The sequence below is a fragment of the Halomonas icarae genome (assembly GCF_009901955.1).
Lineage (GTDB): Bacteria > Pseudomonadota > Gammaproteobacteria > Pseudomonadales > Halomonadaceae > Halomonas > Halomonas icarae.
The window spans coordinates 2206604-2264274 of record NZ_WUTS01000001.1; the positions used below are offsets into that span (position 1 = coordinate 2206604).

Genomic DNA, 57671 nt, shown 5'->3' on the forward strand with positions numbered 1-57671 from the left:
CTGGCAAGAAATTATCAGTCGCTACTCTGCCTCGTATCGGCCATCGTTTGGCTGGCCTGATTGTTAACGCTCCCTAGTCATAGACCCCGCCCTCATCACAGCAGGCCGGCCGGCTAAATTTACATTAAAAACTTATAAATCAGATATTTGCTGGCCATTCTTGCATGAACCATGCATGCCGTCTCCCAGTCGAATGACCGCGCTCCACGCGGCCAGCATCTCTTGCCAACATGAACCACGGCAGAGCTACGCTTACACCCGGCAGCAGTGCTCCACCATCTCAGCCAGCCAGAGAGTTCAATGCTCCCAGCAAAGTATTTTATTAATTTAATTAAGAAGTTACTTGATGAAGCGCTTAACAGTTCGTTCCTGTCGATGGAGCGGTCAGACTGACCAGGTCATCACTACAGCGGTAACGACATGTTCATTTCACGTAGCTTGCTTGATTCCAGCCGGGGCGACGAGATGCGTCGACCCGCCCTCCATGCCATCCTAGGGGCTTTTCCAGCCGCCGGATCCTTTCCATGTCGCTTGCCATCAGCCTGATTGCCCCCTCCTCGGTCACCGACGACGCCGCCATCGCACGAGGCATTCGTGGGCTGGAGTCGCTGGGTGTCAGGGTGCGCTGCCCCGAACCGCTGCAGCGGCCCTGTCGCTACCTGGCCGGCTCCCGCGAGTGGCGGCTGGCCCAGCTACATGCCGCCTATGACGACCCCGAGACCCAGGCCGTATGGGCGATCCGCGGCGGCTACGGCGCCGCCCAGCTCCTCGACGGCATCGACTGGACCCGGCTGGCCGCCAACCCCAAGCCCCTGGTGGGCTACTCCGATGTCACCGTGCTGCTCGACCACTGGCACCGCCACGGCCTGCCGGCGATCCACGGCCCGGTGGTCAAGGCCGCGAGCGGCCTGCTCGAGGCCGAACACACGGCCGACGACGGGAAGACCGAAAGCGAGGCTGCTAGCGAGACAGGTCACGAAGAGCGCCGGGTAGTGCATCAGCAGTTCACCGAGACCCTGGCACTGATTCAGGGGACGACAGCGCTCGACTATCCAGTTGCCGCCTGGCGCGAGGCCCCCGCCACACTCTGCGGCCCTCTCGTCGGCGGCAACCTCACCACCCTGGCAAGCCTCTCGGGCACGCCCGCCGCCTTCCAGGCACCGCCCGGGGCGCTGGTGATCCTCGAGGATGTGGGGGAGCCCTGGTATCGCCTGGAGCGGGCCCTGTGGCAGCTGGTGCATGGCGGCGCCCTGGACCGGGCCGCCGCCGTCTGTCTGGGTACCTTCGAGGGCTGCCCGCCCTGGGGCGATGAATGCCTCGAGGCGATCCTCGCCGCGACCCTGGCGCCATTGGGCATCCCGCTCTATCACGGCCTGCCGGTGGGCCATGGAGTGCACAACCGCCCTTGGCGCTACGGCGCCAGCGGGCAGATCCACCAGGGGCGTCTCAGCGTGGCGAGCTGACCGGCAGGCGGCGTGCACCAGTGTCTTCTATCTACAACAGGGCCTTTATATAAGATTGTCGCGATCATGCGGGCATTGGCGCCCATCGTCGGGATTCCTTGCCTCACACATCGCGGGCGAGTATTATTTGTGCACCGCAGCGAGAAGCTCTCCTTGCGCTGCACCCGACCGTGCTGACTCACGTGGTATCGTGAAAAAGCACACGTGCCCAGCGAGAACCGTGAGGAAACACCGATGGGAACCCGAACGCGCCTGATGCTGACCTGCTGCCTGGCAGGCCTGCTGGCCCTCGGCACTGCTGCCAACGTCAATGCTCATGACACCAGCGCCGAGACTCAGCAGGGATACGCCTCCTTCTATGCCGACAAGTTCCAGGGCCGCACCACGGCCAGCGGCGTGCCGTTTGACCAGAACCAGCTTACCGCCGCCCATCGCCACCTGCCCTTCGGCACCGAGGTGGTGGTAGAGCGCCCGGATACCGGCCAGGAGGTCACGGTCGTGATCAACGATCGCGGCCCCTTCGTAAGGGGCCGCATCATCGATCTCTCCAAGCGTGCCGCCAGGAAGCTGGGCCTTATCAACCGCGGCGTGGCCCCGGTGATCATCACCCAGGTCAACTGATTCCCGCCATGGCGGCCGGCATGCCCGTCCCGCTCGCCAGCTGAATCGCGATGGCGGCCATCATCACGCCGATGGCTCCGTCGATGGCCCGCCACGCCACCGGCCGTTTCAGCCAGGGCGCCAGCGCCGCCCCTCCCCAGGCCAGCAGGCTGAACCACAGTATCGATGCCGACCCCGCCCCGGCCAGGAAGCCGGCGGTGCTGCTCTGCTGCGCCCCCACCGCCGGAATCAGCAGCAGGGTATCCAGGTAGACCTGGGGGTTGAGCAGGGTCACCGCCAGGGTGGCCAGGATCACCCGGCGACGCCCCGGCGGCGCCTGGGCCTCGCCATCCAGCCCCCGACGCCCGCTGACGGCACGCCACAGGGCCTGGGCAGCCAGCCAGCCAAGAAACAGCACCCCGGCCCAGCGCATCACCTCCATCGCCTGGGGCACCGCCAGCAGCAGCGCGCTGATGCCGAGCATGCCGGCACTCAGCAGCAAGAGATCGCTGGTCATGCACAGCCCGGCCGACCACCAGTGGTGCTGACGACGCACCGCCAGCCCCAGCACATAGGCATTCTGGGCGCCGATTGCCATGATGATCCCGCCGCTAACCACCAGCCCGGTCAGATAGCTCTCCAGCATCTCCCTGCTCCCATGTCGTTATCGATGGCGGCCAGCCTAGCCGATGCCAGCCATACGCAAAAATCATCCTGTTAATGTCGCATCAGCTCTGCTTATGATGACCCAAATATTGGTCGGATATATGAAATGCTGGATTACAAGCTGCTGGAGGCCCTGGCGGCCGTGGTGGAGTGTGGCGGCTTCGAGCGCGCCGGCGAGGCGCTGGGGCTCTCGCAATCGGCGATCTCCCAGCGCATCCGCACCCTGGAGATACGCCTGGGGCAGCCCGTGCTGGTGCGCACCCCGACGCTGGCCCCCACGCCGGTGGGGCGCCAGCTGCTCAACCATGCCCGGCGCGTTCAGCTGCTCGAGCGCGACCTGAGCCGGGCGTTGCCGACCCTGGAGAGCGAGGCCCCCCGCCTGCGCATCGCGGTGAACGCCGACAGCCTGGCCACCTGGTGGGCCGAGGCCGTCGGAGTCCTGTGTCGGGAGGAGGGGGTAGTCCTCGACCTGGTGGTGGAGGATCAGGAGGTCGGCCTGCGCCGCCTGCGCGACGGCGATGTGGCCGCCTGCCTGTGTGCCAGCCCACAGCCCATCGCCGGGGCCCGCGCCCTGCCCCTGGGCCGGATGAGCTATCTGCCGCTGGCCACGCCCGCCTATCGCGAGCGCCATTTTTCGGCGGGCCCTGCCGCCGAGGCCTTTCGCCAGGCGCCGGCCATCGTCTTCGGCCCCAACGACCAGCTACAGCACCGCTTTCTGGCCCAGTGCGGCTACCACGGCCCCTTTCCCTACCACCTCTGCCCCGCTTCGGAGGGCTTCGTCAGGCTGGCCCTGGCCGGCATGGGCTACGGCATGATCCCGCGCATGCAGGTGGAGAGACGGCTGGCGGCCGGCGAGCTGGTCAGCATCGCCCCGGGGCAGGCGCTGGAGGTGCCGCTCTACTGGCACAGCTGGCGCCATAGCGGCCAGCTGATCGAGCGGCTGAGCGAGGCGCTGGGCGCGGTCAGCCTGGTGTGATTCAGTACGCCGGAGGCGGGGTTCCCCTTGCATAAGGACGCTCGATCGCGCGATGCAGCGCCGCCAGCGAAAAGGCTCGCACGAACTCGTCGAACGGGCGACCATCGAACCACAGCCGAATCACCGGCAGGCTGAACACCTGGCGCTGGGCACACACCGACTGCCCCTCGCCCTGGCAATCCACATAGACGCCCCGCATGGCGGGAAACGACTCGGCCAGCATCGCCTCGATGCGCGACTTGATCGCCTGACACACCCCACAGGCCGGGCCGCCATAGAGCACCAGTAGCGCCGGAGACTCCGCCTCCAGCGCCGCCAGCTCCTCCAGGGAGGAGACAGGGCGCAGCGCACTCAGCTCGCCCTTCTCACTCGGCTTACTCGTCTTGCTCGACTTACTCATCATCACCGTCGGCGAGCTTGTCCTGGGTGCGGGTGGCGAAGTCCTCGGCCGCGTGACGCTCATGGAGCTGCATCTCCGGCTCGCCGAAGGTGCGATTGACCATGCGGCCACGCTGCACCGCCGGGCGCTCGTCGATCTCCCGGGCCCAGCGCACCACATGGGTATACTCCTGCACCTGCAGGAACTCGCCGGCATCATAGAGCCGCCCCAGCACCAGCTGGCCATACCAGGGCCAGGTGGCCATGTCGGCGATGGTGTAGGTGTCGCCGGCCAGGTAACGGTTCTCGGCCAGGTGGCGATCCAGCACATCGAGCTGGCGCTTGGTCTCCATGGCGTAGCGGTCGATGGGGTACTCGAGCTTCTCCGGCGCATAGGCGTAGAAGTGCCCGAAGCCGCCGCCCAGGAAGGGCGCGCTGCCCATCTGCCAGAACAGCCAGTTCAGGGTCTCGGTACGCGCGACGTGATCGCTCGGCAGAAACTCGCCAAACTTCTCCGCCAGGTAGAGCAGGATGGAGCCGGATTCAAACACCCGGGTAGGCGGCTTGGTGGAGTGATCCATCAGCGCCGGGATCTTTGAGTTGGGATTCGCCTCGACGAAGCCACTGCCGAACTGGTCGCCATCGCCGATGCGGATCAGCCAGGCGTCGTACTCGGCGTCTCGATGCCCCAGCGCCAGCAGCTCCTCGAACATCACCGTGACCTTGACCCCGTTGGGAGTGGCCAGGGAGTAGAGCTGGAAGGGGTGCTCGCCCACCGGCAGCGCCTTCTCATGGGTCGTCCCGGCGATCGGGCGGTTGGTGCTGGCGAAGGCGCCACCGCTGGGATGCTCCCACTTCCACACCTTGGGCGGCACGTACTGATTCTGTTCGCTCATGCTGACTCCTGGTTGCGAAGCCGCGCCGGTCATCGGCGACGGCGTGTGAGCCTCCGACAAACGATAGCGGGTTAAGGTTTCGGATTCGAGCCGCTGGGCCCGCCAGCCACCATGAATCACGCATAAGCGTGGTGGCAACCGCCTACAAGCGTGGTAGGAAAAGACCGACAACGTGCCGAAGGCGCTTGGCTAAGGTAAAAGAATCACTGCGGGTCAGGGAATCACTCCCGGGAGGGCCCCATGCGCCCCATTGCGTCACCATCGGCCGGCCTGCGCTCGCACCACGGCTTTACCCTGATCGAGCTGATCGTGGCCATCGCCGTGCTCGCGATCATGGTCACCTGGGCGGTGCCAAGCTTCCAGCAGTTTACCGCCCGCAACGAGGTTGCCGCCGAGGTGATGCGCCTCAAGAGTGCGCTGGCGATGACCCGCAGCGCGGCCATTACCCGCCGCGGCACCGTTACGCTATGCCCGAGTGTGGATATGAGCCAGTGTGCGATCAGCAACAACGCCGATGGCAAGGCGTGGCTGGCGACCCTGGCCATTTTCGAAGGCCGCGGCGAGCCCGGCGACACCCTGCTGCGCACGCTTGGCGAGAGCCGGCTGCCCGCCATCACATATCGCAATGATAATCGTCCGGTGCGCTACAAGGCGTTGGGCCGCACGATGGGCTACAACGGCACCTTCCGGCTCTGCGGAGGGCAGGAAGAGGGGGCTAGTGTCATTGTCAGTAACGCCGGTAGGGTACGCGTGGAGTCTTCTCGCCCGTCCGAGTGCTAAAACCATGTAACTCAGCTAGAGGCATTCACCATCCCTTCTCGGCAGAGCGAGTGAAGCCCGTACAAGGCCTGAAGCCGGAAATCTTAACAAACTTCGCTTACCCCGCCACCTCACAAAACCAGTCAAAACGCTCCGTTAATACCAGCTGATAACCTCGGGAGTACTAAGTGCCTATTCAAAATTAATCGCGTTATCAGTTCCATAGCTACCGAGCAGCCGGTGTACCTCATCACAGAGGCGCTTGACCGGCGGAACGAACTCGCCACCGATATAGTTGCCGTAGCGCGACTCGAAGGCGACGACCGCACCGGACTGGCTCGGATTGGTATAAATCATGGTAAACTCCTTGATGATAATTGTTAAGCAGGCCGGCTCATCCCTACCGGCCCATCGCGACTTAGGCGAGATGATGAACGTCTTGCAAGCCGTACACTGGTGTAGCGATGCCTTCCATACGAGCCTTGAGCTGCAAGGCCAGATACTGGGAATAGTGTCGAGACTGATGCAGGTTGCCGCCATGGAACCATAGCGCTTCCTGCTGCGTCGGCTTCCACATATTCCGTAGCTCGCCTTCCCAGGGGCCAGGATCCTTGGTGGTATCGGAGCCCATTCCCCAACACTTTCCCACCTTGTCGGCCACCTCCTGCGAAATGATGCGAGCCGCCCAGCCATTCATGGAGCCGTAGCCAGTGGCATAGATGATCAGGTCGGCGGGCAACTTAGTTCCATCGGTGAGGGTTACTGAGCGCGGATTGATGTGCTCAATACTCACGCCGCTACGCAACTTGATCTCACCGTCGGCGATCAAGTCGCATGCCCCCACGTCGATGTAATAGCCTGAGGCCCGCCGCAGATACTTGAGAAACAGTCCAGAATCATCATCGCCGAAATCAAGCATAAATCCGGCATCTTCCAGTCTCTTGTAGAACTCGGCATCGCGCTCTCGGATCTGGTTGAAGAGAGGACGCTGAAAGTCGGGTAGCAGCTTGTAGGGAATGGAAGCAAAGATCAGGTCGGCCTTGTCATGAGTGATCCCTTGGCGGACGGCCTCTTCGGAATAGAGTGGCCCAAGGGCAATCTCCATAAGAGAGTCAGATTTCACGACATGGGTGGAGGAGCGCTGCAGCATGGTGACATCCGCATCGTTTTCCCACAGCGCCGCGCATATATCGTGAGCCGAGTTGTTAGCCCCCACGACAACCACCTTCTTTCCGCGGTAAGCATCAGGTCCCGGATGCTGGCTCGAGTGTTGCTGTTCCCCCTCGAAGGTTTCGGCACCGGGAAATTGCGGCACGTTGGGCATGCCCGACATCCCAGTTGCCAGGACCAGTTGCTTGGGGCGAAGCGTGACACGTTCTCCATCTCGATTGACGTTTACCGTCCACTCGCCGCTAGCCTCATCATAACTGGCGCTCTCGCACACGGTAGAGCTCCAGTAATTGAGCTCCATGACCTTGGTATACATCTCCAGCCAGTCGCCGATCTTGTCCTTGGGCGCAAAGACTGGCCAGTTGTCGGGAAAGGGAATATAGGGCATGTGGTCGTACCACACAGGGTCGTGCAGACACAGCGACTTGTAACGATTACGCCAGGCATCACCGGGACGAGGGTGCTTGTCGAGCACGATCGTAGGCACGTTCATCTGGCGCAGGCGAGCCGCCAGCCCAATGCCCCCCTGACCACCGCCGACGACAACGCAGTAAGGTTGCTCTCTGTAGCCAAGCGTCTCTTCTTCGCGCTCACGAGCTTCAAGCCAGGTTTCACGAGTCTTGCTGGCACCATGCTGGGCTCCCATGGGGCGACGCAGACCACTCGGTTCAGGGTAATCCTTCAACTCCTTCATGGTGGTCAACAAAGTCCAACACTGACCATTCTTCAATCGCACCAGGCCCTTGCCTCGCGCCACCGCGGTTTCGAAAGTGAACCATGCTTCGGTGACACCGTCGGATTCAGTGGCTTCGCCGTCAATCTGCCAGTTCGTAGGACGAATCTGATCGAGTGTGGCATTGAGCATGGACTGAATGGCGTCCTTGCCTTCCAGCGTCTTGAGATTCCAGGTAAAGGCGACCAGGTCGCGCCAGTAGCACTCCTCGCCGAACAGGGTCAGAACGCTTGCGATATCCCGCTGTTCAAGCGCGTTCTCGAAATCAGCGAGCCAAAGCTGCACTTCCTGGGTAGGCGTGTGTGTCGTCATCGTTGTTCTCCGTTTTGTTCGTAGGTGACACGCCCACTCCACAGCATGAAGTGTGCCAATCCCGGCCGCCCAACCGAAAACACCGCTAAATAACTGATAATAATAGAAATACTGTTACAAGAAACAGCGTGAAGTGATGAACGAAATGGATACGGATGAAACACCTGTCACGTAACGAGAGAAAGGGCGCGTTACACCTGTAATGCTCGACGAAGGGTGGAGGTGCAGCCGATTGACTCCCTGCGCGGTCGGCTTAGGCTGAACGAGTGACTGCCACACAACAACAAGAGCCGCTGGAATTACAGCGGGGGTATGGAGAGGCAGCAATGCAACTACGTAACGAACAACGCCAGCATATTCATACTTTGACCCGGCTCGCCGAGGATCAGATGAGTGGTCTGGACACATACCGAGATGTGATCCGGCGCTCCTGGGAGCGTTGTATGGGCGAGTATCATCTCGACCCAACTCGCCCACGCTCGGTGCGCGTCTTGACCCAGCAAGCATTAAAGGAGCATCGCGAGCCGGTAGACGAGCTTTTGCACGTCGCTCGTGCCGGTGTCGATCAGCTCTTCGCACAGGTGGCCCCATTGGGCTATGTGCTGCTGCTTGCCGACCAGCGTGGCATTACCGTGGACTTCCGCGGTCAACGAGACCAGGAGGCGGACCTGCGCCGAGCCGGCCTACATCTCGGGCTCGACTGGGGTGAACGTCATGCGGGCACCTGTGCCGTAGGCACATGCCTACATGAGGCGCGCGCCATTACCTGTCATCAGAATGAACATTTTGATGCTACGCATATCGATCTAACCTGCACAGCAGCGGCAATAACCGACCCCCAGGGGAATGTCATCGCGGTGCTGGATATCTCAGCCCTTCGCTCGCCACGCGCTTCGGAAAGTCAGAATTTCTGTCTGCCCATGGTCAGCCTCTACGCACGGATGATCGAAGATGCCTACTTCCTGCATCGCTACCGTGACAGCCTAATTCTGCGTTTTGATACCACCCGCGCTTTCGTTCATCTCAACGGCAAGGGGTTGATTGCAATCGAGGAGGACGGCAGCATCATCGCCGCCAATGGCGAAGGGCGCGGACTGATCGAAGCGCATCTGCAACGCTGGCCACCATGGTCAGTGGACCTTCTACCTAATGCCAACCAACTGTTCGACTGTGAAGTCAGTGACTTGCTGAGTATCCCTTATTCAAGCGAGGATCAGATCCGCGCATTTCGTGTACGCGCCAGCGAAGCGATCTGCTTCATTACAGTGATGGAACCCCGTGGGCCACGGGCTTATCAGCGCCCCACTCCCTCCACTCCCACACCGGTTCCGGCGTTGGACCGTCTCGCCTCAGACGATCCTGCCATGCACCGTCTTATCAAGCTGGCACGCCGCCTACGCAACGAGATGGTGAACGTGTTGATCACCGGAGAAACGGGGACCGGCAAGGAAGTCCTGGCCCGAGCCTTGCACGACAGCGGCTCGCGCGCAGAAGGGCCTTTCGTGGCGGTCAACTGCGCAGCGATACCGGAGTCGTTGATCGAAAGTGAGCTGTTTGGCTACTTGCCCGGGGCCTTTACCGGCGGGCGTAGCAAGGGCATGCGCGGGCTGATTCAACAGGCCGATGGTGGCACGCTGTTTCTGGATGAGATCGGTGACATGCCGCTGACACTGCAGACCCGTCTGTTGCGCGTGCTGGCCGAGAGTGAAGTCATGCCGTTGGGCGCCGAGAAGGCTGTGCGCGTCGATATTCGTGTCATCACTGCCACCCATCGTGACATGCATGAGTTGATCGCCCACGGTCAATTCCGCGAGGACCTGTACTATCGCCTGAACGGCGCACAGCTGCGCCTTCCAGCACTCCGCGAGCGGGCCGACAAGCATTTCATTATCAGGAGTATCTACGGATCATTGGTGGCCGAACGGCAGTGCGACGTGCGTCTTCGCGCCGACGCGATGAGCGCCTTGCTGGCCTACGCCTGGCCAGGCAATATCCGACAATTGAAGAATGCACTGAGGTTTGCTCTGGCCACGACAGAGGGTGAGGAGATCACCGTCCACGACCTGCCCGAGGAGTGCCGAGGTAGGGTGGCGAGTACTCCCCAGGTCATCGAGTCGCCCCCACAGTCTGATGTCTGCGAGAGTGGCCAAGCCTTGCACACCTTATTACAGGAGACCGGCTGGAATATCAGCGATGTGGCGCGCCGACTGGGTGTCTCGCGCCCTACCGTATATCGACGCATGCGCCGGCATGCACTGGTGTCACCCAACCGACGCAGTATCGACGAAATGACTGACATGGAGGAGTCTGACAAATATCACCTGGACCCGAGATCCAAGGCCTGAAACTCCACCTTCTTCAGACCCCAAAATACCCCCAGGTCGCATAGCCGGCCTCGGCGAACCTCGAGTGGCATCAAAGGCTCAGGCCCCAATCTGAGTAATTAAAGCCACTGGGCTATATTGCAACAGCTGGCGTCGTCCCCATCTCACTCAGGCATTATGAACCACCCTGCCGAGCTCGCCGATGTCGTACCCGCCCAGCGCCTCGGCACGCTCGACGAAGCGAGGCTCCTGGGCGAAGGCAAGGAGTCGCTGAATCGGCGGTTCGAAGTAGCTGCGCCGTCGCATCGCCAGATCAAAGTGCTCCTGCTGCAGGGGCAGAAAGGTCAGCCCCTGGCGCTTCGCCGCCGCTTCCACGCCGAGTCCCGCATCCGCCTCGCCCTGGCGCACCGCCAGGGCGAGATCATCTTCCGAGAGCGAAGGGTGCTCGGAAAAACGTAATTGCGAGGCTTCCACGCCCTCCCGATCCAGCAGCCAGGTCAGCAGCCGCCCTGCCCCCGCATCCGGCTGACGATGGGCAACCCGCACTCCGGGCCGTGCCAGGTCGGCCAGCCGCCGAATACCCAACGGGTTGTCCGATGCCAGCAGCAACCCCTGACGCCGAATCGCCCAGCGCACCATCACCAGATCGCGCATGCCGCCCATCCCCAGGGCCTCGGGGCGATTGTACTCACCACTCGCCGCATCCAGCAGATGCAGGCCAGCCAGCATCACCCGCCCCTCCAGCAGACGTCGGACCCCATCCCCGCTGCCTTGACACAGTAGCGCCAGCTGGGAGCCACTCTCCCGCACCGCCCACTCCAGCAGCGGATCCTGGCTACCGGCCAGCACCATGGGCACCGGCCGTGCCGTGGATTGATCCCCCTCCAGGTGGTTCATCAGCCAAAGATCGATGCTGTGGCGAGGAAACAGCAACTTGCCCGTCACCCGCACACAGGGAATGGCCTGTTGGCGTACCAGGTCGTAGACCTTGCGCTCCTTGAGGCGCAGGTAGTCCGCTACCTCGTTGGTGGTCAGGTAGGTCTGCATGCCTGTTCTCCGCTGGTACTGCATACTAATGTTCTGAGATGTCTTATTTACACGACTGCATGCATCTTGGAACCTAAACGCACAAGATGCCAGTCATCCAATGGAGATCTGCATGCCCAGCGACGCCAGCGCCTTGACCACCGCTCTCAGCTTGATCCTCGGCTTCGACCCCGCACTGATGGAGATCGTGGCCCTGTCGCTGAGGGTGTCGCTCGTTGCCGTACTGCTGGCCAGCCTGATCGGACTCCCCCTCGGCGCGGCCCTGGCGCTATGGCGCTTTCCGGGTCGTGGCGCCCTGGTGGTGGCGCTGAACGCCCTGATGGGGCTACCGCCGGTCGTGGCGGGTCTCTGCGTCTACCTGCTGCTCTCCCGTGCCGGGCCCCTCGGAGAGTTGGGACTGCTGTTCACACCAGGCGCCATGGTGGTGGCCCAGGTCATTCTGGTATTGCCGATCATCGCCGCCCTGGCCCGCCAGCAGGTGGAAGAGTTGCACCAGGAGTATCACGAACAGCTCACCTCTCTTGGGCTGTCACGGCAACGCATGATTCCTACCCTGCTGTGGGATGCCCGATTGGGCCTGGTCACGGTGATCCTTGCCGGCTTCGGCCGCGCCAGCGCCGAGGTGGGCGCGGTGATGATCGTGGGGGGCAATATCGATGGCGTGACCCGGGTGATGACCACCGCCATCGTGCTGGAGACCAGCAAGGGCAACCTGGCACTGGCACTGGGCCTGGGTATCGTGCTGCTGGGACTGGTGGCGCTGGTCAACGCCGGCGCCTATATGGTCGGCGAAGCGGCGAGGAGGCGACTGGGATGAACGACATGACGGCACGCTTCGTGGCCGAGCCCCCGACACAGCATCTGCAGGGCATGAGCTTCACTCATCGCGGGCAGCGTCTGCTCGGCCCCGTGAATCTGCGCCTGACCGGGTGCAAACGTACCCTGGTGATGGGCCCCAACGGCGCCGGCAAGAGCCTGTTGATGCGCCTCGCTCACGGACTGTTGTCTGCCACCCAGGGGGAGCTTCACTGGGAGGGGCGCACCCCACGTCAGGCCATGGTCTTTCAGCGCCCGGTACTGCTGAAGCGCTCGGCCCTGGCCAATCTGGTCTATGCCCTGGCGGTCAACGGTACCCCACGTCAAAAACGCAAGGCACGCGCCCGCGAGGCACTGGAGCGCTTCGGTCTGAGTCATCTGGAGCGACGACCGGCCCGAGTGCTCTCCGGCGGAGAACAACAGCGCCTCGCCCTGGCCCGCGCCTGGCTCCTCGACCCCGAGGTGCTGTTTCTCGACGAACCCACCTCGGCCCTCGACCCCGCCGCCATCCTGGCGGTGGAGAGCGCGGTGCAGGAGTTCCACGCCCGGGGTATCCGCATCCTGATGAGCAGCCACGACCTGCACCAGGCCCGTCGTCTTGCCGATGAGGTGCTGTTTCTCAATGCGGGGCGGCTGATCGAACACACCGATGCCGCCACCTTCTTCACGGCTCCTGCCTCGTCCGAGGCGAGGGCCTTTATCCGTGGAGAGCTGGTGCTCTAACCGGACTCTCCGCACCACTCAAGCAGTCGCCTATCGCGACACTCATCAACAACACAAGGAAGCGACCATGCAACACAAGGCACGCATTGCTCTGACCGCCATCGGCCTGATGGGCCTCTCGCTGGCCGCCCAGGCCCAGGACGGGGAAAAGTACATCACCCTGGCCTCCACCACCTCTACCGAGAATTCGGGGCTGTTCGACGTCATTATCCCGCAGTTCACCGACAAGACCGGCATCGAGGTACGTGTCGTCGCCGTGGGCACCGGCCAGGCCTTTGAGATCGCCCGCCGTGGCGACGCCGACAGCCTGCTGGTGCACGACACCGCCGGTGAAGAGCAGTTTGTCGAAGAGGGCTACGGCACCGAGCGCGCCGACGTGATGTACAACGACTTCGTGCTGATCGGGCCTGGCGGCGACCCGGCCGGAATCGCCGATGCCGAGACCGTGGCCGAGGCGATGCAGCTGATCGCCGAGGCCGAGGCGCCCTTCGCCTCCCGCGGCGATGACAGCGGCACCAACCGCGCCGAGCTTCGTCTGTGGGACGCCGCCGGGGTCGAGCCAGGCGGTGACTGGTACCGCGAACTGGGCAGCGGCATGGGGCCGACCCTCAATACCGCCGCCGGCATGGATGCCTATGTGATGAGCGATCGTGCCACCTGGGTCGCCTTCGACAACCCTCAGAATCTCGAGCTGCTGTTTGCCGGCGACGAGGCGATGTTCAACCAGTACGGCAGCCTGTTGATTTCCGAGGAGCGCCACCCTCACCTCAAGCACGACCTGGCCGAACAGTGGCACCAGTGGCTACTCTCCGAGGAGGGTCAGAACGCGATCGGCGATTTCGAGGTCAAGGGGCAGCAGCTGTTCTTCCCCAATGCCGAGTAAGGGGATAGGACATTCGTCGTACAAGCCACAAGGTGCACTTTACGTTAACGTAAACCTGTCCTAGTCTTGGGCCATATAAGGTGTTATCACCCGATATGGCCCGTTGTGCGCAACTGCCTACCTCAGCGCTAAACGCCACAACTCAGACAAGAACGGGAGTTCCCCCATGCACACGCCCTTCAAGCCCCTCGACTTCGGCCTCGACGAAGAACTCAACATGCTGCGCGAACAGGTCAACGCCTTCGCGCGCGACGAGATCGCCCCACGCGCCGCCGAGATCGACGAGAAGAACGAGTTCCCCAACGACCTCTGGCAGAAGTTCGGCGACATGGGCCTGCTCGGCATCACCGTCTCCGAGGAGGATGGCGGCACCGGCATGGGCTATCTGGCCCACTGCATCGCCATGGAGGAGATCTCCCGGGCCAGTGCATCGGTTGGTCTCTCCTACGGCGCCCACTCCAACCTCTGCGTCAACCAGCTCAAGATCAATGCCAATGCGGAGCAGAAGGCCAAGTACCTGCCCAAGCTGATGAGCGGTGAACATATTGGCGCGCTGGCCATGTCCGAGCCGGGTGCCGGTTCCGACGTGGTCTCCATGAAGCTGCGTGCCCGCCAGGATGGCGACAAGTACATCCTCAACGGCAACAAGATGTGGATCACCAACGGTCCCGACGCCGACGTGTTGGTGGTATATGCCAAGACCGACCCGGATGCCGGCTCCAAGGGCATCACCGCCTTTATCATCGAGAAGGACATGCCCGGCTTCTCCACCGCCCAGAAGCTCGACAAGCTCGGCATGCGCGGCTCCAACACCTGCGAGCTGGTGTTCCAGGACTGCGAGGTGCCGGCAGAGAACGTGCTCGGCGAGGTCGGCCGCGGCGTACGCGTGCTGATGAGCGGCCTGGACTACGAGCGCACCGTACTCGCCGCCGGTCCCATCGGCATTATGCAGGCCGCCATGGATATCGTGGTGCCCTATATTCATGAACGTAAGCAGTTCGGCCAGTCCATCGGCGAATTCCAGCTGGTACAGGGCAAGGTGGCGGACATGTACACCACCCTCAACGCCTGCCGTGCCTATCTCTACGCCGTGGCGGCTGGCTGCGACCGTGGCCAGACCTCTCGCAAGGACGCCGCCGGCGTCATCCTCTACTGCGCCGAGAAGGCCACCCAGGTGGCGCTGGATGCCATCCAGCTGCTGGGCGGTAACGGCTACATCAACGAATACCCCACCGGCCGCCTGCTGCGCGACGCCAAGCTCTACGAGATCGGCGCCGGCACCAGCGAGATCCGCCGCATGCTGATCGGCCGCGAGCTGTTCAACGAATCCCGATAAAGCCAAACAAATCACCAACACAATGTAGGAGGGATGCTCCGCATCGCGACTGGCGCCAGAAGGCGCCTTGGCAACACCGCTGGGAGGCCTGCGGCCTCCGGTCGCGCAGCGGAGCTGCCCTCCTACACCAGCCACATCCCGTGTGGTGACAAGACATCAAGGGATCCAAGATGAGCATCCTGCAAACCCAGATCAATCCGCGCAGCGAAGGCTTTCAGGCCAACGAGACGGCGATGCGTGATGAGGTGATGAAGCTGCGTGAGCTTACCGCTGCCATCGCCCAGGGCGGCGGCGAGAAGGCCCGCGCTCGTCACGAGAGCCGCGGCAAGCTGTTCGTGCGCGACCGTATCGACCACCTGGTCGACGAAGGCTCACCCTTCCTCGAGTTCTCGGCGCTGGCCGCTCATGAGGTCTACGACTCCGCGGTGCCCGCCGCCGGTGTGGTCACCGGCATCGGCCGCGTCTCCGGCGTGGAGTGCGTGATCGTCGCCAACGACGCCACCGTCAAGGGTGGCACCTACTTCCCGCTCACCGTGAAGAAACACCTGCGCGCCCAGGAGATCGCCCGCAAGCATCGCCTGCCGTGCATCTACCTGGTCGACTCCGGCGGCGCCTTCCTGCCCCGCCAGGACGAGGTCTTTCCGGATCGCGACCACTTCGGCCGCATCTTCTACAACCAGGCGACTCTCTCCGCCGAAGGCATCCCGCAGATCGCCGTGGTAATGGGCTCGTGCACCGCCGGCGGCGCCTATGTGCCGGCCATGGCCGATGAGTCGATCATCGTGCGCGAACAGGGCACCATCTTCCTCGGCGGTCCGCCGCTGGTGAAGGCCGCGACCGGCGAGAGCATCAGCGCCGAGGACCTGGGCGGCGCCGATGTGCACGCCAAGAAGAGCGGCGTGGCCGACCACTACGCCGAGAACGATGCTCACGCCCTGCAGCTGGCCCGAGCCAGCGTGTCACGCCTCAACTGGCAGAAGCGCGGCCAGCTCAAGATGCAGGAGCCCAAGGCCCCGCGCCTGGACCCCAGCGAGCTCTACGGCATCGTCGGCACCGATCTCAAGAAGCCCTATGACGTGCGTGAGGTGATCGCGCGCATCGTTGACGACTCCGACTTCGATGAGTTCAAGCGCTACTACGGCGACACCCTGGTCACCGGCTTCGCGCACATTCACGGCCATCCGGTGGGCATTGTCGCCAACAACGGCGTGCTCTTCTCGGAGTCCGCGGTCAAGGGCGCCCACTTCATCGAGCTGTGTGCCCAGCGCAAGATTCCGCTGATCTTCCTGCAGAACATCACCGGCTTCATGGTCGGCTCGAAATACGAGCATGAGGGTATCGCCAAGCACGGCGCCAAGCTGGTCACCGCGGTGGCCTGCGCCAGGGTGCCCAAGTTCACCGTGCTGATCGGCGGCAGCTTCGGCGCCGGCAACTACGGCATGTGCGGCCGTGCCTACGACCCCAACCTGCTGTTCATGTGGCCGAATGCACGAATTTCCGTGATGGGCGGCGAGCAGGCTGCCGGCGTGCTGGCTCAGGTCAAGCGCGAGCAGATCGAACGCGAAGGCAAGCAGTGGTCTCCGGAAGAGGAAGAGGCGTTCAAGCAGCCCACTCGCGAGCAGTACGAGCACCAGGGCCACCCCTACTATGCCAGCGCACGGCTGTGGGACGACGGTGTCATCGACCCGGCCCAAACCCGCGATGTGCTCGGCCTGTCGCTCGCCGCCGCCATGAATGCCGAGGTCGAAGAGACCAAGTTCGGCGTGTTCCGGATGTAATCCCACCTTGCTACGCAAGGGAGCTGGAAGCTTGAAGCGGGAAGCTGGAAGTCACCTCATCGAGTGCACTCAAGAGTGAGAGTCTTGGGGTTTCTTCCAGCTTCCAGGCGCGAAGCGCCGCTCTTCCAGCTTCAAGCTATGCAAATGAGGTCTGAGATGTCAGCTACCCCCTCCTACTCAAGACTGGACGTCGATCAGCGCGGTGTCGCCTGGCTGACGCTGGAACGCCCCGAGATCCACAACGCCTTCGATGACAGCCTGATCGCCGAGCTCAACGCCCATCTGGAGCGTCTCCACGAGGCCGCCAGCAAGGGTGAGGTACGCGTGGTGGTGCTGGGCTCCGCGGGCAAGAGCTTCTCCGCCGGCGCCGACCTGGGCTGGATGAAGCGCATGGTCGAGTACGACGTCGAGGGCAACCTCGCCGACTCGCGCAAGCTCTCGGCGTTGATGCACGGCCTCGACACCCTGCCCTGCCCCACGCTCTGCCGCATGCAGGGCGCCGCCTTCGGTGGCGCCGTGGGCCTGGCCGCCTGCTGCGACCTGGTCGTCGCCTCCGAGAAGGTCAAGTTCTGCCTCTCCGAGGTCAAGATCGGCCTGTCACCGGCGGTGATCAGCCCCTATGTGCAGCGTGCCATCGGCCCTCGTCAGATGCGCCGCTATGCGCTGACCGCCGAGGTCATCGATGCCCCCACCGCCCTGGCACTCGGCCTGGCCCATCGCATCGCCCCCCATGACGAACTCGACGAGGCCGTGGAGGCGATGCTCGAGATCCTGCTGGCCGGCTCGCCCCAGGCCCAGCGCGCCACCAAGGCGCTGCTCGCCGATGTGGCCCGCGAGCCCGACAGCGATGCCACCCGTGAACATACCTGCCGGGTGATCAGCGAGCTGCGTGTCAGCGAAGAGGGACAGGAAGGCCTTGCCAGCTTCTTCGAGAAGCGTCGCCCCGCCTGGACGCAACCCTCTGCTTCCGAAGAACCTGTTTCCAAAGAACAGAACCCCCGTGCCGCGGAGCCCCGCTCATGACCACTGAAATGAAGAAATTTGATACGGTACTGATCGCCAACCGCGGCGAGATCGCCTGCCGGGTGATGCGCACCGCGCGCGCCATGGGGCTGCGCACCGTCGCCGTCTACTCCGATGCCGATGCCAATGCCCGCCATGTGCGTGAGGCCGACGAGGCCGTGCGCCTGGGCCCGGCCGCCGCTCGCGACAGCTACCTCAAGGTGGAGGCAGTGGTCGAGGCGGCCAAGCGCACCGGCGCCGGCGCCATCCACCCCGGCTACGGTTTCCTCTCCGAGAACGGCCCATTCGTGGACGCCCTCGACAAGGCCGGCATCACCTTCGTCGGCCCGCCCGCCTCCGCCATCGCTGCCATGGGCGACAAGTCTGCCGCCAAGGCGCGCATGCATGACGCCGGCGTACCGCTGGTGCCGGGCTACCACGGCGACGACCAGGACGACGCCCTGCTCAAGGCCGAGGCCGACAAGATAGGCTATCCGGTACTGCTCAAGGCCAGCGCCGGCGGCGGTGGCAAGGGCATGCGAGTGGTCGAGTCCAGCGATGGCTTCCAGGCCGCCCTGGATGGCTGCCGCCGTGAATCCCAGGCCGCCTTCGGCGACCAGCGCATGCTGATCGAGAAGTACCTGACCCAGCCACGTCACGTCGAGGTGCAGGTCTTCTGCGACAGCCACGGTAACGGCGTCTATCTGTTCGAGCGCGACTGCTCCGTGCAGCGCCGCCACCAGAAGGTACTCGAGGAGGCGCCCGCGCCGGGCATGACTGCCGAGCTTCGCCGCGAGATGGGCGAGGCCGCCGTACGCGCCGCCAAGGAGATCGGCTACGTGGGCGCCGGTACCGTGGAGTTCCTGCTCGACGTCGACGGCTCGTTCTTCTTCATGGAGATGAACACCCGCCTGCAGGTGGAGCACCCGGTCACCGAAATGATCACCGGCCAGGACCTGGTCGAGTGGCAGCTGCGCGTGGCCATGGGCGAGACGCTGCCGCTGGCCCAGGACGAGCTGACGATCAGCGGCCATAGCTTCGAGGCACGCCTCTATGCCGAGGACCCGGAGCAGGACTTCCTGCCTGCCACCGGCACCCTGACCCGCTTCGCCCTGGACCTCGAGGGCGCGGGACTGGATCCCGACAAGGTGCGCCTGGACAGCGGCGTGGAGAGCGGCGATGCCGTCTCCATGCACTACGACCCCATGCTCGCCAAGCTGATCGTGCACGGCGGCGACCGCGACCAGGCACTCGCCACCCTCAACCGCGCGCTGGCCGCACTGGACGTGCAAGGGGTGGTGACCAACCGCGCCTTCCTGCAGCGCCTGGCCACCCACCCGGCCTTCAAGGGCTGCGATCTCGATACACGCTTTATCGAGAAGCACGAGGAGAGCCTGTTCGCGCCACGTGAGATCACCACCGAAGCCTACGCCTCGGCGGCCCTGATCGGCCTCAAGCAGCTCTCCCGGGAGTGCGAGAGCGACTCCCCCTGGGATCGTCATGACGGCTTCCGCCTTAACGCACCCAACACCATCCGCATCGCCCTGTGCGCCACCGGCCACGACCTCAGCCGCGCCCAGGCACCGGATGCCGAGGAGGTAGTGGTGGTCGAGGGCCGTCGCGAGGCCGCCTCCGGCCCCTGGCAGCTGGTGATCGGCGAGCGCACGCTGACCGCACGCATCCAGCACCTCGAAGGCGACGCCGTGGCGGTCACCCTGGATGGGCACCGTCGCCGCCTGCAGGCCCGCCTGGCCGACAACGGCGTGGTGGTGATGGCCGATGCCAGCGGCGAGACCCGCCTGTTCTGGCGTCGCATCGATGCCATCGACCACGGCCATCACGAGACGGAATCCACCCTCACCGCCCCGATGCACGGCACCGTGGTGGCGCTGCTGGTGGAGCCGGGCCAGAAGGTCGAGAAAGGCATGCCGCTGATGGTGATGGAAGCCATGAAGATGGAGCACACCATGACCGCCCCCGCCGATGGTCATGTGGAGAGCTTCCACTTCGCCGCCGGCGATACCGTCGGCCAGGGCGACGTGCTGCTCGAGTTCGCACCGGAGGAGTAACCCATGGCATTTCCCAAGCAGGTACGCCTGGTCGAGGTCGGCCCCCGCGATGGACTGCAGAACGAGTCGACGCCGATCGCGACCCGCACCAAGCTCGAATTGATCGACCGCCTCGGCGCGGCTGGCATCCGCTATATCGAGGCGGCCAGCTTCGTCTCCCCCAAGTGGGTGCCACAGATGGCCGATCATCATGAGGTGATGACCGGCCTCACTCGACGCGATGGCGTCACCTACGCGGCGCTCACCCCCAATCTCAAGGGGCTGGAAGCGGCACTCGAGTGCGGCGTCGAGGAAGTGGCCGTATTCGGCGCCGCCTCCGAGGCCTTCTCCCGGAAGAACATCAACTGCTCGGTGGCAGAGTCTTTGGCCCGCTTCGAGCCGGTGCTCGAGCGCGCACGAGAAGCCGGGGTGCGGGTACGCGGCTACGTCTCCTGCGTGCTGGGCTGCCCCTACGAGGGCGAGATCGCCCCCGCCAAGGTGGCCGAAGTGAGCAAGGCACTGCATGACATGGGCTGCTACGAGGTCTCGCTTGGCGACACCATCGGCACCGGCACCCCGCTCACTGCCAAGCGCATGCTCGAGGCGGTCAGCCGTGACGTGCCCATGGAGAAGCTCGCCGCCCACTTCCACGACACCTATGGTCAGGCGATCGCCAATCTCTACGCCGTGCTGGAGGAAGGCATCGCGGTAGTGGACAGCTCCGTCGCCGGCCTCGGCGGCTGCCCCTACGCCAAAGGAGCATCGGGCAATGTGGCAAGCGAGGACGTGGTCTACCTGCTCAATGGCCTCGGCATCGAGACCGGCATCGACCTCGACGCCCTGGCCGACACCGGCACCTGGATCACCCATGCCATCGGTCGCCCCAATCGCTCCAAGGTAGGCGTGGCGCTGGCCGCCAGGTAACTGCCGCACCAGAACGAGAAATTCCCTGAGCCGGGACACCGGTTCAGGGGCTTTTCGTGAACATCCTGGTGAGTTTATACGGCTAGCGACGATACTCGTAGAGGTTGTTCCGTGCCCCGTAGAGGTCTACGGTCCCCCGGGCACGAAAGCCCAGCGCGCGCAGCAGGCGGTTGGAACGCGCGTTGTCCGGCAGCGTCACCGCAAGCACCGACTCAAGCGCGTGCGCTCGCATGCCCTGCTCGAGCACCGCGGTCGCGGCTTCGAAGGCGTAGCCCTGACCGCAGAACTCGGGCAGGAACGCATAGCCGAGATCGGGCCCCTCCAGCTCGTCCCGCTTCACCAGGCCACACATGCCGATCGGCGTGCCCTCGCCTTTCAGCTGCACCAGGTTCAGGCCGAAGCCATGGGCGCAGTAACTCGCCACCGGGCCGCTATCGAGATAGCGAACGGCCTCCTCTCGGGTGCGAACCTGCTTGTCGGCGATATGGCGAATGAACGAGGGCTCATTCAGCAGCCGCACGATAAAGTCGGCATCCTCGTGGGCGAAATGTCGAATGGTCAGTCGCTCGGTATCGGATACTGTCGGCATGTCAATCTCTGGTTGAACGGTTGATGTGATCTTGCCCAGTAACAGTGGCCACCTGGTCGCGTCAGATCTCCCTTGTTGGTCTTTTTGATCTTCAAAATCTTTCGTCCTGACGCATGCCCCGTTGATTCACCACCGCTCGAATCACCCACGCCCTTGCTCTCGTCAGTCTCGAGCCAATCCCCTAGCTCAGCCGGTGACATGTTACAAGGTCTTTCCACTCTTCCCATACTCCCTCTCTAGACTTTCTAGGCGACATTGCAATCTACCCCCTTTGCCTTCACCAGATGTCATTTCCAATAAATCTAGCCAATTTAAACCATGCCCCTATATATAAAATCAAATGCATATAGGGCGATGACGGAGTCTTCAATGACGCCTTATTACATTCAAATTACACCCTAATGAGAATTATCAAGAATCCCAAGACACCAATAATTATGGCCAGCAGCACACTAGAATAAGAGTATTGATAAAAAACATGAACCCTATCCCTCTCGACCTTTATAGCAGTATCTATGGTAAGCAATTTCTCCTTGGGGATCATTTCCTGGTCCTTCAGGATAATCTCTCTCTCAAAACTCAATAGCTGTAAACGGCAATTATACACGAATATGGAACAGTTAAGAATATTGCCAGCTGCTACCATTAGGAGCACCATGGCAATTATCAGCAACGCCTTTTCCAACCACCATAGACTTCCCACCAGATCGAAATTCAGGCCTACCGAGATAATCAGGGTAACGACGCCACCTATCGCCGCACTTAGGTATTTGTTGTAGTAGCCTTCCCTCAACTCAAGGCTTTCCTTCCAGGCCTTGATATAATGCATTACCTCTTCTCTCGTCAACTCATCCTTTTCACTTGATTCGGAGAATATCCCTTTATCATCATTATGATTCGACATGACGCACCCCTTTTCTTCAGGCCACATTCATCTCTTGCAGACTGTCGTTCCAGTATCGAGGCTGGGTAGCTCGCCGTCGCTATAGCGCCTGGGACACGGCACGCCGGTAGGAGTCGCCTCGGTCATCGATGATATCGGTGATGACCCAGCCACCGCCCTGCTGGCCTAACCGGTAGGTCACGGTAGTCGGCTGGCCAAAGCTCTGGAACCTTGCCACACATCGAACTTCTTGCGCCGAGTCACAGGTAATATCCAGGGTGCGCGTGATCTCGCCGAGGTCGTAGTCGTTACCCGGAATCGCGGGCATGCCGATCGCCATGATCAGGTCTCGATCGCAGGCAGTCGCCATATCCCTCGCGAACGCAGCGTCGAACACCCTGGCCATCTCACGCTCGCTGCACCATAGGGTGCCGAACTGTTCGTAGAGTTGTCGGACCGTACGCGTCTGTGCCATATCGCCGCTGTCGGCCCAAGTTGACAACGACAGCGCCAGAGTCAGACAGAGCGGCGCCAGCAAGTGATTGGAGTGGGATAACACGGCGGAGCTTGTCATCTTGCCTCCCATGTTGGCGGAGCACCATCTAACCAAGGCTTCAGCCATGCGGTGTAACCCAGCCATTAGTGAACAAAGGGGCGAATCGTGAATGATAACCAGTCGACGCACGAGGTATCGCCATGATCATGATGACAGCGTAAGCAAGGGTAACCGAGCTCGCCAGGCCGGGATAGGTTGGAGGCAACCTCAGCCATGGGCCAGAAGACTGGCCACCGCCTGTTCGGCGTGTATCGCGGTGATATCGAAGAGCGGCACCTCAGTGTCGCCGGCCTGGATCAGCAGCCCGATCTAGGCGAAATCCACGCGGTAGAGCACCAGCCGTGCTTGAGTGACTTGCTTGCCTCAACTGAGATAGGCGTAGCAGGCGTTATCGCGCCAGCAAGGTAAATACCAGCAATCGCGCACCATTGTGCATCACGCCCACATCGCTAGCCGTTGTGATCACCCCCGCCTGACTTAGAACCGAGGATTGATCGTCAACGAGAGCATGGCCGAGAGCTGGCACAGTGGCCTTCCGGATGCCTGCTGCAGCTCATTGAAGGCCTCCTGAACCTGCTGCAGCTCGCGCTGACTCGTCGGCGGCTGGTCAACCACCCCGGCAGCCACCAGGCGGGCCACCACATCCCCGGTCAGCAGAAAGGTATCCTTGCCGATCAGGCGCAGGAAGCCGGCGGCCGAGCGTCCCCCCAGGCGAGCGCCACGCCTGGCCAGCAGGCGCCACAAGCCGATGATGTCGGCACTCGGCCAGTCGGCGATAAACTCGCCGAAGCTTGTGCCCTGCTCCTGGCGAATATCCAGGATGAATTGCGCATTCCTGGGGATAGTCTGCAGCTTGGTGCGGTGACGGATGATGCGATCGTTGTTCATGTAGCCATCGATCTGCTCGGGGGTAAGCAGCACCATCACCTCGGGATCGAAGCCCCAGAAAGCTTCCTCGAAGGCGGGCCACTTGGCGTCGACCACCGAGTGTTTCATGCCGGCCCGAAACACCCGCAGGCTCATGGCGGAGAGATAACGATCATCGCCCAACTGCTTCAGTTTATCCGACGCAAGCGGCCTGGGTAGAAAGGCCTCCATGGCATCGTCAGAGTCGAAGCGGTTACGAACCGTATCGTGGAGCCATCGGTAATCCAGTGCCATAACGGCCTCGTTAGGTTTTTGCCATCCCTGTTCTACACACCCACTCGGTCAACGCACGATCAGCGCACCGTGCAGCGCTCGATGATCTTGCCCGAACTGCCCTCCGCTTCATGCTGTAGCAGCATCCCCTCGGCGCCGGACCCGGCGCCCTTGGTCCACCACTCGAGCCCGCCGCCCACATAGCGTGCGCCGCTGGCGGAAGCCGCGATCTGCATATCGTAACGCTTCCCCTGATACTCGACCGTCGCACTCTCGGTATCGGGATAGGCGGCAGCGATACTTGCACCGCTGTCGCACTGGTACTGATGCATGCCAGCCCCAGAGGAGGCCTGCTGCTTCTGTGTCTCCCCGCTTTCCTGTGGAGACGTGGCACAGCCTGCAACAAGCAGAAGGGAAGCAATCGCAACGAGAGTCAGGGTTTTCATGATAGCCGTGGGTTGAGTATGGGTTTCATTCGACTTTTTTCATGCTACCGCGACGCCCTCAACGCAGCAAATCGGAGGCATGGAGGTTAAATGGGCGGCACGGATGACGCCTAACGCCGCTTAACAAGACAACCCACCGACCAATATCCGGGGAAAAAGCAGACGACCAAAACGGCAGAAAAGGCCAAGCCTGCCAGCGGGTAGGCAAGAGCCTCGGGCACACCAAGCCCCCAGCCAAGGGAAAAGGCCAAACCCTGGAAGGCCTCACCAGGCCACCGATAAACGGGTTGATGTGTTCCGTGGGTTAACCACCAGACAACTAGCGCGACTCCCGCCAGGGACGTCAGCACACCGGGAACAATTCGTCGTTTCATCTCGCTCGCCTATCGTGAATTCAAAATCGGCCACAAGGCCGAGCGGGGTCAAGTTCCAAGCGCCAACAACTTATCAGATTGGAGCTGGCATTAGCCAGAAATCTTGTAACGTCATAAATAATATTCATATACACAAGCCCCTACAAACACAACAAGTTAACTCATGCGCCTCCATGCAAAAAAACTAAAGATGACCAATAAGGCCCATGATTGTTTAGAGTTACTCCAAAATGATTAGCAAATCATCGCACTGCTCACTACGCTTTAACTTTCCACACAAAATAACTCACCCCTTCCTGCGCTAGATTTCTAATATTGATGGAGGACTCCGTCATGACCAAGTCCAGTGGAAATTCAAACGCCGTTCACCAGTCTGGATACCGCGCCATCAAGAAAGGGGGAAAAGCCGACATTGCGGGGTGGTGCCGGCCAGGGAGCACTCACGGCAATGGTCCTGACGACAGTGGGCCCGCGGGTGATGGTCCAGTTGTCCTGTTTGGCCCCGATGATCTTTTTGTCGCGGAATTCGGCAGAAAGACGCTCTCGGTCTTCGATTTTGACGCCTTGGGTGACGATAGCGAGGCGCTGATTCAGACAAAGCTCGACGCGACAATCGTAAAGGCATATGCCCCGGGCGGCGCCACGACACTGCTGCTGTATGCCATTGATGGGTATGGGAAGGCCTGGTCGATCGATTTCCGACCAGTTCCCGGCTGCCCCACCGCGACAGGTCTCTCGGCACAACCGCGCATTAAACGGATCGCCGAACGGGCGGAGGGCCCGATCAACGAGATCGTGGTGTTGAGACGGAAACTGATGCTGCATGTTACAGCACCGGAGAAAGGCAAGGTGCTGATGGAGGTCGACAGGCGTACCGGTCTTGCCAAGACGCTCGGCACGCTTGAGCTCGATGGCGAGCTGAGCGCACTGGACCCGGCGCGTCACAACATCCTGATGGGCCGCCACAAGGGAGAACTACGATTCATCCTGACCGGGGAAGATAGCCAGCGGGGCGGTATCGAGATTCATCGCCTGGACGTTGACCGGGTGACGGCGGCGGCCGTGGCCAATGGAACGCATCTGGTAATCGCTCGGAAAGGCGGTCTCATCAAGACGATGGATATGCGGGCTGCCCTGCCCGCGGTGACGGCTCGACAAGCCGATCCATTGGCGCGGATATGCTACCTGCTCAGGACGTTGCTCAAGCGCTGCGGTTGCGACTGCAAGTGTGGGTCCGGCACTGGCGAAGACGATGATCGACCGCGCGATCCCAACGACCCCGGCGATGATGAGCCCTGTAACGACCGCCACTCGGCCAAGGTCGGTTTCACGGTCCACCGCTTTCATCGGGCTGGGGGCCACCTTGTCGCGCTCAGCGCGTCGGCAACACGGATGGCCGTTCTGGACCGGCGGCTGAATGTGCAGTTCGAACGCCGCCTCGACCGTCCCGGAGCAGAGATTTCCGAAGGGCAGGGTCACACACAGAACCTGCTGATTCACCTACCCCGAACGGCACAAGTCGAAGCATGGCGGGTTGCCGACTATGTGGCGCAACTCAAGCCACGGCTGCCGGAGGATTTCGGCACCCTGGTCCCGGTGCCGGCCCCCTCGGTTACCTACTGGGGACGCAGGAACCCGCGTGCGGCACTGAACCCGACACTACAGATCTGCATTTTCCCCGTGATCGACGGTGGTCAGACCTATGGCGATACCGATATGACCGAACTGGTCGACCAGGTTTCGGCCAAGATCTTCGCGACCGTGGACGACTACTACGATGAAACCAGCTTTGGCGAGATGGCCATCAACTTTACCGTCTTCGGGCATGATATCGGCGGCGCGCGCAAGCCGCTGGTGCTTCCCCAGTCCCAAGCCAGCTATTGGTGGGACGGCTTCAGGGCAGGCGGGTTGCAGGCCGTCATGCCGGCAGACTGGGCGGACCCCGTGATGCTTGACGGGACCGAAGCGTTCGAAATGCGAGCCAACCCACGCGCGGGCGCCGTCAAGACCTACGATTTACCGTTCGCTGCGATGTGGAGCAGCGCCAATCTCGGCAACTTCCCAGTTTCACTGACCTTTGACGGCACAGAAACACTGGAGCTGGCGGTGGTGACCCAGACAGGCGACAGCCATGTCCTGACGCTGAACTTTCCAGCCACGACGCTGACGGTAAACCAGGGCGGAGACATCGCCGGCTTCCTCGGAGATCTCGGCGATCTGCTGACCAATGCGATCCGTGCCGCCGAGGCCACGATCACCGGTGCCCCTGTGCTGATCCAGGATGTCGAATTCCGCAGAATACGCACCTCCAGCGCCGATACCGCCTTCGGGCGTGCACAAGGCCGATTCAGGATCACATCGGCCGGTGGCGCCGCCACCCAGAAAGGACAGATATCGGTAACTGGGCCGGCGATGCCGGCGGCCCCCCTCGCCGCGCTTGGCCTTTCGATGGCGAGCATCCAGGGGGTGATGGATTCCAGCGGTGCCGTCAGCGCATTTTTCCGTGAATGCCTGCGGGCGGCCCAAGCCGATGCCGGCGAAGGCATCGGTGGTACCATGGCCTATTTCAATACCTCCGTCTCCACGGATTTCGACGCCGTCGCTCAGGAGATTACTGTCGGGGTAAACCTTACCGCCGATACCGGCGGCCAGCTCGCCACCATCGAGCGACTCTCAAGCTCGGAACTGGCGGGTACGGGCTGGGATACGGCCAGCCCAAATCCGGGTAGCGAGAGTGGGCCAAACAACTCCAACGCGCTGCGTCACGCCGTCGATCTGGCCGACGACACCTTTACCGCGGCGCTCGACCACATCCGGGCGACTACCGCATGGAACCGGAGTACGGTCGAATCGATGTTCGACAACTTCGACGTGATGATGATTGCGCATGTCGGCGCGCCGCATGCCGGAATACCGCCTGCCGACCAATGGGCTTGCGACGAGCCGGCCGATTTCGGCAGCAAGCGCATGTACGCTCGGAGCCACTATGCCACTGACCAGAACCCGCCTGGCGGGGAGGATCCCGTTCAGATGGGCACCGCGAGGATCATCGGTCAGCGATTCAACGCCTTCAACAATCCGCAAATGACCAACCAGGCAGGCGTGATGGCCCACGAGATCGGGCATGCGATCGGGTTGCCGGATCTCTATTCGGCCAATGGGTATCGCGACGACGTTGACTACGTGGATCCCTGGGCGATGATGGCGGGAGGCAATACCAACTTCCACCATTTCTGCGGCTGGTCCAAGTGGGCGATGGGCTGGATCGCCGACGACCCCGACCCGAGTGTAAATCGCACGATCTTCGTTGACCTCCCCTCGCCCACGGGCACCTCGGTGACCGAAGCCTGGCTTGTCCCCGTGGAGTACTGGGACAACGCCATGCGCAACGACGTACGCAACGAAGTCGGCGGGTCGGTACCGATCGGTCAGCTAATGAAACTGAATCTGGGCAGCGACGGCGGTGTTACCGCATTTCTCGAGCTCAGGGCCGAAGGCGCCAACTTTTCACAGAACTTGAGCCCCGAACCGACGGTGATTGCCACCAACGGGCTCGACCCGAATTCCGATCGGCACTGGGCGGTGAACGGCCTTTACCGGCGTTCCGTGCATCTTCTCAATGACGGCACCGAATTGCGTGCGATCAACGATACCTGGGACTTCGCGACCGCCCCCGAGTTTCCGGTCAAGAGGTGTGTGGCCGAGGTCGCCGACATTCGCACGGTGCGCGGGTCTATCCCGGTCTACCGGGTGCGTGTCGAGCGTGAGCAGGCCGAGTACATCGATCTCTACTTCCAGGACCACGTGCCGAGCTGGAAGAGTCCGGACATCTGGGTCGATTGGCCGGGGGATAATCCAGACCCAACGGTACCCCGAGTCTATCCCGTGGGAACGCCGACCGATCAGGGGGAAACCGTGCGCTTTCCCAGCAGTGGTGTCGAGCCGCACTATGTGGTGGCACGCGTCCATAATGCCGGCAACGTTCGTGCCGAAGAGGTCAAGGTCCGCTGGTTCGTCTGCGATCCTCCAGGGGCGGGCGATGACGGACGCTGGGTCAACCGCGGTACTCAGGTGATATCGGAAGTGGGACCAGGCACCAACGAGATCGCCGTGTTCGACTGGCAGGTCGATAACGCCACCAATGTGCATCAGTGCATGAGGATGGAGATTATCGATTGGACCATACCGAGTGAGGTCGATCCGGCCACCGGCGATACGGTGGCGCTGGCCTCCGACGACGTTAAGCTGCAGAACAACAACGCGCAGCAGAACGTTTTTGACTTCGAGGCACTGACCAGCTCGCCCTACCTGCCGATCAACTTCCTTATGCAGGTCCACAATGACAGAGTTGGCACCGAAATCGCCGCCCTGGTGCCAAGCGACCTGCCCTATGGTTCGAAGCTGACGATTTCGCCGCGCGAGCAGGCGATTCCGTCGGGCCAGGCACGAGTGTTCAACTGCACACTGGAGTTGGATGATGCGGTGGTCCGGCCGGGTTGCAACAATGACAGTGGCTTTCTGCTGACAGCATGGCGCCGGGCCGAGGAAGCCGACGAGATCTGGGGCAGCTGCTTCTACCATATCCGCCCGCGTTACCGCACGAACCTCGAGTTGCTGCAGGGCTCCTGGTTCCAGGGCAGGGTCGTGGTGCACGGTAAACTGCATGTGTTGACCGATACGGCCATCGATCTCGCCGAGGATCAGCCGCTGGCTGCCCGGATCAGGATGTTGACCGACGGACCGGAAGGCGGCCCGAACTGGCGGGTCGTAGCGATCCAGTCCGACGGCAGCTTCTTCCTCGACACCATCATTCAGGGCGCCAAAACCATGGTGATAGAAGCCTGGTTCGACCGCACCGACCGGCTCGGCTCTTCGGTGTCGAACGAGATCACGCTGAAGCAGGGCTTTGTCGGATAGCTGTCGGGACCCTACAGATAGTGGCTGACCCCACGGAGTCCGACGGCCAGGGGCGCTGGTGTTGCCTGCCTTACGACACGGGAGGCACTTCCACCCCGATAAAACCGCCGGACTGGCGCCGCCACAGGGCGGCATAGAGGCCATCCCGCTCCAGCAGTTCGCGGTGGGTGCCGCTCTCAACGATACGCCCCTCGTCGATCACCACCAGGCGGTCGAGCATGGCGATGGTGGAGAGGCGATGGGCAATGGCGATCACCGTCTTGCCCTCCATCAGCGTATAGAGCTGTTCCTGAATCGCCGACTCCACCTCTGAGTCCAGCGCTGAGGTGGCCTCGTCGAGCACCAGAATCGGCGCGTTCTTGAGCAGTACCCGGGCAATCGCGATGCGCTGGCGCTGGCCGCCGGAGAGCTTCACGCCCCGCTCGCCCACCTGGGCATCCAGGCCGCGGCGCCCCTGCAGGTCTACCAGCTCGTCGATAAAGGTATCGGCGTGAGCACGGCGCACCGCCTCGAGAATCGCCTCCTCGCACGCCTCGGGGCTGCCATAGCGGATATTGTCGCGCAGCGAGCGGTGCAACAGCGAAGTATCCTGGGTGACCATGCCGATATGGCGGCGCAGTGACTCCTGTGTCACCCCGGCGATATCCTGACCGTCGATCAGGATCCGCCCGCCCTCCAGGTCATAGAAGCGCAGCAACAGATTGGCAAGTGTCGACTTGCCCGCCCCGGAGCGGCCGATCAGCCCCACCTTCTCGCCGGGGGCGATGGCCAGCTCGAGGCCATCGAAGACCCGCCTCCCCTCCCCATCCGGGCGTTCATAACCGAAACGCAGTCCCTCGAAATGGATCTCGCCCCTGGGCACCGCAAGCGCCGTGGCATCCGGCGCATCCTTGACCGCCGGTTCCCGGGCGATGGTGTTGAGGCCATCCTGCACGGTGCCGATATTCTCGAACAGGCTCGCCACCTCCCAGAGTATCCAGTCGGACATGAAGCGAATGCGCATCACCAGCGCAATGGCCACCGCGATGACACCCAGCGACACCGCCTCCAGATACCAGGCGCCGATGACCGCCGCCGCCACCCCGGCCAGCAGCAAGGAGTTGAGCAGGGTCAGGCTGACGGTAAGGCCGGTGGCCAGACGCATCTGGCGATGCACGGTGGTCATGAAGCCCTCCATGGCATCCCGCGCATAGGCCTCCTCGCGACGAGTATCGGCGAAGAGCTTGATGGTCTGGATATTGCTGTAGCTGTCGACGATGCGCCCGGTCATTACCGCTCGGGCGTCGGCCTGCTCCATGGATACCCGGCGCAGGCGGGGCACGAAGATCCGCATGATGGCGAGATAACCGGCAAGCCACACCACCAGCGGCAGCATCAACCAGGGCTCGGCACTTCCCACCAACAGCATGGCGCCAACGAAATAGACCAGCACATAGACCATCAGGTCCATCAGCTTCGTTACCGTCTCGCGGGTCGCCAGCGCCGTCTGCATCACCTTCTGGGAGACCCGGCCGGCGAACTCGTCCTGATAGAAGGCGAGGCTCTGGCCCAGCATATGGCGATGCGCCAGCCAGCGCCCGATCATCGGGTAGTTGCCGAAGATGCTCTGATGGGTGACCAGCGCCTGCAGCAGGGTGAGTAGCGGCAACACGACCACCACCAGCACCGCCATGCCGGCCAAGCGCCAGCCATGCTCAGTGAAGAAGCCCGCGCGCTCGGCACCGGCCAGCCAGTCCACCAGCTCCCCCATATAGTGAAAGAAGAGCACCTCGGCCGCTGAGACCAACGCCGTCAGCAGCGACATCACGATCAACAGCGGCAGCACCGGCCGCGAGAAGTGCAGGATAAAGGGGAGCAACCCCCTGGGTGGTGTGCCCCGACTATCCTCAGGGTAAGGGTCTACCCGAGCTTCAAAATAGCGAAAAAGGGCACGAAACATGATAGCTATCCGGTTGCATGGGGTGAGTAGGAGTTAAACCGTTCTACTCCAGCTGGACGGTAAGCCCACCGTGGGTGCGTCGCAAGGTTCACAAGGGGAGATAAAGCCGCAGCCAAAGGAAAAAAGCCATGGCAAAATCACCACAAATTCCAAGTTATTATTAACCTGCTGCCTCCCCTATACACACGTCGGGTGATGTCATCTTCTCGATAGCAATATCATGATGGAAAACAGTTCTGTTACGTCCACTATTCTTTGCCGTATAGAGGGCCTTATCGGCTCTTTCGAATAGTGAGGCCCGATCCCTCTTCTCCTGTGAAACTGCCACTCCCATGCTTGAGGTGACGCTCTGCGCGCCTTCAGGCAGGGGGAATATCGTGGTCGCAATCGCCTCATGCAGTCTCTTCGTAAAGCCTTGTGCGTCCAGCAGACCTGAGTTGGGAAGAAGAATCGCAAATTCCTCACCCCCTATTCGACCCGCAATGTCATTCGAACGAACAGTGCGGCGTAACAGACTTCCAAATATGGATAAAACATCGTCGCCAACAGCATGACCGAAGCTATCATTGATCTTCTTGAAATGATCAAGGTCACACACAACCATAGCCATTGAGCCACCGGTGGTGTGGATGAGGAGGTCAGCCCTCTCTTCGAAGCCCCGCCTATTGAAGATACCTGTGAGCCGGTCAATATCACGTTCACGCCGTAAGTCTTCGATAACATCGGTTATGGCAGCAGCCAGGATCACAAAAGCCAACCCAGCGCCTAATACAGATAGAGAAAGCTGCAGTGTCTGCCAGAACAACGATTCAGCAAACAGAGATGTATCAACGGACAGATAGGGCTCCACGGTTAACACCGTACGCGGAAAAAACTGGATCGAAAAACCAAGAAGCATCCAGAACAATGCCTTGTCAATAAATCGTCCTCTCACTATTCCCTTGAGTCGCCATGCCACCACAAGAAGCAGAAAGCCCACCCCGAAATTCTGAACATAAATACGCGCCACCAGGCTGCGATCAATATAAAAAAAGTACCAGATTAAAACACTGGACATCACCAAAACTGAAATGGCGTAGATCACCCCAAACTTCTTTCCAGAGCGTCGCAAAAGTCCTTCGGAGACAGCCAGGACCGCAGAGATATAAAAGAAGTTCGAAACCAGTGCGTTTACGCCAGCATCGGACGGCCAACCGAATACCTGGATAAACACACCAAGAGCAAATGACACACAACCTCCAGAAAGCAACAGAAGGTAGTGCCGCTTGCGCTCCAGCATCCATGCCCACAGGAATGACAACCCAAATACCGATAATGTACCCGGCCCAATAAGCAGCAAGGCCAAACGGATATTCCCTTCATCCATAAATACGTTCCCAGCGGCTTCACTCTGCTATTGGATAAACAGGGGTAGCCAAAGATGGTATCAGTTTATCGAATCAAATTCTTGAGTTTTCCCTATCTGAAAAAATAGGGGTAAGACACCGTCTTGCCCCCCTATCGTGTCATATGTCACATGTGTCAAGTGTCGGGCACCATGCGACCGCCCACCTTAGCCGAGGTGCCAATCCTGCTCAGTGTGCAATGCGATACCCCAGCGCATAGAGCGCGGGCACGAAGAACAGGGTGATCAGGGTGCCGACGGCCACGCCACCGATCAGCACATAGGCCAGCGGCCCCCAGAAGCTGTCCAGGGTCAGCGGAATAAAGGCGAGTATCGCCGCCAGCGCGGTCAATACCACCGGGCGGGCCCGCTGCACGGCCGCTTCCACCACGGCATCGCGCATCGTCATCTCGGATTTAACGTTATCCGCCACCTGCTGGGTCAGGATCAGGGTATTGCGCATCAGGATCCCCGCCAGGCCGATCAGCCCCAGGGTGGCGACGAAGCCGAAGGGCTGGTTGAACAGCAGCAGTGCGGCCACCGCTCCGATCAGCCCCAGCGGGGCCGTCGCCATGACGATAAAGGTGCCGGCGAAGGAGCGCATCTGCAGCATGATGAAGATCAGCATCAGCACCACCATCAGCGGCTGCAGGGCCTGAATCGAGGCCTCCGCCTTGGCCGACTGCTCCACCGAGCCACCGATCTGCAGCCGATAGCCGGCGGGCAGGCGTTCGCGCAGCTCGCCGAGCGCCTGCCAGACCTCCCGGGTCACGTCGTTGGGCTGGGCATCCTCGATCTCGGCATTGACGGCCAGGAACGGCTGGCGGTCGATACGCCGGATCACCGGCTCCTCGAAGACGGTCTCCAGCTCGCCCAGCTGGGCCAATGGTATGCGCCGCCCATCGCGGTTGAGGATCTCCAGGCTCTGCAGGTCGACGTTATCGATCATCGCCCCACGTCCCACGGCAGGCACCAGGCGAATACCGTCGCGCAGCTCGGTGATGGTCATGCCATCCAGCTGGAACTGCAGCTGACGCGCCACCTCGTCCGGAGTCAGGCCGAGCAGCTGCAGACGAGAGTGATCGATCGCCAGGTGCAACCGCGGGACCCGCTCGTCCCACTCCAGATGGGGGTCGCGTGTGGCGGCATGGTCAGCCATTGTCTCACGCACCTGATGGCCGATCTCGCGCAGGCGGTCGGGGTCATCGCCCAGCACACGAATGCTGACCGGCCAGTCGACCGGTGGCCCATAGAGCAGCTTCTGCACACGGACTCGCGCCTCGGGGAAGTCACCGGCGGCGATATGGTCATTGAGCTTTTCGATCAGCCGCTCCCGCGCCTCGACTCCCTCGGTCACCACGATCAGCTTGGCAAACGCCGGATTCGGCTGTTCAGGATTGGCGGAGATAAAGAAGCGCGGCGCACCGGCCCCGACGTAGGCGGAGAGTGACTCCACCCCGTTGGCCTCGCCGATCAGCGCCTCGAGGCGTCGCGTCGTTGCATCGGTGGCGCCGATCGCCGTGCCCTGGGGGTGATAAACGCTGACCAGCACCTCGGGTCGGTCGGAGCTTGGGAAGAACTGCTTCTCTACCGGCACGGCCAGGCCGGCGGCGGCCGCCACCAGCAGCACCACCGTGAGCGCCACCACGCTCTTGCGATAGCGTACACAGCCACTGATGATCCCGCGCAGGCGACGATAGCCCCGTGACTGGTAGGCCTCGTGCTGGCCATGGGCCGCCTTCTGCTCGGGCAACAACTTGACGCCCAGGTAGGGAGTGAAGACCACCGCCACGATCCACGACAGCAACAACGATACACACAGCACCCAGAAGATATTGCCGGTGTACTCGCCCACGGCCGACTGGGCAAAGCCGATCGGCACGAAGCCTGCCACCGTCACCAGGGTGCCGAACAGCATCGGTGCCGCGGTAACGTTCCAGGCGTGGGTGGCCGCATCGAGCCGATTCCAGCCCGCCTCCATCTTCACGATCATCATCTCCAGGGCAATGATGGCATCGTCGACCAGCAGCCCGAGGGCGATGATCAGAGCGCCTAGGGTGACGCGGTCCAGATTGATCCCCATCGCCAGCATCGTCACGAAGGTCAGCGCCAGCGTGACCGGAATGGCGACCCCCACCACGATGCCGGCGCGCAACCCGACCGCCAGCATGGTGACCAGCATCACCACCAGCACGGCGACCAGAAACTTCACCTGGAAGAGATTCACGGCTCCTGCAATGGCATCGGCCTGGTTGGTCATCACCTCGAGGGACATGCCCAGCGGCAGGCGCTTGCGCTCCTGCTGCCAGAAGGCGTCCAGGCGGTCGCCAAACGCGAGACCATTGACGCCCTGCTCCATCACCACCCCCAGCAGAAGACTCTCTTCGCCAAAGGCGCGCACCAGATAGCCGGGTGGATCTTCGTAGCCGCGGGAGATGTCGGCGATATCGCCCAGGCGAATCAGCCGCTCTCCGATACGGATCGGCACATCGGCCAGCGCCTCGGGGTCCGACAGGTCATTGGTCAGCCGCAGATAGAGGCGTGGCCCCTGGGTATCGATGCGCCCGGCCGGCAACAGTCGATTGTGCGCCTGAATGGCGGAGAAGACGGCGTCGGGGGAGATGCCCAGGCTCTGCAGCCGAGCCAGGTCGAAGTCGACATGCATGCGCTCCTGACGCTCCCCCAGCACTTCGGCCTTGTTGACCCCCTCGACCCGCTGCAGCCGGTCCCGAATCTCCTCGGCCTCGCGCAGCAGCTCACGCATCGGCATGCCGGGCGCGGTCAAGGCCGCCAAGGAGAAGTAGACGTCGCCGAAGTCCTCGTTGATCATCGGCCCCATCACGCCGTCGGGGAGTGTGGGAGCGGCATCCTGCATGCGACGACGCACCTGGTAGAAGCGCTCGGTTATCGCCTCGCCAGGCACGGTATCCTCGAACTCCACCTTGAGATCGGCGCGCCCGGGGCGGATGGTTGTCTCGATGCGGTAGAGATCGTCGACCTCCTGGATACGCTTCTCCAGCGGATCCACCACGCTCTCCTGGATCTCTTCCGGCGAGGCACCGGGCCACGCCGTTGAGACCATCATCACTCTTACGGTGAAGTCTGGGTCCTCCGCTCGTCCCAGGGAGGCGAAGGCATAGGCCCCCGCCAGCAGCGCGAGCACCAGGAAGAACAGTGTGACGGCCCGCTCACGAACCGCCAGCGCCGAAAGGTTGGGAAAGCTCACGGCGCCTCCTTCTCGTCCAGCGGCCGCACCGCCATGCCTGCCGTGAGCAGGTGGGTCCCCAGGCTGATCACCGCCTCCCCGGCCTCGAGCCCGTCACCGCTGACCCAGGCGTGATCACGGGTTACCTGTTCCAGCGTCACCGGCAGCGGCTGCGCCTCCCCCTCCACGATCTGCCATAACCTCGGGCCCTCCCCGCGCTCATCCAGCGCCGCCACCGGCACCTGGAAACGTGTCTGAGATGCGGCTTCCGCCAGGATAAAGCGTGTCTGGACCACATCGCCCAGGCTACGCCCCTCCAGCGGCGCCTCCAGTCGATAGCGAGCTCGCCAGGTACGGCTGGCCGGGTCGGCCGCTCCCGCCACCTCACGTCGGATCAACGTAATGTGCTTCTCCCCCACCAACAGTTCGCCCGTCTGGGGCGGCCGCGACCGAGCGGGAAAGTTGACCTCGACCTCGCGCGGCCCCTCCTGGGCCAGCCTGGCGACCGCCTGACCGACGCCGACCACCTGCCCCGGTTCGCCGCTGACATCGATCAACACACCATCGTCCTCGGCACGCAGGCTCGCATGATCCAGGGCGTTACGCGCCTGAGTAACCCTGGCACTCGCCGCCTCTCGACGGGTGGCCGTCTCACGTACTCCCAGCTCGGCACGCTCGAAGGCCTGGCGGCTGAGATACCCCTTGTTCAACAGCTGTCGGTCGCGAGACAGATCGGCCTCGGCCACATCCAGCGCCGCCTCGGCAGCGGCAAGCTCCGCTCGGGCGGCGGCAAGTGACTCCTCAAGATCGCTGGGGTCGAGGGTGAACAGCACCTCGCCCTGCTTGACGCGCTGCCCGGCATCGACGTGGCGCGTGGCGATCTGACCACTGACCCGAAAGGCCATGGGCGTTTCATAGCGGGCACGCAGCACGCCAGTAAGCGACAGCGTGGGAGCCGAGCTCGCCGTCAGCGGGGCCGTCTTGACCCAGCGCGGTGAGTCCGCCGCCGATGACTCGGGCCCCTGATCCTGACACCCGGCCAGCAGCGGTAGGGTCAACAGCAGCAGGGCCGCCAGCGGCAGGAGCGACTTCGACAGGATTCGAAGGGAAAGCTGCATCGCGCATCCTTGGTCATGGCGGTGACAAGCGAGTCGCCCGAAAAACCAGGCACGTCTCGCTCCGTGACCGTCGGGAGGCTGTCACGGGTAATGCCACCAAGGTTTCAAACATCTATTTGAAACGATCATACCAGATGTTTTCAGGGGACCAATCGCTCACCGGCTCGTGCCCCCCTCAACGCATCGCCCCCACGTCAGATAACCGACGCGGGGGCGATATCATTCACTTAACGCGAATGAGCGATGCAGGCTAAGCCAGCGTCATCACAATGCGACCTCAATGGGATTCACGAGCCGCTCGAAATCCCCATAGGAGAGCTGCATGACGCCCGTGTGGTTGCCGGCATTGAAAGCGATACGGTCGGCGGCGGTCAGATGCGGGGAAACAAACACCTCCATCCCGAAAAGATGGCCAAAGGGTGGCATCGCCCCCACCTCGCAATCCGGGAAGCTGTCCTTGAACTCGTCCTCTTCGGCAAGCTCAACGGACGTGGCGCCGACGGAGCGTGCCATCTGCTGCAGGTCCACCCGGTCGGATGCCGGCAGAACCGCCTGCGCCAGCCGCCCATCGATCTTCACCATCACGCACTTCGCGAAGTGCCTGCCCGTCACATGGACGGACTCGGCAATCTCCTGCGCGGTATAGGCCGGAGAGTGCTGGAGAATCGAATACCTGACGTTCTGGTCATCGAGATACTGTTTTACTCGCTCCATGGACATGGCGACCACCTGCTCGTTGTCTCGTCAAAGCACGACTATCCCTTAAAGGATAGTCAGCAACGGAGCAGACGTCCCCCTATATCCCTTGGCCGCACGCTGTTGTGCGGCGGCGCATCGCTGGCGGAGACCCGGCGGCGTTCAGGCATCCGCCGGAGCATAGACGTCCTGCGGGCGCATGCCGGCCTTGATGGCGCGAGCGGCATGTAGCTTCCTGTAGCTCTCGATCAAGCGTTGATGCTTCTCCAGCCCTTCGAGCGCCATGCTGGTTGGGGTGAGGCCATGGAAGCGCACACTACCGTTCACCGAGCCGATCACCGCCTCGATGGTCTCTTCGCCGAACATCCGCCCCAGGTTATAGCGGAAGTCGTTCACCTCGAGCTCGTCATCCAGCATGACCTCAAGCACCGCCTGCACCGCCTGATAGAAGAGATTGCGCTCCACGGTGTTGTCGTTGTACTGCAGGAACATCTCGACTCGCTCCAGCGCCTCCTCATGCTGACCCAACGCCAGATTGATCAGCAACTTGAGCTCGAGGATGGTGAGCTGGCCCCAGATGGTGTTCTCGTCGAACTCGATGCCGATCAGCGAAATGATCGTCATATGCTCGTCGAGCTGGCTCTCCTCCAGGCGCTCGAGCAGATCGGCGAGCTCACCGTCGCTCAGGCGGTGCAGGTTGAGAATATCCTCGCGGTAGTCGAGGGCCATATTGGTGTTGTCCCACACCAGGTCCTCCACCGGATAGACCTCGGAGAAGCCAGGCACCAGGATGCGGCACACCGGCGCGCCGAGCTCTTCGCGCACCGCGACATAGGACTCCAGCCCCATCTCCTCGAGGATGCCGAACAGGGCCGCGCTCTCCTCCTCGTTGCTGTAGGTGCCGCCGCCGGTGAAGTCCCAGTCACAGAACTCGATCTCCGAGCGGGAGCTGAAGAAGCGCCAGGAGATCACCCCGGACGAATCGATGAAGTGCTCCACGTAGTTATTGGGCTCGGTGACCGCCATGGAGTTGAAGGTGGGCGGCAGAAAGTCGTTGAAGCCCTCGAAGCTGCGACCCTGCAGCAGCTCGGTGAAGGTCCGCTCCAGGGCCACATGAAAGCTCGGGTGGGCACCGAAGCAGGCGAACACGCCACCGGTCTTGGGGTTCATCAGGGTCACGCAGGTCACCGGGAACTGGCCGCCCAGGGAGGCGTCCTTTACCAGCACCGGGAAGCCCTGGACCTCCAGCGCCTCGATGCCCTCGACGATCTCGGGGTAGCGCGCCAGCACCTCCTGGGGAATGTCGGGCAGCACCATCTCCTCTTCGATGATCTGCTTCTTCACCGCTCGCTCGAGAATTTCGGAGAGGCACTGCACCTGGGCCTCGGCCAGGGTATTGCCGGCGCTCATCCCGTTGCTGAGGTAGAGGTTCTCGATCAGGTTCGAGGGGAAGTAGACCGTCTCGCCGTCGGAGTGACGCACGAAGGGCAGCGCAACGATACCGCGATCCGCCCGGCCGGAATTGGTATCGATCAGGTTCGAGGCGCACAGCTCCCCTTCCGGGTCATAGATTTCTCGGCAGTAGGCATCGAGGATGCCCTCCGGCAAGGCATCGTCGGGCCCCGGCAGGAACCACTTCTCGTTGGGGTAGTGAACGAACTCGGCGTTGGCGATCTCCTCGCCGAAGAACTGATCGTTATAGAAGAAGTTGAAGTTGGTCCGCTCGATGAACTCGCCCAGCGCCGAACAGAGCGCACTCTCCTTGGTGGCACCCTTGCCATTGGTGAAGCACATCGGCGAGGCGGCGTCGCGGATATGCAAGGACCAGACGTGGGGCACGATATTGCGCCAGGAGGCGATCTCGATCTTCATGCCCAGGTCGGCCAGGATGCCGGTCATGTTGGCGATGGTCTGCTCAAGGGGCAGATCCTTGCCCTCGATCCAGGTGCCGCCGCCCTCTTCATCGCCCAGCGCCTTGCTCTTTTCACCGCCCATCAGCAGGGCCTGGGCGTCCTCGTCGATGTTCTCCACCGCCTCGACCTGGAACTCGGGGCCGGTCTGCACCACCTTCTTCACCGTGCAGCGATCGATGGAGCGCAGAATACCCTGGCGATCCTTGTCGGAGATGTCCTCGGGCAGCTCGACCTGAATCCGGAAGATCTGCTTGTAGCGGTTCTCGGGGTCGACGATGTTGTTCTGCGACAACCGAATATTCTCGGTGGGAATATCCCGGGCGTTGCAGTAGACCTTGACGAAGTAGGCCGCACACATCGCCGAGGAGGCCAGGAAGTAGTCGAAGGGCCCCGGCGCCGAGCCGTCACCCTTGTAGCGGATGGGCTGGTCGGAGATGACCGTGAAGTCGTCGAACTTGGCCTCCAGGCGGAGGTTGTCGAGATAGTTGACCTTGATTTCCATGAGGCACCGACAGAGCGTTGAGCGTGAACGAGCGTAACCGCGCATTATCCCAGCTCTGGCGCCAGGCGTCATGCCGAATCCAAGGGGTGCAAGACCATTGCCGTCAGCAGCGGCCTTCGTAAACACTGATCAGGTCCTCGATATTCATGTCTATCATCTCCTCATCCGGCCCCTCCAAGCGCACTTCCTGAAGGATCTCGATAAATGGTGCGACGCTTTCACAGGGCTGCTCGTGGTACAGCTCCAGAAACGTACGGTAAAAGGTGATGTTGGCGATAGCGGCCAGGCGGCCCCCCCTGTTGGGTATGGGCTCGGCGACCCGAAAAGAGGCCGTCAAGGCATCACGCGCCTTTTAGAGATCGAAGGCATCACCATTGGCTCCGTACGCCCGTCTCATTTTCAGCAACTTTTTCGGCGCGACCGAAAGCGCCCTCGGGATGCTCGAGCAGCGTTTCGATGAGGTTAAGCGTATCGCGGTGCCCGCTCCCCTACGCTCTGGCGCCATTCAGATCACCGCGGCTCGTGCCGGAGCGCCTCTTGTCCACGCCAGGAACGCCCGCGAATAAGACGCCCTTTAGGATCAGGCTTCCTCGGGGCCATGCACCGTGACGCCATGCTGATCCAGCACCTCGAGCAGTGTGGGCAGATCCGGTGAGCCAGGGGGCACCCGCGCATTCACGGCGCGGAACATCTCCACAGCCTGGCCTTGTTCGGTAATCTCGAGCATCTCACCGCCGCCCTCGGCGAAGTGGAAAGCATGTACCGCGCCGGCGGGCACGTGAACCAGAGTTCCTGTTTCACAGAGCGCTGACTGGTCGCCGGCCGAGAAGTGAACGGCTCCCTTGAGCACATAGAAACTTTCGTCCCAGGGGTGACTGTGCGGTGGCGGACCCACGCCTTCATCACCCCGCTGCAGGGTGATTTCCCGGCCATTGGCCTGGTCCTTGGATATCAACACGGTGACGTCTACACCGACGACCGACAGGGACGATGCGTGGTCGCTCGGGTTAAAAATTGTCGCATGGGGATTCATGGTTCTTGCCTCGCTATGGTCCTGTCGGGCCAGAGCACCGGCAGGGGTGTCTCCGGTACCCGTACCAGCGGCAAGACCAAAGGGGTACGACAGGTTGTGACAGGTCTCCACGCATGGCACCGGAGGGAAAGGCGGGCCTTATCGGGAAAGCGCCTGTGGCACTAGCCGCAGAGGGCGGCAATAGGAAGGAGCAGGTGCCGGCTCGTGTGCTCGCTCTTGAAGTCTAGGCTCGTGCCGCAATGCCTGCCAGGAAATCGATGACACAGCCCTGAGCGTATTCAGCTGTAAGCAACGATCTGTCCAATTCCTCTTTCGTGTACCCGGTCATTTCGCACCTGCGCGGATTTAGATAGACCAGACGCCTGCCCTGTAGGACCACAATACCTTCCTGTGCCGTTTCCATCAGATCTCATTGAGGTCGGCGCTATAGAGTACCAGCCGGGTGCAGTCCGTGCAGACCCTTGTTCGCTCATTGGTAAATAAGCCGATAGCAGGAGTCAGCATATTCCTGCATATGCCATCAATCACCTTCTGCCTTCATGGGCTGATCGAGATCATGAAGTTACGCCACCGGCGCAAACAGTAGCGCCAGATCCTCCTCGTCGAACAGCGGGCCATCGCTTCTGTGCTCGGCACCACCCTCGAGGATGGAGGCGGCCAGATCCGCCTTGCGCGCCTGCAGATCGAGGATGCGCTCCTCCACGGTGCCGGCGCACACCAGCTTGTAGACGAATACCGGATTCTGCTGCCCCATGCGGTGGGCACGGCCGGTGGCCTGGGCCTCTACCGCGGGGTTCCACCAGGGGTCGTAGTGAATCACCGTGTCCGCGGCGGTCAGATTGAGGCCGGTACCGCCGGCCTTGAGGCTGATCAGAAACACCGGGATCTCGCCCTGCTGGAAGAGCGCCACCCGCTGGGTTCGGGTCTTGCCCGGCGTCTCGCCGGTGAGAGTGGTAAAGGGAATGTGGTCGTGTTCCAGGGCCTCGCCGATCAGCGCCAGCATCTCGGTGAACTGGGAGAAGATCAGGATTCGCCTGCCCTCCTCCACCAACGGCGCCACCAGCTCGCGCAGCTGTTCCAGCTTGGCCGAGCGCTTCGTCTTGCGCGCACTCTGCAGCTTGACCAACCGTGGATCACAGCACACCTGGCGCAGCTTGAGCAGCGCATCGAGCATGACGATGCCGGAGCCCGCCAGGCCACGCTCGGCCACCGCCTGCTGCACCCGCTGGTGCTGGGCCAGACGCAAGCTCTCGTAGAGCTCGCGCTGGACGCCACCCAGGGTGACCTCGCGGCGAGTCTCGGTCTTCTCGGGCAGCTCGGCCAGCACCTGCTGCTTGGTTCGGCGCAGCATCAGCGGTGCGATGCGCCGGGAGAGGCGCTGGCGCAGTGCGACATCACCCTCCTTCTCGATCGGCGTGCGGAAGCGCTGGCCGAACCATTGCTGGCTGCCCAGCGCCCCGGGCGCCACTGCATCGAGCTGGGCCCATAGCTCACCCAAATGGTTCTCCAGGGGGGTGCCGGTCATGGCGATGGCGCGCTCGACGTCGAGTTGGCGCACCGCACGGGCGGTCTGGCTCGCGGCATTCTTGATCGCTTGAGCCTCGTCGAGCACCAGCAATCCGAGTCGATAGTCGCGCAGACGCTCCAGATCACGGATCAGCAGCGCATAGGTGGTGATCACCAGGTCGGCATCCGCCAGCCCCGCGTCGAACTGCCGCTCACGCTGGGCCTTGCCGCCCTGCAGGGCCACCACCTTGAGCTCGGGGGCAAAACGTGCCGCCTCGGCGCACCAGTTACCCACCAGGCTGGTCGGCGCGACCACCAGGCTAGGACCTGCCAACGCACCGCGGGCGCGCTCATCGAGCAGGTGTGCCAGCACCTGTATCGTCTTGCCCAGCCCCATGTCGTCGGCCAGGATGCCACCGGTACCGAGCTCCGAGAGAAAGCGCATCCAGGCGATGCCACGGCCCTGGTAGTCGCGCAGTTCGCCGGCGAAGCCAGGGGGCGCCGGCAGACTGGTGGGTAACGCACGCAGGCGTCGTGCCAGGTCGGTGACATCCTCGCGCCCCGCCCAGCGCTCATGCTCGGCCAACGGCGCGACCCTCTCGGCGGCGGTCAGTGGCAGGCGCAACGCTGCCTCCGGATCGCTCTCGTCGCCCAGCCAGTCGAGGATGGGCGCCATCAGCGAACGCAGCCGAGCAAGGGGCATCACCAGGCGGCGGTTCTCCGGCAGGATCAGCGTCCAGGTGGCGTCGTCAGCTTCGTCTTCGGCGGGCTCCAGCGGAAACTCTGGATCCTTGAACAGACGGCGCAGAATCGGCAGCAGGTTGAGGCGCTCGCCCTCCACCTCGATATCCAGCGCCAGATCGAACCAGCCGTTGCCCGCCGGCTCCAGCTCACCGTACCAGTCGTCCGGCTCGACGTAGGTCGGCTCCTCGGGGAAGTCGTCGTCGAACGTTACCAGGCAACCGGCCTGGCGTAGCCTGGCGATCATCTCCCACCACTCGTCGGGGCCGGCCAGGTGTGTAGACCATTCGGCGGCAGTGGCCGGCGGCGTACCCTCCAGAGGCAGCAGCAGCGTCCACTCGGGCAGCTCCAGGTAAGTGGGCACCGCCTCGATCTGCTGCAGGCGCTCCAGGGTCACCATGCCGGGGGGAAGCGACCTCACCAGTGCCAACTCCGCCTGGGAGTCGCGCATCACGGTCAGTCGCTGCCCATCGCGAAAGGCCTGAATGCTCTCGCCCGGCTCCGGCGGCACCTCGACGCCATCGTAGTCGAAGCTCACCACGGCGGCCCCCACCTCGACCCAGCGGGGAACCATGGCGCCATCACGATAGCCCAGCTGCCCGGATCCAATCTGCATGGTGACCTTTAAACGCGGGGCGACGCCTTCCAGGGTGTATTCCTCGATTTTCTGAGGTGCCGGAAGCCGTTCCGCCAGGCCAGGCGCTGCGTGCAAGCGCTCGTTGAGCCAGCCACTCATCTCCGGGGGCAGCGGGGGCGCGTGGCGCAGACGCATCAGCAGCCCGGGGTCGCCCTCCAGACGCCCGAAACGCCCGCGACGCTCATCGAGATAGCAGAGCTCGGCACCGGCGCGCACGATGACAGCGGCATCGGAGATGACCTCGGCGGGTTCGGTATCGGCACGCAGACGCTGGTTGCCGTCGGCATCGGGCTCCCAGGCCAGGGTCAGGCGAGCGGCCGGGCCGGTATCGAGCATGGCGCCGGTCTGCTTGGGATAGAACAGCAGCGGCGGTGCGGCGCTCTCCAGCAGTGACCATAGCGCCCGTGCCTGAAAGGCGTGGGTGACCGAACTCCAGGCATACTCCTGTCCCGAGCCCGAAAGCTGGCGGCGCTGCTCGCCGAGCATCAGTAGCTCCAGGGCTTCCTCCTGATCGGAGGCAAGGCCTTGAGGTGGCCTGGGCGTCAGGCCCCCACCGCGCCGCACATTGATGGGTCGTGGCGTCACCCAGCCGTTGCCGCGGGCGCGTCGTTTGGTGGGCCGCACCCAGACCGGTGATACCTGAAGCGCCGGCGAGCGAGGGTTTGGGTCAACATCCAGGAACAGCGCCAGGCGATGATCCTCCTCGAGCTCCTCGACGTATCGCCTGCCGCCAAGTGGCGACTGGAGCTCGGCTAGCCACGCCTCCCAGCGCTGCTCCAGCATGCCGGCATCATCCTCCGACGGTATGCCCTCGGCCTCTCTGGCATCGATAAAGCACTGGATCACCGCTACCGCGTGCTTGCATTGGCGCCCCACCGGGCAGCTGCAGTCGCTGATCACCCCCATCTCGGGGTTGTCGGGATCCACGGCCAGGCTGGTGAGATAGCGGCTACGCCCGCTGCCATCTACCTGAGCTCGCAGCACCAGCATCGCTCCCTCATGCTCAATACGTGGGCGATTGCGCACCTTGCCCTGCTGTGCATAGGCTTGTCCGCGAGAAAACGACTGCGGATCGAAACTTAGCTGCCAATGGATATCCTTCAGGGCGCGGTAGAGCGTCAACTCAGGAACGGCAGGTCGGGCATCCGGCACAATGATTCCTCAATGAAGACTTAACGAATGAAGACTTAACGTATGAAGACAAGGCTGCTATTGGAACGAAACCCGATACCTGAAGCAACGATGAGACGCGAGACAGGCAGGTCATCCCCCCTCACGGCTTATGACGCCAGCATGTCGAAACCATAAGGAATGTTAGTCAAGCAATCATATTCACCTGCAGCTAAATTGAGTAGAGTATTTGGCCTTGCTTACCGCCTGGTCGATAGCCGGTCTGGCGACCGAGGCCGTCTGAGCCGCGCCACCGTTGCCGAGCTCGGTGCCTGAACGGCCAACACAACCTTACATCTGCCCCCGAATCAGCAGTCAGGCCATGCCATGAATCAACCCTTGTCCTCCGCGGCATCCGCTCGTTTCGTCCCTGCCAAATACCTGGCGGCCCTCGGTCCCGGCTTCCTTTTCGCCGGGGCTGCCATCGGCACCTCCCATGTGGTGCAAGCGACCCGTGCCGGAGCCGAATATGGCATCGGCCTGCTGGGGTTTATCCTGCTGGCGATCCTCATCAAGTACCCCACCTTCTTCTTCGGCCCCTTCTATGTCAGCGTCACCGGCAAGTCGCTGATCGAGGGCTATCGCCAGACGTTCGGCAAGCACGTGGTGGCGCTCTTCGCCCTGGTACAGCTGCCGATGTTGGCGATCATCATCGCCGCCATCGCCATTACCACGGCGGGCCTGGCCGGCACCCTGCTGTCACTGGACCTGAGCGCTCCGGCTATCGCCACCGTGCTGATCACCGGCGGCTGCCTGCTCACCTATACCGGCGGCTACCGAATGCTGGACTGGGTCAACAAGGTGTTTATCGTCATTCTCACCCTGACCACCCTGTTGGCCACGCTGGCGGCGTGGCCGATGGTCGACTGGAGTCTCTATCCCGCCACCGCCGCTTCGCCGCTCTACAGCGCCGCCACGCTGGTGACCCTGGTGGCGGTGCTGGGCCTGATGCCCTCGGATATCACTCTGGCGATCCTCAACTCGCTGTGGTCGGAGGCTCGTAACAAGACCCGTGGCGAGCGCTGCGACACCGAGGCGGAGAAGCTCGATTTCGATATCGGCTATATCGGCGCCGCGATCCTTGCCGCATGCTTCGTGATCATGGGCGCCGGGGTGATGCATAGTCAGGGCATCACCCCGGCCGACGGTGCGGTGGGTTTCGCCAGCCAAGTCGTCGGCCTCTACACCTCGACCCTGGGTGAGTGGAGCGGCGTTGTGGTGGGAATCTCCGCCTTCACTGTGATGCTGACCACGCTGCTCACCGTGCTGGACGGCTTCCCGCGCATGATGACCGCCGCCTACCATGCCATTACCCGCCCCGATGGGATCGAGGAGGAGACGCGCAGGGTCGAGGGAAGCCATGCCTACCTGGTCGCCATGCTTGGTCTGTCGCTGCTTGCCATCCTGATCCTCTTCACCCTGATGGGCAGCTTTCGCCTGTTCATGGACTTCGTGATGGTGTCGGCCTTCCTGCTTAGCCCCATTCTGGCGGCGCTCAACCATTTCACCGCCAATGGCACCAGCGTGCCCCTTGAGCAACGCCCCTCGCGGCTTATCAATGCCTGGAGTCTGCTGGCCATCGCCACCCTGGTGCTGCTCTCGCTGGGGTATCTCTACGTGCGCTTTATCCACTGACCCACTGACCCTCTGAGACCAGGGACGACTCAGCATGCCGACCATTACCTGCATCGACGATCTACAGCGCCTGGCACGGCGCCGAGTGCCCAGGATGTTCTACGACTATGTAGACTCCGGCGCCTGGACCGAAAGCACCTACCGGGCCAATGCCAACGACTTCTCAAACATCGGGCTTCGCCAACGCGTAATGGTGGATATGAGCAATCGCCGCCTGGAGAGCGAGATGCTCGGCGAGCGAGTGAGCCTGCCGCTGGCGCTCGCCCCCACCGGCCTTACCGGCATGCAACACGCCGATGGCGAGATCCTCGCCGCCCGTGCCGCCGAGGCCTTCGGTGTGCCCTTTACGCTCTCCACGATGAGCATCTGCTCCATCGAGGATGTCGCCGAACACACTTCACGCCCCTTCTGGTTCCAGCTCTATGTGATGCGCGACCGGAAGTTCATCGGACGACTGATTGACCGCGCCAAGGCGGCGGGCTGCTCGGCCCTGGTGCTGACCGCCGACCTGCAGATCCTCGGCCAGCGCCACAAGGACATCATTAACGGCCTGACGGTGCCACCGCGCCCCACCCCTCGCAACCTGCTCGACTTGGCCACCAAGTGGCGCTGGTGTCTGGGCATGGCACGCACTCGGCGACGCACCTTCGGCAACCTGGCGGGTCACGTCGAGGACGCCACGGACCTGGGCCAGCTGGCCAAGTGGACCGCCGGACAGTTCGATCCCAGCCTGAGCTGGGACGATGTCGCCTGGATCAAGGAGCGCTGGGGCGGCAAGCTGGTGATCAAGGGTATTCTGGAGCCGGAGGATGCCGAGCAGGCGGTGGCAGCGGGTGCCGATGCCATCGTGGTCTCCAATCATGGCGGCCGTCAGCTGGACGGCGCCTCATCCAGCATCCAGGCCTTGCCATCCATCGTTGCCGCCGTGGGGGATCGCTGCGAGGTCCACCTGGACGGCGGCATCCGTTCCGGCCAGGACCTGCTCAAGGCCCTGGCGCTGGGTGCCAAGGGAGGCTATATCGGGCGTGCCTTCCTTTACGGGCTCGGGGCACTGGGCCAGGAGGGTGTCAGTGAATCCCTGCGCATCATCCACAAGGAGCTGGATACCACCCTGGCGCTATGCGGCCTGCGGGATATCCATGATGTCGATACCCGGATCCTGCGCCCAGGCAGCTATCCCCTGCCGAGCCGACCCGCCCCCTCGACCCCTCGATAGCCTGCGTCGCCGCCAGCCAGGAACCCTGGCATGGCGGCGCAGCCATTCCGGCCTTGTTGTTTCGGCATATCATATTGAATTTTAAGTAACTATTCGACACTTTCACGCCCACTCCCAGGCTCCGCAGCGAACCTTGAGGCCAGACCGGTATCGACAGCACCTCGCGGTGTCCGGGACCCCAGAGGTACAGGACTGGCAGCAACCCCCTTTAGACTTATAAGTCAACTCTTGTTAGTATTCCGTCGTTCTAGTCGGCGCCACCCCCCTCGGTGCCAAAATTCTCGCAACTAGAGCAATCCCCTCATGCCTCCCAACACTGCCCCTGCATCCGCCGGGAACTCGGCGTTTTCGCGTCTGGGCGATCCCATCGTTCTGCTGCTTACTGTCGGTTTCATCGTGGCCTTCGTCGGCCTCTCGCTTTACGACATCGACATGGTGGCCGACAGCATCAGTGCCGGTTTTGCCTGGACCGCCACGACGCTGGGTACCTACTTCCAGCTACTGCTGCTGCTGACCTTCATGATCGCGATCGGCGTGGCCATCTCCCCCGCCGCCAGCGCCCGGGTTGGCAACATGGACAGCCCGCAGATCAGCACCTTCAAGTGGCTGTCGATGATCATGTGTACCCTGCTGGCCGGAGGTGGCGTCTTCTTCGCCGCCGGTGAGCCCATCTACCACTTCGTGGTGACACCACCGGCCTTCGATACCGAACCAGGCACCGCCGATGCCGTTGCAGGCGCCCTGGCCCAGTCGTTCATGCACTGGGGCTTTCTTGCCTGGGCCGTGCTGGGAACCCTCAGCGCGATCGTGCTTGCCCATGCCCACTACGTGAAGGGTCAGCCACTGCAACCCCGCACCCTGCTTTATCCGGTCTTCGGCGAGCGGGTAATGCGCGGCGCACTTGGCAGCATAGTCGACGCCTGCTGCGTGATCGCGGTGGTCGCCGGCACCGTCGGCCCGATCGGCTTTCTCGCCACCCAGGTGAGCTTCGGCCTGCATGAGCTGTTCGGCATCAGCGAAGGGTATGGCACCAAGCTCGGCATTCTGGTGGTACTGGCGGGGGTCTACATCACCTCGGCCATGACCGGTGTGCACAAGGGCATCCAGATCCTGTCGCGCTTCAACGTCTTCCTGGCACTGGCGATTGCCGCGGTGATTCTGGTCGCCGGTCCGACCCTGTATCTGGTCAACGCCTTCAGTCAGGGCTTCGGGGAATACCTCTCATCATTCTTCACCATGGCCACCATGAGCGCCGAAACCGCGCCGGCGTGGTGGATGCAGTGGTGGACGGTATTCTTCTTCGCCTGGTTTATCGGCTACGCACCACTGATGGCGATCTTCGTGGCACGCATCTCCCGCGGCCGCACCATTCGCGAGATGATCCTAGCGGTGGCGGTGATGGCGCCGGTTGCCACCACCATCTGGTTTACCCTGCTCGGCGGTTCCGGCATCCACTATCAGCTGATCGGGGCGATCGATCTCACCGAGGCGCTGAACAACTTCCAGTTCGATGTCGCCACCCTGACCGTTGCTCAGGCACTGCCGGGCGGCTCCCTGATGGCGCTGGCCATCCTGCTGCTGACCAGCATCTTCGTGGCGACCACCGGCGACTCCATGAGCTACGCCATCGCCGTGGTATGCGCCGGCCACGACGCGCCGAGCCCGCTGGTGCGCGCCTTCTGGGGTCTCGCCATGGCGGTGATGGCTGGTATTCTGCTACATATGGGCGCCGGCCAGATCGGCGCACTCCAGCAATTTATCGTGATCACCGCGATACCCGTCTCGCTGGTACTGCTGCCCTCACTCTGGGCCGGCCCCAAGGCCGCCTATGCCATGGCCCGTGAACAGGGCGTCATCACCCCAAATGTGGCGACCGTTACCCATAACGGCTGAGCCACGACCGAGGTTCCGTGAAGCGGTAAAAGGAGGCACCCATATGGGTGCCTCCTTTCTTTTATGGTGTGCCTGGGGCATCGTGAGTTGCAGATCGTTTCGGTGTCATCTTGACGCACAGGAGTCATCATCATGAAGGTACTGCCTGCCCTGGTACTCGCCGTCGCCACCATCGTGGCGGCCTCATTGATTGGCGAGGGGCTGACCGATCTGCGGACCGGCGACCGCTACGTCACCGTCAAGGGACTCGCCGAGCGTGAGGTCGAGGCGGACCTCGCCCTCTGGCCGCTGCACTTCGTGGCCTCGGGCACGACCCTGCAGCAAGCTCGCGAAGAGGCCCGCGTCAGCCGCGAGGCCATTTTCGCCTTTATCGAGCGTCACGATATCGATGCTCAGCAGGTGGAGCTTCAGCGTCTCAATGTCAACGACACCGCCGCCAACCCCTATCGCAGCGGCGATACCGAGCCACGCTTCATCATCAATCAGACCCTGATGGTGCGCAGCACGGAGATTGAGCGCATTCGTGACACGGCCCAGGCAGTGGGCGAGTTGCTCGACGCCGGTGTGGTCCTCTCATCGGACTACGGCCCCAGCGGTCCGATCTATCTGTTCAATCGCCTCAACGAGATCAAGCCAACCATGATCGCCGAAGCCACCGCAGCCGCCCGGGAGTCCGCGGAGCAATTTGCCCGGGATGCCAATGCCGACATTGGCACCCTGCGCCGCGCCAATCAGGGGGTATTCGAGATTCGTGCCCGCGACCAGGCGGCGGGCATCCCCGAGGAGCAGCAACCGATCAAGACCGTCAGGGTGGTCACCACCATCGAGTATTATCTCGACTAGGGCTTCACTAGAGATCCATGACACCGGCATAGCGCACACCACTGAGCAGAGCCATCTCACGTTTCCAGGTCGCCAAGTCCCGAGGCCCGAAGCCGGCCAGGCTGTCGTGACCACAGGCCCGCGCCATTACCTGCATCAGCTCCATCGAGGCGCGCAGGAAGCGTTCGAGCTGAGCGGCAGACTTGTCGACATCGAGACGCTGTCGCAGATCGTTTCGCTGGGTGGCAATGCCCGCCGGGCAGTTGTTGGTATGGCAGATACGCGCCGCCACACAGCCGATGGACTGCATCGCGCTGTTGGCGATGGCGACCCCGTCGGCTCCCAACGCCAGCGCCTTGACGAAGTCGATGGGCAGGCGCAGGCCGCCAGTAACGATCAGGGTCACGCGACCGCTCGCTCCCTCATCATCGAGGTAACGGCGGGCACGCGCCAGGGCCGGAATGGTGGGCACACTGATATGGTCACGGAACATCAATGGCGCCGCCCCGGTACCACCACCGCGGCCGTCGAGAATCAGATAGTCGGCACCGGCGTCGAGGGCAAACTGGATATCGTGCTCGATATGGTTGGCACTGAGCTTGAAGCCGATCGGAATACCACCGGTGATTTCGCGCACGCGATCGGCAAATCGGCGGAAGTCATCGACCGTGTGCAGATCCTCGAAGGTCGCCGGCGACACGGCGGGCTCGCCCTCCTTCAAGCCACGGATCTCGGCGATCCGCGCCGACACCTTGCCGGCGGGTAGATGGCCACCGGTACCTGTCTTCGCCGCCTGGCCGCCCTTGAAGTGAAACGCCTGGACCCTCTCGAGCAGGCGTTCCTCGTAGCCGAATCGAGCACTGGCCAATTCATAGAAATAACGGGAATTCTCGGCCTGCTCCTCGGGCAACATGCCACCCTCGCCGGAGCAGATGCCGGTGCCGGCGCGTTCGGCGCCTCGTGCCATGGCGATCTTGGCCTCCTCGGAGAGCGCCCCGAAGCTCATGTCGGAGACCAGCAGCGGCATGTCGAGAGTCAGCGGCTTTTTTGCCGCGGGGCCGACCACCAGTCGGGTATCGACTCGGGCATCATCGAGCAGCGGCTGGGTCGCCAGCTGCGCCACCATCAGCTGCAGGTCGTCCCATTGGGGCAGAGTATGACGCGGCACACCCATGGCATCGATGGGGCCATGGGGACCCACCCCATCGAGCCCCTCCCGCGCGAGGCGATGAATCAGCTCTACCGTGGGCTCCTCCTCGGTGGCCTTGGCCCTGGGCATCCGGTCATTATCTTCTTCACTGGCTTCGCTCACCTTATCGGGATCCGGTGCCTCCTGGCCCACCTGTTCCCTGCTGAACTGCTGGTGAGTGCTGTCGCAGTAGGGAGCATCGCCGGTCTGCTTGCAGCGGCATAGATACGCCTCACCGTCCTTCTCGGCGGTAAACACCAGCGGTGTGAAACCGGTGCCCTGATGCGAACCATCACAGAAGGGCTGATCGCCGGAACGACCACAGCGGCAGAAGACGTACTCCTTGCCCTTCTCCAGCATGACCTTCTTCGGCTTGTTGTCGGCGATGATCGGTTGGCGCATGGGATCCTCCTGTTGGCCAAGGGCACTGCCCGTAGTCTGAGACAGTTCCCGCATGGCGGCCAGGTTCCCCGCTCCTCCCCATTTCGCTAATATGATCTTGTCCCTGACCACGAGCCGCAACCATGCAAGCCACCCTCGAGCAGCGCGCGCTGAAGCTCTCCATCGTCATGACCCTGGTGGTCTCGGGCCTGGGCGTCACCGTCGGCCTGCTGGCCGGCTCCCAGTCGATCCTCTTCGATGGCGTCTTCTCCACCATCGATGCCGCCATGTCCGGGCTGGCTCTGCTGGTGGCAAGGCTGGCCGTGCGCGAGGCCAGCCAGCGCTTCCAGCACGGCTACTGGCATCTGGAGCCGCTGGTGGCCGCCCTCAACGGCAGCATCCTGATGCTGTTGTGCTTCTACGCCTTCCTGACCGCACTGCTCGACCTGCGCGAAGGAGGTCGCGAACTGGCCTTCGATCTGGCCATCGCCTATGCCGTGGTGGTGGCCATTGCCTGTTTCGTGATGACCGCCTATCAACGACGGATCAATCGCACGGCAGACTCCGAGTTCGTGCGCATCGACATGCAGGGCTGGCTGATGGCCGCATTGATCACCAGTGCGTTGCTGGTGGCGTTTATCATCGCAAGGCTGCTGCAGGGGACGGCCTGGGCTCATCTCACTCCCTATGTGGATTCGGTGCTGCTGATGCTGCTGACTGCCGGTTTCATGCCGGTCCCCATCGGCATCGTGCGCCGAGCGTTGAAGGAGATCTTCCTGATTGCGCCAAGTGCACTGGACGCCGAGGTGCATGCGGCCATGGCCCCGGTGATGGAACGCGAGGGGCTGCTGACCTACTACAGCCATGTCGCCAAGGCGGGGCGCGGCCACTATATCGAGATCCATATCGTCACCACGCCAGACTTCGCCGCCGAGCGTGGCGTGGCAGTGATGGACGAGATACGCGAACAGATCGCCGAGCGCCTCAGCCCGCCACCGGAGCGGCGCTGGTTTACCGTGGCCTTTACCGCCGATGAGCGCTGGGCCTAGGCGCGGACGACTAGGCCCTTATCGGGCCTATCGTCTTGATGAACGGCCCGGACTGTCCCAGACACCCTCGCGCTGCACCGCACGGCCCTCCGCTTCGAGCTTGAGCAGGTGGGCCAGCGCCGAGCGTGTCGCCAGCCCCTGCTTCGCCTCGGGCACATCGTCATAGGCATGGCGCGTCAACGCCTCCAGGCTCACCGGACCATGACGCCACAGCGCCAGACGAACCTTGTGCTCGCGGGCCAGCCGATGGGTGATCAGGAAGTCGATGGCGCCGTGGGCCTGGCCGATCAGGAAGCCGTGGCCCGGGGCGATGGTGTCGAACGCCTCCTCGCCCAGGGCATGCAAGGCCGCGACATAGGCGGCCATATCGCCGTCCGGAGGATTGATCACCACGGTGGAACCCTGCATGACCTGATCGCCGGAGAAGAGCAGTCGCTGCTCCTCCAGCAGATAGCAGAGATGGTTGGAGGCGTGCCCCGGGGTGTGCAGCACCTTGAGGGTGCCGGCCGGCGTCTCGAGACGCTCCCCGTGTCCCGGGCAGTCACCCGGGTCACCCCCGGCACCAGGCTAACCGCCCGACCGGGCACGATCTCGGCGTTGGCACTGGCGTGCCGCTGGGGGTCCAGGCGGCGCACCTCGGCATAGGCCGGTGAATCCGGCTCCACCAGGCAGGTCTTCCCCTGGCTGATCTCGGCATCATCGCGCCCCCGGACCAAGGCGCGAAGCTCGGTATCCCCCATGTCCACGGCGCCACCGGGAAAGACGTGATAGCCGGGGAGAAAGGCAGCCTGCCAGGTACGCTGCAGCAGCAACACTTCGAGGCCCTCCGCACCATCGCGCACCAGCGCCAGGGTAGCGGCGGGACGAACCCGCTGGGCTCGCTCAGGGTGACTCATGTCGACCAGACTCTCCTTCTGGCTAAGGGGCATTATCGGTGTGGGGCGTATCGGTGTGAGGATTCATGACGAGCCAGAGTGCCCCTCACCCGCCTGGCTCGAGTCGAATGATGCCTCGCCGCCCTCGGCAATGGTCACATCGCGGCGGCTGACGGCCACCACCTCCCGGGGCCACCACTCGGGGTGCTCGTCGCGAATAAAGGCCAGCAGCTTCTCGCGCAGCCGAGCCTCGGCGACCCACCCTCCCATGGGCTCTCGCGTCATCATGTAGCAACGCACCTCGATCGTTGCCTCGTTCTGGGCCGTCGCGTAGCAGCACAGCTTGTCCGGCTCGATCACGTCGGGCTCCTGCTCGGCCAGCTCCTGAAAGCGTTGCCGCAGGCACTCGATATCGGCACTGATGTGCAGGGTAAGCGCCAGCTGGCGATAGAGACGTGCATCCTTGGCGGAGAGGTTATAGAAGGGCTGAGAGACGAAGTGCTTGACCGGCACGATCAGACGCCGCTCGTCCCAGCCCCGTAGACGAATAAAGGTATAGAAGATGCCCTCGACATAGCACCACTGCCCCTCGAACACCACCAGATCACCCATCCGGATCGGCTTGGCCAGCGACAGCTGAAAGGAGGAGAGGATATTGCCCAGCACTGCCTGGCCGGCGATGCCCACCAGCACCGTCAGGACACTGGCCGAGGCGAGCAGCGACAGACCGAGGGTACCGAACAGGTTGATCTCCGCCAGGATATAGACCGTCACGGCGATGACCGTGATCAGGATGATGCCGCGCCTGAGGGCATAGAGAGAAGTCAGCAGCTTGCGTTCATCTCGGTGACGGGTGTCATCGATCTCACCCACCAGACGCTGGGTCATCCTGTGCAGGAAGGCGTCGACCAGACGCAGGGCGGCAAGCCCCATCCCCCAGGCCATGATCACGATAAGCAGGATACGGAAACCGGCGGTCGCCACACCGGAGAAGGAGACCACGCTGCCCAGCAGCACCTGGGCCATCAGCGACATGGCGATAAAGGTCACCGGTACCGGTATCCGAGCTACGAAACGCTTCGCCAGGCTACCGACCGGCAACCAGCCGGCCATGGCCGATGTGAGGCGATACACGGTCCACCCCAGCAGACCGATCAACGTCATGAAGAGGGGAATCGCCAGCCACTCCCATAACCGCAGCATGCCAAGCGAACGCTGGAAACGCTCGGGAATACGCCGCTCGAGCCAGGAGGGTCCGTAGGCCTTATAGAGGACGGGGACAAACGCCAGGGTGTCGGGGGTGATCAACCACACCGGCGCCTGATCGCCGGCCCGATAGCGGGCGAGGCGAATCGCGTGGGACTCGCCGTCGGCCTCCAGCGAGGTCAATAGAAGATTGCGACGTGCCTGGCCGGCCAGGGGGTGATTGCCGGACATGTCCTCGACCATGGCATCGCGTCGACTGGAGAGGTCCGAGGGTTGCAGCCAGTCGCCCCGCTGCAGCACCGAGGCGAGCTGGCGTGCCAGCTCACTGCCCCGGGTGGCCTGCTCCTGGGCCGGCAGCTCGGTGAGATTGAGCAGATGCGCCGCCGCCTCGAAATCCCCCTTTCCGCTCAGGGTAAGAAAGCTGCGCAACGCCTCACGGGGTGTCTGGCGCCGCACCTGCTCGGGTGGCTCGCCGAGGCCGCTGTTGAGGGTCTCGAGGGTGAACCATGGACCATCCTCATGCTGAGAGGACTGGACCGATACCGGACCCGCCAGCAGCAGTGCCAGCGACACCAACACCCAAAGCACCGGCACCGGCAGCGGCATCGGCGTCGGCGTCGGTGATACTCGGCGCCAACGGAGCAAGCAGCGCGAGAGATAGCGCCTCATGTCGGTCCCTCCCTACCGTCGTGAGCCTCCCCTACCCGGCCATCCGCGGCCAGGCTACTGGCAGTACACGCGATGCTCGCCGTACCGTCTACCCCCTCCGCGGTCGATTCAGTCCTGATGCGCCGCCCCCGTACGAGCACGGCAGGGGCCGAACAGGCAGGCGGCAAGCAGGATCAAACCTGCCAGGCTGGCGATCATGCCGGCGGCACTGAGCGACGTATCGAAGCCCAGCCAGCGCGGCGCCTCACCGGCCAGCAGATACCCCCCTACCGCAGCCAGCAGGGCGAATACCTGACTCCAGACGATCTGCACGCCGAGACGATTGGTCATCAACCGCGCGGCAGCGGCCGGGCAGATGAACATCGCGATCACGATGATCGACCCCACCGCCTCAAAGGCGGCGATGGCGGCCACCGCCACCAGGGTCACCAGCATCAGGTCGACCAGCGCCGGACGCGTTCGCATGCTGGCGGCAAAGTCGGGATCGAAGCTGGCCAGCACCAGCGGGCGGCGCATTATCACCACGAAGATCACCACCACCAGCCCGACCCAGGCGGCCCGGCCCAGCTGGGGAGGAAGATCGGCCAGCGCCACCGGATCGAACAGCGCACCAAGACCCACCCCTTCGAACCAGATCAGGCTCTCCAGATTACCGTAGAGGGCATGTTCGACGTCCAGGTGTACCCCAGCGGCGCCATGCCACTCCAGCAGCAGCACGCCGACGGCAAACAGGCTGGTGAATACCACGCCCATGGCGGCCGTCCCCTCCACTCGCCCCAGGCGGCGAATCAGCTCGATCAGTGCCACCGTCACCAGGGCAGCCACCCCGGCGCCCAGCATCATGGCCAGCGAGGCCAGGGTGCCGGTAATCAGGAAACTGACCACGATCCCGGGCAGTGCCACATGGCTGATGGCATCGCCGATCAGGCTCTGCCGGCGCAGCACCAGAAAGTTGCCGAGCAACGCACAGGTCATCGAGATGATGATCGCGATTGTCAGCGGCACCAGGCTGAACATCATGAACTCATTCATCGTGTCACCTCCGCGGGGGGCAGCTCCGCCTCCAGAGCCATGATGGCGTCCACCGAAAGCACCTGGCCGATCGGCGTCAGTCCGGCATGCTCCCGATGCAGGGCATCATCCGGATAGCGGC

At 62.8% G+C, this 57671-nt stretch carries 47 protein-coding genes (1 of these 47 cut by a window edge); 19 read left to right on the top strand and 28 right to left on the bottom strand.

The features are described from left to right. Positions 1-524 precede the first annotated feature (524 nt). Together GRB80_RS10035 and GRB80_RS10040 are read left to right on the top strand one after the other, a co-directional pair. The gene (locus tag GRB80_RS10035; protein WP_161423484.1) at positions 525-1463 is read left to right on the top strand and encodes a S66 peptidase family protein; all 939 of its coding nucleotides are present in this window, start codon (positions 525-527) and stop codon (positions 1461-1463) included. 234 nt (positions 1464-1697) lie between these two features. Next, positions 1698-2084: a septal ring lytic transglycosylase RlpA family protein gene (locus GRB80_RS10040; protein WP_161423485.1), complete on the top strand. Its 387-nt coding sequence runs from the start codon at positions 1698-1700 to the stop codon at positions 2082-2084. Here the strand turns inward: GRB80_RS10040 and GRB80_RS10045 are convergent. Continuing rightward, positions 2077-2709, bottom strand: coding sequence for a LysE/ArgO family amino acid transporter (locus tag GRB80_RS10045; RefSeq protein WP_161423486.1), 633 nt, complete (start codon positions 2707-2709; stop codon positions 2077-2079). The genes GRB80_RS10040 and GRB80_RS10045 overlap by 8 nt on opposite strands. Before the next feature lie 126 nt (positions 2710-2835). Between GRB80_RS10045 and GRB80_RS10050 the strand changes: the two genes are divergently transcribed. Continuing rightward, on the top strand, positions 2836-3705 hold the full coding sequence (locus GRB80_RS10050; RefSeq protein WP_161423487.1) for a LysR family transcriptional regulator ArgP: 870 nt from the start codon (positions 2836-2838) through the stop codon (positions 3703-3705). 1 nt (position 3706) lies between these two features. On the opposite strand, the gene GRB80_RS10055 is transcribed toward GRB80_RS10050, so the two are convergent. Both GRB80_RS10055 and yghU read right to left on the bottom strand, forming a co-directional pair. Continuing rightward, on the bottom strand, positions 3707-4105 hold the full coding sequence (locus GRB80_RS10055) for a thioredoxin family protein (RefSeq protein ID WP_161423488.1): 399 nt from the start codon (positions 4103-4105) through the stop codon (positions 3707-3709). Then, positions 4098-4979 carry a glutathione-dependent disulfide-bond oxidoreductase gene (gene yghU, locus GRB80_RS10060; RefSeq protein ID WP_161423489.1) on the bottom strand — a complete coding sequence of 294 codons (882 nt, stop codon included), beginning with the start codon at positions 4977-4979 and terminating at the stop codon, positions 4098-4100. Before yghU ends, GRB80_RS10055 begins: the two co-directional genes overlap by 8 nt. A 240-nt stretch (positions 4980-5219) precedes the next feature. Here yghU and GRB80_RS10065 point away from each other — a divergent pair, with 240 nt between their 5' ends. Next, positions 5220-5759 (top strand): GspH/FimT family pseudopilin, encoded by a 540-nt coding sequence (locus tag GRB80_RS10065; protein ID WP_161424306.1) that lies wholly within the window; start codon positions 5220-5222, stop codon positions 5757-5759. Positions 5760-5930: 171 nt separating this feature from the next. On the opposite strand, the gene GRB80_RS16260 is transcribed toward GRB80_RS10065, so the two are convergent. Together GRB80_RS16260 and GRB80_RS10070 are read right to left on the bottom strand one after the other, a co-directional pair. Further along, positions 5931-6095: a hypothetical protein gene (locus tag GRB80_RS16260; RefSeq protein WP_202597201.1), complete on the bottom strand. Its 165-nt coding sequence runs from the start codon at positions 6093-6095 to the stop codon at positions 5931-5933. Positions 6096-6156: 61 nt separating this feature from the next. After that, positions 6157-7953: an NAD(P)/FAD-dependent oxidoreductase gene (locus GRB80_RS10070; RefSeq protein ID WP_161423490.1), complete on the bottom strand. Its 1797-nt coding sequence runs from the start codon at positions 7951-7953 to the stop codon at positions 6157-6159. 326 nt (positions 7954-8279) lie between these two features. Between GRB80_RS10070 and GRB80_RS10075 the strand changes: the two genes are divergently transcribed. After that, positions 8280-10298: a sigma-54-dependent Fis family transcriptional regulator gene (locus GRB80_RS10075; protein ID WP_161423491.1), complete on the top strand. Its 2019-nt coding sequence runs from the start codon at positions 8280-8282 to the stop codon at positions 10296-10298. 147 nt (positions 10299-10445) lie between these two features. On the opposite strand, the gene GRB80_RS10080 is transcribed toward GRB80_RS10075, so the two are convergent. Further along, complete coding sequence (locus GRB80_RS10080; protein ID WP_161423492.1) at positions 10446-11324, bottom strand: helix-turn-helix transcriptional regulator; 879 nt, start codon at positions 11322-11324, stop codon at positions 10446-10448. 112 nt (positions 11325-11436) lie between these two features. Here GRB80_RS10080 and GRB80_RS10085 point away from each other — a divergent pair, with 112 nt between their 5' ends. From GRB80_RS10085 to GRB80_RS10120, 8 genes are all read left to right on the top strand, one after another. Continuing rightward, entirely contained in the window at positions 11437-12141 is a 705-nt protein-coding gene (locus tag GRB80_RS10085; RefSeq protein WP_132042674.1) for an ABC transporter permease, read from the top strand. Further along, positions 12138-12863: an ATP-binding cassette domain-containing protein gene (locus GRB80_RS10090; RefSeq protein ID WP_237561963.1), complete on the top strand. Its 726-nt coding sequence runs from the start codon at positions 12138-12140 to the stop codon at positions 12861-12863. The genes GRB80_RS10085 and GRB80_RS10090 overlap by 4 nt, the downstream gene beginning before the upstream one ends. A 109-nt stretch (positions 12864-12972) precedes the next feature. Further along, positions 12973-13746 carry an ABC transporter substrate-binding protein gene (locus tag GRB80_RS10095; protein ID WP_237562081.1) on the top strand — a complete coding sequence of 258 codons (774 nt, stop codon included), beginning with the start codon at positions 12973-12975 and terminating at the stop codon, positions 13744-13746. A gap of 166 nt (positions 13747-13912) precedes the next feature. Next, positions 13913-15082, top strand: coding sequence for an isovaleryl-CoA dehydrogenase (locus GRB80_RS10100; RefSeq protein WP_161423494.1), 1170 nt, complete (start codon positions 13913-13915; stop codon positions 15080-15082). A gap of 170 nt (positions 15083-15252) precedes the next feature. Then, positions 15253-16860 (top strand): carboxyl transferase domain-containing protein, encoded by a 1608-nt coding sequence (locus GRB80_RS10105; protein WP_161423495.1) that lies wholly within the window; start codon positions 15253-15255, stop codon positions 16858-16860. Positions 16861-17016: 156 nt separating this feature from the next. Then, positions 17017-17883, top strand: a complete 867-nt coding sequence (locus GRB80_RS10110) for an enoyl-CoA hydratase-related protein (protein WP_161423496.1) — start codon at positions 17017-17019, stop codon at positions 17881-17883. Next, positions 17880-19931: an acetyl/propionyl/methylcrotonyl-CoA carboxylase subunit alpha gene (locus tag GRB80_RS10115; RefSeq protein ID WP_161423497.1), complete on the top strand. Its 2052-nt coding sequence runs from the start codon at positions 17880-17882 to the stop codon at positions 19929-19931. Before GRB80_RS10110 ends, GRB80_RS10115 begins: the two co-directional genes overlap by 4 nt. Positions 19932-19934: 3 nt before the next feature. After that, positions 19935-20834, top strand: coding sequence for a hydroxymethylglutaryl-CoA lyase (locus GRB80_RS10120; protein WP_161423498.1), 900 nt, complete (start codon positions 19935-19937; stop codon positions 20832-20834). Between the two features lie 82 nt (positions 20835-20916). Here GRB80_RS10120 and GRB80_RS10125 read toward each other — a convergent pair whose 3' ends face one another. The 6 genes from GRB80_RS10125 to GRB80_RS10150 form a co-directional block, all read right to left on the bottom strand. Further along, positions 20917-21423 carry a GNAT family N-acetyltransferase gene (locus GRB80_RS10125; protein WP_161423499.1) on the bottom strand — a complete coding sequence of 169 codons (507 nt, stop codon included), beginning with the start codon at positions 21421-21423 and terminating at the stop codon, positions 20917-20919. Continuing rightward, positions 21393-21650 (bottom strand): DUF3140 domain-containing protein, encoded by a 258-nt coding sequence (locus tag GRB80_RS16600; protein WP_374708677.1) that lies wholly within the window; start codon positions 21648-21650, stop codon positions 21393-21395. The genes GRB80_RS10125 and GRB80_RS16600 overlap by 31 nt, the downstream gene beginning before the upstream one ends. Positions 21651-21814: 164 nt before the next feature. Next, a complete protein-coding gene (locus tag GRB80_RS10135; protein ID WP_161423501.1) occupies positions 21815-22327 on the bottom strand; it encodes a hypothetical protein in 513 nt (170 codons plus the stop codon). Between the two features lie 79 nt (positions 22328-22406). After that, on the bottom strand, positions 22407-22880 hold the full coding sequence (locus tag GRB80_RS10140; protein ID WP_161423502.1) for a YqhG/Tai3 family protein: 474 nt from the start codon (positions 22878-22880) through the stop codon (positions 22407-22409). A gap of 459 nt (positions 22881-23339) precedes the next feature. Then, entirely contained in the window at positions 23340-24023 is a 684-nt protein-coding gene (locus GRB80_RS10145) for a DNA-3-methyladenine glycosylase I (protein WP_161423503.1), read from the bottom strand. Between the two features lie 59 nt (positions 24024-24082). After that, on the bottom strand, positions 24083-24334 hold the full coding sequence (locus GRB80_RS10150) for an MliC family protein (protein WP_237561964.1): 252 nt from the start codon (positions 24332-24334) through the stop codon (positions 24083-24085). Positions 24335-25155: 821 nt separating this feature from the next. Between GRB80_RS10150 and GRB80_RS10155 the strand changes: the two genes are divergently transcribed. Then, positions 25156-29739 carry an immune inhibitor A domain-containing protein gene (locus GRB80_RS10155; protein ID WP_161423505.1) on the top strand — a complete coding sequence of 1528 codons (4584 nt, stop codon included), beginning with the start codon at positions 25156-25158 and terminating at the stop codon, positions 29737-29739. Positions 29740-29809: 70 nt separating this feature from the next. Here GRB80_RS10155 and GRB80_RS10160 read toward each other — a convergent pair whose 3' ends face one another. From GRB80_RS10160 to GRB80_RS16540, 10 genes are all read right to left on the bottom strand, one after another. Then, complete coding sequence (locus GRB80_RS10160; protein WP_161423506.1) at positions 29810-31678, bottom strand: ABC transporter ATP-binding protein; 1869 nt, start codon at positions 31676-31678, stop codon at positions 29810-29812. Between the two features lie 160 nt (positions 31679-31838). Then, positions 31839-33044 (bottom strand): GGDEF domain-containing protein, encoded by a 1206-nt coding sequence (locus tag GRB80_RS10165; protein WP_161423507.1) that lies wholly within the window; start codon positions 33042-33044, stop codon positions 31839-31841. Between the two features lie 208 nt (positions 33045-33252). Then, positions 33253-36288 (bottom strand): efflux RND transporter permease subunit, encoded by a 3036-nt coding sequence (locus GRB80_RS10170; RefSeq protein WP_161423508.1) that lies wholly within the window; start codon positions 36286-36288, stop codon positions 33253-33255. Further along, positions 36285-37385 (bottom strand): efflux RND transporter periplasmic adaptor subunit, encoded by a 1101-nt coding sequence (locus tag GRB80_RS10175; RefSeq protein ID WP_161423509.1) that lies wholly within the window; start codon positions 37383-37385, stop codon positions 36285-36287. Before GRB80_RS10175 ends, GRB80_RS10170 begins: the two co-directional genes overlap by 4 nt. A 264-nt stretch (positions 37386-37649) precedes the next feature. Beyond that, positions 37650-38105, bottom strand: coding sequence for an aminoacyl-tRNA deacylase (locus tag GRB80_RS10180; protein WP_161423510.1), 456 nt, complete (start codon positions 38103-38105; stop codon positions 37650-37652). A gap of 138 nt (positions 38106-38243) precedes the next feature. Next, entirely contained in the window at positions 38244-40496 is a 2253-nt protein-coding gene (locus GRB80_RS10185; RefSeq protein WP_161423511.1) for an OsmC domain/YcaO domain-containing protein, read from the bottom strand. Between the two features lie 103 nt (positions 40497-40599). After that, on the bottom strand, positions 40600-40833 hold the full coding sequence (locus GRB80_RS10190) for a hypothetical protein (RefSeq protein ID WP_161423512.1): 234 nt from the start codon (positions 40831-40833) through the stop codon (positions 40600-40602). Positions 40834-41076: 243 nt separating this feature from the next. Continuing rightward, on the bottom strand, positions 41077-41529 hold the full coding sequence (locus tag GRB80_RS10195; protein ID WP_161423513.1) for a cupin domain-containing protein: 453 nt from the start codon (positions 41527-41529) through the stop codon (positions 41077-41079). A 223-nt stretch (positions 41530-41752) separates the two neighbouring features. Then, a complete protein-coding gene (locus GRB80_RS16605; protein ID WP_161423514.1) occupies positions 41753-41932 on the bottom strand; it encodes a PAS domain-containing protein in 180 nt (59 codons plus the stop codon). Positions 41933-42091: 159 nt separating this feature from the next. Continuing rightward, positions 42092-45565, bottom strand: a complete 3474-nt coding sequence (locus GRB80_RS16540; RefSeq protein ID WP_161423515.1) for a DEAD/DEAH box helicase — start codon at positions 45563-45565, stop codon at positions 42092-42094. 345 nt (positions 45566-45910) lie between these two features. On the opposite strand from GRB80_RS16540, the gene GRB80_RS10210 reads away from it, so the two are divergent. The 4 genes from GRB80_RS10210 to GRB80_RS10225 all read left to right on the top strand — a co-directional run bounded on the left by GRB80_RS10210 (position 45911) and on the right by GRB80_RS10225 (position 51170). Further along, positions 45911-47218, top strand: coding sequence for an NRAMP family divalent metal transporter (locus GRB80_RS10210; RefSeq protein WP_161423516.1), 1308 nt, complete (start codon positions 45911-45913; stop codon positions 47216-47218). Between the two features lie 34 nt (positions 47219-47252). Then, positions 47253-48434: an alpha-hydroxy acid oxidase gene (locus GRB80_RS10215; protein ID WP_161423517.1), complete on the top strand. Its 1182-nt coding sequence runs from the start codon at positions 47253-47255 to the stop codon at positions 48432-48434. Between the two features lie 303 nt (positions 48435-48737). Then, complete coding sequence (locus GRB80_RS10220; RefSeq protein ID WP_161423518.1) at positions 48738-50327, top strand: BCCT family transporter; 1590 nt, start codon at positions 48738-48740, stop codon at positions 50325-50327. 132 nt (positions 50328-50459) lie between these two features. Next, positions 50460-51170: an SIMPL domain-containing protein gene (locus GRB80_RS10225; RefSeq protein WP_132042621.1), complete on the top strand. Its 711-nt coding sequence runs from the start codon at positions 50460-50462 to the stop codon at positions 51168-51170. Between the two features lie 7 nt (positions 51171-51177). Here GRB80_RS10225 and GRB80_RS10230 read toward each other — a convergent pair whose 3' ends face one another. Next, on the bottom strand, positions 51178-52740 hold the full coding sequence (locus tag GRB80_RS10230) for a glutamate synthase-related protein (protein WP_161423519.1): 1563 nt from the start codon (positions 52738-52740) through the stop codon (positions 51178-51180). A gap of 122 nt (positions 52741-52862) precedes the next feature. On the opposite strand from GRB80_RS10230, the gene GRB80_RS10235 reads away from it, so the two are divergent. After that, entirely contained in the window at positions 52863-53768 is a 906-nt protein-coding gene (locus GRB80_RS10235; protein WP_161423520.1) for a cation diffusion facilitator family transporter, read from the top strand. 27 nt (positions 53769-53795) lie between these two features. Here GRB80_RS10235 and GRB80_RS10240 read toward each other — a convergent pair whose 3' ends face one another. From GRB80_RS10240 to GRB80_RS10260, 5 genes are all read right to left on the bottom strand, one after another. Continuing rightward, positions 53796-54260, bottom strand: a complete 465-nt coding sequence (locus GRB80_RS10240; RefSeq protein WP_161423521.1) for an MBL fold metallo-hydrolase — start codon at positions 54258-54260, stop codon at positions 53796-53798. Beyond that, positions 54155-54664: an NUDIX hydrolase gene (locus tag GRB80_RS10245; protein ID WP_161423522.1), complete on the bottom strand. Its 510-nt coding sequence runs from the start codon at positions 54662-54664 to the stop codon at positions 54155-54157. The genes GRB80_RS10240 and GRB80_RS10245 overlap by 106 nt, the downstream gene beginning before the upstream one ends. Before the next feature lie 63 nt (positions 54665-54727). Continuing rightward, complete coding sequence (locus GRB80_RS10250) at positions 54728-56518, bottom strand: mechanosensitive ion channel family protein (protein ID WP_237561965.1); 1791 nt, start codon at positions 56516-56518, stop codon at positions 54728-54730. Between the two features lie 108 nt (positions 56519-56626). Further along, on the bottom strand, positions 56627-57550 hold the full coding sequence (locus tag GRB80_RS10255) for a metal ABC transporter permease (protein ID WP_161423523.1): 924 nt from the start codon (positions 57548-57550) through the stop codon (positions 56627-56629). Next, positions 57547-57671: the final stretch of a metal ABC transporter permease gene (locus GRB80_RS10260; protein WP_202597203.1), read on the bottom strand. Its footprint extends 1090 nt past the window's final position; the window shows 125 of its 1215 coding nt (coding positions 1091-1215); its start codon lies beyond the right edge, outside the window — the gene reads right to left on this strand; it ends in the stop codon at positions 57547-57549. The genes GRB80_RS10255 and GRB80_RS10260 overlap by 4 nt, the downstream gene beginning before the upstream one ends.

Bases quoted from the DNA above. Each gene is read 5' to 3' on its own strand.
- GRB80_RS10035 (WP_161423484.1), top strand. From the start codon at position 525: ATGTCGCTTGCCATCAGCCTGATTGCCCCCTCCTCGGTCACCGACGAC.
- GRB80_RS10040 (WP_161423485.1), top strand. From the start codon at position 1,698: ATGGGAACCCGAACGCGCCTGATGCTGACCTGCTGCCTGGCAGGCCTG.
- GRB80_RS10045 (WP_161423486.1), bottom strand. From the start codon at position 2,709: ATGCTGGAGAGCTATCTGACCGGGCTGGTGGTTAGCGGCGGGATCATC.
- GRB80_RS10050 (WP_161423487.1), top strand. From the start codon at position 2,836: ATGCTGGATTACAAGCTGCTGGAGGCCCTGGCGGCCGTGGTGGAGTGT.
- GRB80_RS10055 (WP_161423488.1), bottom strand. From the start codon at position 4,105: ATGAGTAAGTCGAGCAAGACGAGTAAGCCGAGTGAGAAGGGCGAGCTG.
- yghU (WP_161423489.1), bottom strand. From the start codon at position 4,979: ATGAGCGAACAGAATCAGTACGTGCCGCCCAAGGTGTGGAAGTGGGAG.
- GRB80_RS10065 (WP_161424306.1), top strand. From the start codon at position 5,220: ATGCGCCCCATTGCGTCACCATCGGCCGGCCTGCGCTCGCACCACGGC.
- GRB80_RS16260 (WP_202597201.1), bottom strand. From the start codon at position 6,095: ATGATTTATACCAATCCGAGCCAGTCCGGTGCGGTCGTCGCCTTCGAG.
- GRB80_RS10070 (WP_161423490.1), bottom strand. From the start codon at position 7,953: ATGACGACACACACGCCTACCCAGGAAGTGCAGCTTTGGCTCGCTGAT.
- GRB80_RS10075 (WP_161423491.1), top strand. From the start codon at position 8,280: ATGCAACTACGTAACGAACAACGCCAGCATATTCATACTTTGACCCGG.
- GRB80_RS10080 (WP_161423492.1), bottom strand. From the start codon at position 11,324: ATGCAGACCTACCTGACCACCAACGAGGTAGCGGACTACCTGCGCCTC.
- GRB80_RS10085 (WP_132042674.1), top strand. From the start codon at position 11,437: ATGCCCAGCGACGCCAGCGCCTTGACCACCGCTCTCAGCTTGATCCTC.
- GRB80_RS10090 (WP_237561963.1), top strand. From the start codon at position 12,138: ATGAACGACATGACGGCACGCTTCGTGGCCGAGCCCCCGACACAGCAT.
- GRB80_RS10095 (WP_237562081.1), top strand. From the start codon at position 12,973: ATGGGCCTCTCGCTGGCCGCCCAGGCCCAGGACGGGGAAAAGTACATC.
- GRB80_RS10100 (WP_161423494.1), top strand. From the start codon at position 13,913: ATGCACACGCCCTTCAAGCCCCTCGACTTCGGCCTCGACGAAGAACTC.
- GRB80_RS10105 (WP_161423495.1), top strand. From the start codon at position 15,253: ATGAGCATCCTGCAAACCCAGATCAATCCGCGCAGCGAAGGCTTTCAG.
- GRB80_RS10110 (WP_161423496.1), top strand. From the start codon at position 17,017: ATGTCAGCTACCCCCTCCTACTCAAGACTGGACGTCGATCAGCGCGGT.
- GRB80_RS10115 (WP_161423497.1), top strand. From the start codon at position 17,880: ATGACCACTGAAATGAAGAAATTTGATACGGTACTGATCGCCAACCGC.
- GRB80_RS10120 (WP_161423498.1), top strand. From the start codon at position 19,935: ATGGCATTTCCCAAGCAGGTACGCCTGGTCGAGGTCGGCCCCCGCGAT.
- GRB80_RS10125 (WP_161423499.1), bottom strand. From the start codon at position 21,423: ATGCCGACAGTATCCGATACCGAGCGACTGACCATTCGACATTTCGCC.
- GRB80_RS16600 (WP_374708677.1), bottom strand. From the start codon at position 21,650: ATGGGAAGAGTGGAAAGACCTTGTAACATGTCACCGGCTGAGCTAGGG.
- GRB80_RS10135 (WP_161423501.1), bottom strand. From the start codon at position 22,327: ATGTCGAATCATAATGATGATAAAGGGATATTCTCCGAATCAAGTGAA.
- GRB80_RS10140 (WP_161423502.1), bottom strand. From the start codon at position 22,880: ATGACAAGCTCCGCCGTGTTATCCCACTCCAATCACTTGCTGGCGCCG.
- GRB80_RS10145 (WP_161423503.1), bottom strand. From the start codon at position 24,023: ATGGCACTGGATTACCGATGGCTCCACGATACGGTTCGTAACCGCTTC.
- GRB80_RS10150 (WP_237561964.1), bottom strand. From the start codon at position 24,334: ATGCATCAGTACCAGTGCGACAGCGGTGCAAGTATCGCTGCCGCCTAT.
- GRB80_RS10155 (WP_161423505.1), top strand. From the start codon at position 25,156: ATGACCAAGTCCAGTGGAAATTCAAACGCCGTTCACCAGTCTGGATAC.
- GRB80_RS10160 (WP_161423506.1), bottom strand. From the start codon at position 31,678: ATGTTTCGTGCCCTTTTTCGCTATTTTGAAGCTCGGGTAGACCCTTAC.
- GRB80_RS10165 (WP_161423507.1), bottom strand. From the start codon at position 33,044: ATGGATGAAGGGAATATCCGTTTGGCCTTGCTGCTTATTGGGCCGGGT.
- GRB80_RS10175 (WP_161423509.1), bottom strand. From the start codon at position 37,385: ATGCAGCTTTCCCTTCGAATCCTGTCGAAGTCGCTCCTGCCGCTGGCG.
- GRB80_RS10180 (WP_161423510.1), bottom strand. From the start codon at position 38,105: ATGTCCATGGAGCGAGTAAAACAGTATCTCGATGACCAGAACGTCAGG.
- GRB80_RS10185 (WP_161423511.1), bottom strand. From the start codon at position 40,496: ATGGAAATCAAGGTCAACTATCTCGACAACCTCCGCCTGGAGGCCAAG.
- GRB80_RS10195 (WP_161423513.1), bottom strand. From the start codon at position 41,529: ATGAATCCCCATGCGACAATTTTTAACCCGAGCGACCACGCATCGTCC.
- GRB80_RS16605 (WP_161423514.1), bottom strand. From the start codon at position 41,932: ATGGAAACGGCACAGGAAGGTATTGTGGTCCTACAGGGCAGGCGTCTG.
- GRB80_RS10210 (WP_161423516.1), top strand. From the start codon at position 45,911: ATGAATCAACCCTTGTCCTCCGCGGCATCCGCTCGTTTCGTCCCTGCC.
- GRB80_RS10215 (WP_161423517.1), top strand. From the start codon at position 47,253: ATGCCGACCATTACCTGCATCGACGATCTACAGCGCCTGGCACGGCGC.
- GRB80_RS10220 (WP_161423518.1), top strand. From the start codon at position 48,738: ATGCCTCCCAACACTGCCCCTGCATCCGCCGGGAACTCGGCGTTTTCG.
- GRB80_RS10225 (WP_132042621.1), top strand. From the start codon at position 50,460: ATGAAGGTACTGCCTGCCCTGGTACTCGCCGTCGCCACCATCGTGGCG.
- GRB80_RS10230 (WP_161423519.1), bottom strand. From the start codon at position 52,740: ATGCGCCAACCGATCATCGCCGACAACAAGCCGAAGAAGGTCATGCTG.
- GRB80_RS10235 (WP_161423520.1), top strand. From the start codon at position 52,863: ATGCAAGCCACCCTCGAGCAGCGCGCGCTGAAGCTCTCCATCGTCATG.
- GRB80_RS10245 (WP_161423522.1), bottom strand. From the start codon at position 54,664: ATGAGTCACCCTGAGCGAGCCCAGCGGGTTCGTCCCGCCGCTACCCTG.
- GRB80_RS10250 (WP_237561965.1), bottom strand. From the start codon at position 56,518: ATGAGGCGCTATCTCTCGCGCTGCTTGCTCCGTTGGCGCCGAGTATCA.
- GRB80_RS10255 (WP_161423523.1), bottom strand. From the start codon at position 57,550: ATGAATGAGTTCATGATGTTCAGCCTGGTGCCGCTGACAATCGCGATC.